The following is a 57,671-nucleotide window of genomic DNA, read 5'->3' as shown; positions in this document are numbered from 1 at the left end:
TGTTCATTTTCACTATATTTTAGCGTTTAGTATAAGGGAGTTTTATAGTGTGTGATATTGGTGTAATTTAGAAACTAGTCGTTTTTCAATTTTTCCTAAATTAAAAATGCCTGATGAATAGTAAAAGTCTTCTATTAGAGTATATATTCACTTTGTAATTCAGCCAATATTTTGCTATTCTGTATTCAGAGGAGATGATCAAATTGAAATTTACATCTATTAGTAAGTCAAACATTGATGAATTATGCATTGCGTTTGAAAGTTGTTTAACACAACATGATATTTCATTCAAATATGTAGATATGACAGAAGATAACGGAATAATCTCGTTTATTTTTTGCAATGATCCGGAAAAGGCTAGATCAGTCGATTTAGAAGGCAAACAGTTTATTGGATTAGATACTGATTACATAGCAAAGGAAATTTTGGAGCCAATTCTTCCTAGGTTAAAAGAATATGCAAAAAAATAAAATCATCGATTAAGATGATTTTATTTTTTTGCATAATTACATATTTGTTATCCTAAATTAAATGCTGCTCTTATTTTTGAGCGGTGAATTGGAGATTCCGTTCAAAAGCAAAGTCTACTATCACTAGAAGTAAACGTTTAGTAAACCGGTTAAACCTTTTGCGAATGATTTAGAAAAGGTTTATCTTGAAACGATGAGTTTGATTCTTTTGGACAATACTATCAACTTTGTTGCTTTACGAACTCGAATAAGGCGGGCTATTTCTGTACATTCATTGGTTTCATACTAAGTCCCATTGAATATTAAAATGGGGACTTAGTGTAGCTAACAATTATTTATTGTTACATATGAATTTAGTTAAGAACACGAACTGCTTTTACAAAGCGAGGTTCCCAGTAAGAACTGTTAATATTTGCATAAGATACACCATTAGATGTTGAAGCATTAAGCATTTGACCGTTACCGGCATAAATTCCTACGTGATTAATTACTCCATCTTTATTAGTATCAAAAAATACTAAATCTCCTTTTTGCAGGGTGTTCGAAGATACAGGTTTCCCAACCTGAGATTGAGCCGATGAAGTTCGAGGTAAGGAAATACCTACAGCTTGGAATGCTTTCAATGTGAATGAAGAGCAATCAAATATGTCAGTACGTGATGTGCTTGCACCATAAACATACTTAGCGCCTAAATATTTCGCACCAGAAGCTAAAATTTTATCTGCTTGGGCTGAATTAGTTGATATGGACTGTTTTTTAGCTATAGATGATGTAGCTTTTCCAGAAAGTTTAATAGACTGACCAATATGAATATTATTTGCATTTGAAATGCTTGGGTTTAAAGAAAGTAAAGAATTTACCGTTGTTTTATGTGCTTTAGCAATTTTGTCTAAGGTGTCACCTGATTTGACTTTATAGGTGTTACTTGAGCTACTTTTGCTGGCCGTTGAACTAGATGTAGAGGCTTGTCCAGATACACGGATAGATTGGCCAATACGAATACGATCTGAATTAGAAATATCAGGGTTTAATTTAATTAATGCACTAAGAGAAAGATTATATCTTTTAGCAATTGTAGATAAAGAATCCCCAAGTTTAACCACATGTTTTTCTGTTGTAACTATACTTTTGCTCGTAGACTTAGTGGATATATTAATGTTCAAAACTTGTCCTGGCAAAATAAGATTACTAGTCAAATTGTTTTTAGATTTTAATTTTTGGACAGTCGTATTATGTGCTTTAGCAATTTTGTCTAGGGTGTCACCTGATTTGACTTTATATGTATCACTCGAACTACTGTTTCTTGCCGTTGAACTAGATGTAGAGGCTTTTCCAGATACACGGATAGATTGGCCAATATGAATACGATCTGAATTAGAAATATCAGGGTTTAATTTAATTAATGCACTAAGAGAAAGATTATATCTTTTAGCAATTGTAGATAAGGAATCCCCAAGTTTAACTACATATATTTCCTTTGTATCAGTACTTTTATTCGTATAGTTGAATTCATTAATCTTTAAAACTTGTCCTGGCAAAATAAGATTACTAGTCAACTTGTTTTCAGATTTTAATTTTTGGACAGTTGTATTATTTGCTTTAGAAATTTCATCTAGGGTGTCACCTGATTTAACTTGATAAGAACTAGCATAAGCAGAAGTGCTGGCAAATAGGGTACCTATAATAGTTCCCGCGAGAATAAAAGAGTTTTTCGAATTCTTCATTTAGGAAAGTTCCTCCTGATGTGGTAAAAAAATATTTAACATTTATATTATAGGGCTATGAAATATATAAAAACCATGACAATTTTAATAAAAAAGTGTTTCAAAATATACAAAAAAATTTCTAATGTTACAATTATGTTGCAGAGTGTCATGATTCAGAACAATTGGTGTGTATTGATGGGTTTCTTCTTTTAATACAATATAATAATTTTCGATAGTGATAGATCTTGTTGAAGGGTTTTAGAAAGAAAGTTGAAAATAATATCTTTTAAAAAGTAAATAGAGGGCTTCACTTTTGGTAAAAGAGGGACTAGGTATAGAGTCTTGGGATTATAAAATCTGAGGGGAACTAGTAAGGTGATTTGAATGCTCAAAAAGAGAGGAAGATGGCACATCGAAGAAATTATTTATTGATTTGGTAGTATTAGCAATGGCGGCCGTCTATAAGTTTTCCTTCAAATGCAAAACGTGCACGAAAATATGCACGTTTTGCTTCCATTATTATAGTATCTGCTGATATTCAAGTTTATTATGTAGCCATCTCTTCGTAATTAGAGAGGGGAAAGGATCTAGTGTAAAAATACTATCGCATTTATTTTATAGAATGCCCAGTATGAAAAGCAATCTTATGTATCAAAGCTTGCTTTTCATTACTTTACTATCTTCTCTAGACAATCCGGACAAGATTAGATGACCATTTTTTTATCGGAATTTAATTGCACTTCCTGTTGAGGTGTATTTACTTGCTTGGTTTTCTTCACCTTTAAGTGATAAACGGCATAACAACCAAGGAAAAACGCTCCGCCGCAATAAAGGGCCATTCTCTGCTCAGGAACAAATGCTAAACTAATCATAACGATGCAGTTTGCTAGTAAGGCAAGAATAGGAATGAATGGATAAAGAGGTACTTTGAATTTTAAATTTTCTACCTTTCCACCCTGACGGATATATGTTCTTCTAAATGCAAGAAGGGAAGCCGAAATGGCAATCCAGCCAATTTGAGCTCCTAATCCTGCTAGGGAGAGAAGAAAGACAAACACTGTTTTTGCAGCTACTACACTTGATAGTAAAGACAACCCTGCTATTGCAAGTGTGATAAGTAATGCATTTAGTGGAATCCCTCTCTTATTTACCATTCCAAGCTTCGGACTTGCCATTTCTTCTCTAGAAAGCGAGTACAGCATACGTGTCGCCGCATAAAGGCCAGAGTTGGCAACTGACAACAGAGCCGTAAGAATGATAAAGTTCATAATGTCAGCCGCATATGGGACCCCAATACTATCTAGTACAACTACGAATGGACTTTCAACGATTCCTGCTTTTTCCCTTGGAATCAGCGCTGAGAGTACAACGACGGATAACACAAAGAAGAAAAGGGTACGCCAAACGGTTTGTTTAATAGATTTTGGTATGACTTTTTCTGGGTTTTCACTTTCTCCAGCGGCAATTCCGATTAACTCTGTGCCCTGGAATGAAAAGTTTACTGTAATCATCGTAATAAGTAGGGCAGATACCCCATTTGGAAAGAGGCCATCATTGAAAAAGTTGGAGAAAAACGGTGCCTCTTGTCCGCCTTTCATATCAATAATACCAAACATAGCAGCACCGCCAACTACGATAAAAAGAATAATGGCCAATACTTTAATGCTTGAAAACACAAACTCCGATTCGCCAAATGCCTTTGCTGATAAAGCGTTTAGTAAAAATATGAGAAAAGCAAAGATTGCACACCACATCCAAACGGGTGATTCAGGAAACCATCTTTGCATGAGTTGTCCTGCTGCCAAAAACTCTAAGGCAACAGTAACTGCCCAACCCAACCAGTAAAGCCATCCAATGGCAAATCCGGTTCCAGGACCGATGAATTTTGTCGCATATGTCTGAAACGAACCGGAAACAGGCATGGCAACTGATAGTTCACCTAGGCAAAGCATTGTTAAATACATGATAAAACCGCCAACTATGTAAGAGAGAATAGCACCAATGGCCCCTGCTTCATGAATGGTGTAGCCTGAACCAATGAAAAAGCCCGTACCAATACATCCTCCTATTGAAATCATAAATAAATGTCTTGCTTTCATGCTCCGTTTTAATTCATTTGGTTGATTTTCTACTGTTTTCATTGAAAAACTCCTTTACCTGATGGGTGCAAACGGTTTCATTTATGTTAGGACGTTTTTAGGGAATTTTTGTTTCTCCATTCACAAGTTTTATGCAATGATTTCAATCTTAGGTGATATTATCCCTCGAATAAGAGATTGCTTCTGCATGTAGAGAAACAGGAGTTAACATAGGTAACAATGCAAAACTAATTTCGATGACGCCCTTAATAAAGAAAAGGATGCCAAAGGTCTGAAACTGTGGATATAAATTATTCACGAGGGCCATCCGTCAATGGGGAAGAAGCCCCCTGATGACAATATGGGCTTTTTTCAATGGACTATCTTTTTAAAAATATCTCTCCATATTTCTATCTTTCTATCAATAACAGCTATCTCAAAAAAGTTCGACTATTTAACATCAGCAAGTAAATTATGAGTGATAAGGTGATCTTCCGCTCCATAAAGTAATTTTTCTCCAAGCAATGAGCCCATTAATGCGACTGCAACTTCGGCTGTTTTATTATGCTCGTCCAATATAGGATTTATCTCTACAAACTCTGCAGATGTAATGATATTAGCTTCAGCTAGCATTTCCATGGCAAGATGGCTCTCACGGTAACTAATACCTCCCATTACTGGCGTGCCAACCCCCGGTGCATCGTCTGGATCAAGACCATCAAGGTCAAGGGATAAATGTACAAGATCCGTACGTTCTTTAAGATAGGCAATCGATTCATCCATTACTCTTGTCATTCCCAATCTATCAATCTCATGCATTGTATATACTTTAATACCCTTTTCTCTAATTAACTCTTTCTCACCTTGGTCCAAGGAACGGGCACCAATAATGACAATATTCTCTGGTTTGATTTTTGGCGTATATCCACCGATGTTAGTCAGTGCAGGGTGGCCAAGTCCCAAACTTACCGCTAGAGACATACCATGTATATTTCCTGACGGAGAAGTTTCGGCTGTGTTTAAATCGCCATGCGCATCATACCAAATTACCCCTAAGTTCTCAGAATGCTTTGCTAAACCAGATAATGTTCCGATAGCTATACTGTGATCTCCACCTAAAACTAAAGGAAATCGATTTGATTGAATGACTTCAGCAACTTTTTGACTCAATTTTTCATTGCCTTCTGCTACATCCTGTAGATTCTTTAAATTAGTATCTGTATCACTTTGTGCTCTCTCTCGTATCTCTACTTTAATGTCACCTTCATCATGGACAGTATAGCCAATGTTTTCAAGTCTTTCACTCAATCCTGCATATCTGATAGCACTTGGACCCATATCTACTCCTCTTCTAGTTTGACCAAGATCCATTGGAACACCAATAATTGAAATTTCCTTCTTCATGTAAAATTCTCCCCCTTCAATTTTTCTTCCCTAGTATAAGGGTAAAATGGCAGATGACTCAACTCGACATTTTTTTGAATATTTATACGATTGAGAATAGAGAAAATTTCACGGTAAAAAATACCTATTGACAGTCCAGGATGTATGTCAAACGGATTTTAACGAGGGGATATGTTATGTTTAAAAACAGTGTTTTAAATTAGTGCATCTTCAAAATGCTAAAGAGGTTAAACCTCAAAAATGAGAGGTGGCTGTTCTTTCAAATTAGACTTGTTGATTGATTCCTTTCGTTAGGAATACCTTGAGAAAAGCTATATACCTTAAGGGATTCGAGAGGTTACTTAAATAAGCCAAGGAAGAATTTTATATATTCATATTGAATATATTTGGTAGACAGTTTTCTTCAGCTAATAAAAATCTCTAATAGTATATTATTCTGATTCTTCATTTCACTTAGTTAAAATAATCATATTTCACTACATATATCTCATCTAAAACATTGAGTGTCTTGTTTATCGATTTAGGTAATGTACTAGGAGGTTTTTATGCAGAAAAATAATAATAAACACATTGAAACAATGGATCGTAGCCAAACGAATGATAGTATTCAGGATCTATCGAATCGTTGGACAAGTAAAATAAAATGTTTTTTGGTACTCTGCATTTATGAACAAAGCAATTAAAAGAAAAACAGTTAATTGAAGATTCGATATTTTAAATAGAGGAAATTTTGAAAAATGGTACATTTTTAGCTAAAAAACCTGTATGGGATGAATTCTACGACTGGTTTAGACTTGAATGACCTACTACAATTAGAGGGTTAAAAGCCGAAGTCAGTAGCAGAGGAAGGGGAAGTCTATAGCGTTTCGTGTTCTTTTAACGTTCCAATAAAGACAACTGAAGTTGAAATGTTTGAAAGTGATCACGATATCAAGCTTCCTGAAGACTACAAGGCGTTCTTGACACTCCATAATGGGGCAAGAATATATGAATCAGTCAATGACGACGGTGTTAACATAGGGGGCGGTCTTCATTTATTTAGTATAGATGACATAAAAGAAACTCAAGAAGTTGAATATATAAGTGAACATGGGATTCCTATCGCACACCTATTGGAAGATTGTTATCTAGTATTAGATATTGAAAAACTAAAGGGTGGGGCTCCAAATTACCTTAATATTTTGGAGTTTACAGAACTTTCATCTCTAAGTCTTAATTTTGAAATCTTTTTAGACCGCTACATTATTTCACAAGGTGAAGCGTTTTGGAGCTGGCCTATTTACACAGCTGAAAACTACTATAGGACCAGGTAAGTAATTAAAAAGAGCGATTGCTAATTAAATGCAGTCGCTCTTTTTAATATTATTTCGATTCGATTTCAAGTATCACTGTTTGCTTATGTTTAGTTTTGTTTGTTTCGTAAATAAAAGAGTCTGCGGGATCGTTTAGTTCAGATTCTTCTTTTGATATATTTTCTTTTGATGTCTTTACATTCGTTTGAGAAGAACAACCAATCAACAATAAGCCAGCAAGTAAAATGACAGCATATATTCTAATCATGTTTGCAGCTCCTTAATTATTTATTAAAAGCATATCATGGAAAGACATCACTTTTGTGTCACATTTTGAAAAAGAGGGGACAAATATTTAAAACTCACTCTTTCAACATAATACTTATTTAGTAGAAAGAGTGAAAAAACAAATAATTAGAAAAGTCTCCAATACCCCAAGCTCTATTCGAAGAAGAAGATTGTAAGCTTACTCATCATGCAGGCATGCCGTAACCCATTCAAAGAAGCCAAGCCCAAGACCTGTATGACTGCTGAAAGCAACTGCATAGAAGGCAGGATCTTCTTTTAACTAGAATTCTGCAAATCATGAGGAACGCTGGGGCTTGATTAGCAACTGTGTTAATGTGTGGGATATTAACTAATAGTGGCGTCAGTATATTTGTAGTAGCATTTGCAGTCTTTCCATTTAAAGCTCAGTTATTTAGAGAGGCCAATATCCCTAAACGACCTATACCAGCTACAATTACACTAGGAGCTACCTTACGATGGATTCTTTACCGGGTTCTCCACAGATTTAAAATTTTATTCCCACCTCTTTAAACAGATATTTATGCTGCTCCGATTAAATGAATAATTGGTGGAATCTTTCTACTTGCTACTAGTATGATTTATTTAGAAACCGTCGACGTAAACTGCAAAAAGCAGGTGAGGGCTATCTTGATTTAAAAGATGCTCAGGAGGAAATGGCTACTACTACTGAGCTGGCGATATATTTTCATCTATTTGAATAGGGAAATTATTAAGTAAATAGGAGGGGTGTAAGAAATAACTTTTCCACAAAGTACCTCTATTTTATAGCTATTCTACATAGTAAACTAGTAAAGTTAAAATTATCAAAATTTGAGGAGAATAGAATCATAGTGAAAAAATTCTTTGGCTGTCTTATTATGTTAAGCCTTCTTAGTATATGTCTCTTTCCAAGCAGTGGTAAAGCATCAAGTGATACCCATTACATAGGTTCTGTTAAAGTAAACAATACAAAGGTTTTTAGTTCTCCAAAATTAAGTTCTACTATACTAAAGACCTTAAAAAAAGGCGAGGAGTTTCCAGTCATTTCTTCTGTCGTTGGAGATTCTACAAGGCCTATTATACATACAGTAAAGTCTGGTAACACATTGTGGAAAGTAGCAAATCAATATGGGATTTCAGTAAGTGAATTACAGAAGGAAAACAAATTAACGTCTTCCAAAATTAAAGTTGGCCAAAAACTGAAGATTCCCCAAAAATATAAGATACATAAGGTTGTATCAGGAGATACATTGTGGAAGATTTCTACTAAATATGGGGTAACCACAGGTGATTTGACGAAATTAAACAACTTACGTACAGTTACCCTTAAAGTTGACCAAAAATTGAAGATTCCGGAGTATTATTACCAGGTTCAATTACTTGACGGTAAAAAGGGATGGATAAAGAAATCCCACCTTCAAAAAAGGCGCAAAAACCCATCGTCATGGGCTGGACGCATAATGGATCGAAAGAAAACTACACCAAACAAATTAAACAACCCAATTTAAATGTAGTTTCTCCTCGTTCCTATACGCTGACGGATTCTGGTAATTTCGTTTCCGTTTCTGTCGATGCAAAATTCGTCCAAAACGCTCATAAACAAGGAAAACAAGTTTGGCCCCTAATTGGTAATAAATTTGACCCTGTTTTAACTGGTTCTATACTAGGTAGTACAGAAAAACGTAAGAAATTAGTTTCAGCTTTACGAGATTCACTTGTTCAAACAAATAGTGATGGAATAAATGTAGATTTTGAAAACATCGATCCAAAAAACAAGAAGGACTTTGTACTTTTCATAGGCGAACTAAAAAAAGCCTTAAAACCGTATGGAATTAAAGTATCTGTGGATGTCACCCGAGAAAATGAAGACCCTTTTTGGTCAAAAAGTCTGGATAGGAAAGCACTTGGCAAAATAGCAGACTACATCATCATAATGGGTTATGACGAGCATTGGGGAGGGAGCCCAGTAGCCGGGTCCGTTTCCTCGTTACCTTGGATCAAAGAAGGAACGAAGCTTTTAATGAAAGAAGTACCTGCCCATAAGATCATATTGGCTGTACCATTTTATACGAGAGAATGGGTAACCGATTTATCGACCAAAAAAGTGAAAAGTCATGACCGTACCATGGCTGAGGTCAACAAAATCATTTCATCTCATAAACTAAAAAAGGTATGGGATAAAAAGACTCAACAAAATTACGTGGAGTATACTTCCAAAGGGGAGAAGCATCAAATATGGATAGAAGATAAAAAATCGATGAAGCTCCGTATTGACCTGGTAAAACAAAATCATTTAGGCGGTGTATCTGCTTGGTACCTTGGATCAGAAACCCCTGACATTTGGGATGTATATCATTTTAATCAATAGTTTAACAGAACAATCTTCGGATAATGGAGGTTGTTCAGCTTGTAGAATAAGGTCCCTTTTAGGGTCTAAATCTGCAAGCTTTTTTTGTAAATAAAAATAACAGATTTCAAATAAAAGTAGTATAAACAATTTGAAGGAGGAATGAATAATGGCCATTAGGAAATTAACTAAAGTCGCCAATAGCTTGGGTATTACGTTTCCAGTTGAAATGTTGAAAACTGCAAGTTTAGCTTTTGGAGACGAATTAGAGGTTGAGTTCAAGGGTAAAGAAATCATTTTAAGGAAAAATAAAAATGTGAAATTACCTAAAGGTGTAGATGTGGAATCTATGGAAATATTTTCAAACTTTATTAAAGGACATGACGAAGCATTCAAGGGATTGGTGGATAGATAATATGACGTTGGATATTATCTATCTTTCCACTAATCAAATTATTGCTCTAGATGCCATTCAATAAAAGTTTATTCTCCTACTGAATCAATCGGAGTAAAAGATCCCGGTCTCCTTGATTCTGCAGTGAGCAGACCCAGACAAACTGTTAAGACCTCTCTTAATTTCCTTTATAACTTTAATAATGTATATGTAATGTTAATAACGAAAAAGCTGACTACAAAAGCCCGGTCAAGACGGCTCCTTTAATCAGCTTTTCTTTTTTCGCTATAGCATCCAACCAGTTTGAATTAATCCCGACATGACTGCGTCCTAAATTCAAATATGTATATTGAGTTGCTTACGGAGACGTTGCATTTCCGAATTAATATAGGCTTTGCTGTAATCACATCCGACAATAGCTACGATATTGCCGTCATCATCAATAATTGGCGCAAAGCTTGTTTTCCACTCACCATACCTATCTTCGTATATGGGAGTAACACCTGCTTTACCATTAAACGCCTGGTAAGCAACATTCACCATTTCTGGCGGACCGACATATTCTTCCCTCGGTTCAATTACAAAGCCTTTGTCTGCAACGAGGTGTATCAGACGTCCATCCTCCGTCATGCTAAATATAAAGACCCATTCAATTACGCCTTCCTTCTCTTGAATCAAGGTAAGCTTTTGTTTCAATTTCTGCGAATAGGAATTTGACCGGTTCATATTTTTTTGTAGACTGATAACCTCTTCAGCAGGAATGATTGCTGCGGTTACAACGGCAATGGAACGAAGCCGTTTATTTATTTGTTCTTCTAAAATGGCCCGTTTATTCACTGGTGAAAAGCGTGCCTCTTCAATTTTATTACGTAATTTTTTATATTTCCTACTCATCGTCGGCTGGCTGACTTCCAATACCTTTGCCGCTAGTTTTAATGATTTGTATTGTTCCATTGCCATGTTGATCAGTTGTTCCTCCACAAGTTCGACTGCTTCTTGCAAAGGCATTAGAAAATCGATAACAGGTAGTGAAGTGGGTTTGGGCCCTTTAAAAGGGAGGACCTCTTTAACCAAAGCAACATCCACTTCCGGTATTCCGCTTGTAATCACAAGCCTCTCAACTGTATTTTCAAGTTCGCGCACGTTACCGGGCCATTGATAGATACATAGCAAGTCGATTGCATCCGGGGTGAAGGCTACATTTCGATTGTACAGTGTATTGTACTTTTGTAAAAAAAATTGAACCAGGTGAGGGATTTCATCTACACGATTCCTAAGCGGCGGAAGATGGATAGGTACGACATGAAGACGATAATATAAGTCTTCTCGAAATTCACCTTTTTTCACCATTTTTTCGAGCGATTTATTTGTTGCGGCAATCACTTGAATATCAACAGGGTGTGAGGTCGTACTTCCTATTGGTGAAACCACGCGTTCCTGAAGGACGCGAAGCAGTTTTACCTGTACGTTAAGCGGTAACTCGCCCACTTCATCCAAGAATAAGATACCCTTATGGGCCAGTGTGAATTTCCCTTTGGCGCCGTCTTTCCGTGCGCTGGTAAAAGCCCCTTCTACGTACCCAAACAGTTCGCTTTCAATCAGGTTTTCCGGGATGGCGCCGCAATTGACAGGTATAAATGGACCGTCGCTTCTGTTACCCATATTATGTATGGCCCTGGCGGCTATTTCCTTTCCTACACCGGATTCCCCCAATAAAAGGACTGTTGCGCTGACATCACAAACCATTTGCATTTTATGAAGAACATCAAGCATGGGTTTACTGCGGATCACAAATGGAAAAGATGGCTTCTTTGATTCCAACAAAGGCCCCGATTGCCTCATTGATGTATCTGGATAAGAGTCTTTAATTTCTTTGAAGGCCCAGACCCATGCCCCAAATTCAATCGGGTACGCCGTCATCAGCATCTCTGGACCCTGCCATGAGGGCTGCATGAAAGATCTTTTTTCATTTTTGCCCATTACCTCTTCTGCCAAGCTTGTAGAAAATAAATCTTGTTCAACATCCTTGATGGAACCACCGACACTAGCAGATTTGACTGTATGGAATAATGAATTCCCTGTTCCAATCGATTTCAGTATGGTGCCATTATTATCTGTCACAATAAGCTGATCGTAAATAGACAAGAGTGCAGAGGTGAAGTGATCCATTTATGTCTACCTGCCTTTCATTAAACTTCATAGTTTTATATTACAGAAATTTCACAATTGTTCAATAGTTTCAAAAATGAATATTCTTCCTATTGAAAACCCTGTAAGCATAGTGTTTCTGATTGGCATGGTTATTGCTATAAAGTAAAGAGAAGGGACTAAAATGCATGATTGCAAAGGAGGGAGAAGCGATTTTGAATAAAGAGAATCAGTTCCAACAGAATATCAATTCTGAAGATCCCTTTATTAAAAATCTATATTCAGATTTGAATGAGCGGATCAATGCGTATGAGCAGGAAGATGCCGTGAAAATCGACAAAATGAAATGGAAGGATGCGACAGGTTCTATTTTTCTCATGATATTAATCATCTTTTACCTGGTCTATACACTTGTCTAAAGTAGTTTGTTTAGCTCACCCAAAACAATGACAGTCTTATTTCCAAGCGATACAATCATTATTTTATAGTTGGGAGAGAAGCGTGTGAGTAAAGAGAATGCCTCCATTTCAAAGGATGTGGCCTTTGGTTTTTTACCGGCAAGTAAAAGTGACCGGATTTTTAATCTTCGGGATTTAATTTTAGTACAGGTTGTTATTGGCCTCTCATCTTTTGGGCTGTTAACTGGTGGATACACAGGTACAATGCTTGATGTGAAGCAGTCACTTGCAGCGATTTTATTCGGTAACGCCTTCCCTTTGCTGTTGATTGTTCCCATTACCCTTTATTTTGCGCGTTATGGCATAGATACTTTTGTAGGGTTTCGAAGTTCACTAGGGTATCTAGGATCCAATATCTTTTTCTTTGTTTTTCTTATTTTAACTCTCGGCTACATTTCCATTGCGCTTTTCATGTCCGGCCAGGCGTTAGCAGAGGCTGCTAATTGGATGGGGATGCCCGCCATTTTCTCAAGCCAAGCAACTGGAGCGCCGTTTTTCTCGATTTTACTCTTCATTTGTGCATTTCTAGTAACGGTGAGGGGACCGATAGCGATTCAAAAATATACCGCAGTAGCCGTTCCGGTTTTTATGGTTCTCATGTTTGGTCTTCTCGCAATAGTCTTGTTTGGCCAGGGATTCACTAAAGTCGCTCATATACTTCCTTCCGAGCCATTTGAAACGAATTCTCGTTCATTCGCGACAGCCCTGGAATTAAATATCGGTCTCGGCTTCTCATGGCTGCCATACCTTGGCCAATACAGCCGTTTATCTAAAACAGAAGGAGGAGCATTTAAAGCAGGATTCTACAGCTATGGAATCATCGTTTGTATCGCAGCTTTAGTTGGGGCCATTGCTGCATTAGTCGCTGGTTCACTTAATCCTTCTGACTGGATGTTTTCCATCGCAGGGAGTTGGGGCGGCTTCATTGGCTTGATTTTACTTTCAGTTGGGAATGTCGGTGCAGCCATTTTCCTTATGTACTCACAAGCTGTCAGCTTTAAAACTGTATTCCCGAAAAAGTCATGGATGATTGCGATGGGTACAACCGTACCGACCATATTCTTACTTCTAAGCTCGACGTTCTACGATGCATTTGGTTCATTCATTGCTGTCATTTCCTTTATTATGGCTGTTCTTGGCGGAATTGTCGTTGCAGATTACTTTTTTGTAAAGCGACAACGCATTTCAATAAGGGATTTGTATGACACACAGGGCTCTTATACTTATTGGAAAGGCCTTAACCCGTCGGCAGTTCTAACGGTGGTCATTGGAACGATCGTTTACTGGGCACTTTATAATCCATTGACTTTTGAAGCAAGTGACTTTTTCCTTCATACAGCTGCCGGAATTCCAACATACTTTGTCGCTTTAGTCACCTACTATGTTTCATCGAAATACATTTTCCGTTTTGAAGTTGACATGGAGCGTCCATCCGTTGAATTAAAGGAAGCTAAATAGAAAAAACGCAATTTAAAGAATCTAGGGAACGAGAGGAGATTGTTCAATGTTTACACAAAGTTTAGATTTCAAAACAACTGATTTAGATACATTCCCATTTCCATTTACTTCAGGTAACTATCGTTATTCAAACGATTTGAAAAGACTCTCAAACATTAACTGTATTGAAGTTACTCCAGAATACAGACTCCAAGTGGAAACGAAGCGTCGTCTCCTTCAAGAACAGCCGCATATAAGGTTTCAATCCTTTTCACACACAATGGAAATGCAATGGGAAGTGTTGGAAATGCTCATCGACATGGCAACTGATCGCTATCCGGAGCATTTTGAGGTCATTAAAGATGGAGACAACTGGACTTTCAAGAACCACATTTTCGGGGAATCCGATTCATTCGTGTATGGCGATGCCAGCACGCTTCCAAATGAGCCTCTTGATTATGTAGGGCGCCATTTCCACAATGATTTTGTTTTAATGGTTCATCGCGATAGTAATTTCTATTTGGAAGTGGGACAAGTTTCATACGCCGCACTCTTCTCAGCTAACTGGAATAAAGGCATGTCCTTTGATGAGATCCATGCACCTGTTCCATTTGTATCGCGGAAAGGCGATGAACTGGCAGATCGCGTTCGTAAGTTTTTATTATCCATTGAGCCAGGAAAGCCATGGACACGCATCAACTGGAACCTGATGGCGGACCGTTGGGATGTCAACTATGAAACGATGGATGTCTGGGGACCGCAGCGTTCTGGGATAACACCGGAAAATGCAGGTAAACTTGTTCGTTTGCGTGTTGAAGAACAAAAATTTTATCGCATGCCACGAAGCAACGCCATTCTATTCGTATTGAATACGCAGTTCCTGCCACTGGAGGATTTGACATTGCGCCAGGAGTGGTTTGATCTAACATATAGCGTACTGCAGGATATTCCGGAACCTATGGCTGCATACAAAGGAATAGCCCCGTTTCTTCCGCAATCGGTCGAATATTTGAGGCGTATTGATGAAAAACAAAAAATCGAAGATAAACAATAAGTAGGGGGATAGGACCTTGTACAATAGTCCAGTATTGTTTGATAAATCAATTACGATCGTAAATCAATTTACTCCTCGGAATGAACGAAGAAAGTTTGTCGTCATTTCTGATCAAGCCGGATATGAAAAGGCGAAAAGTTTCACATCTGAGCTTGCAGGTACAGTGCATTTTGAATGTATTTCCATTAACGGAATGGAGGATAAAGAGGAGATTAAGAGATTCATCTTGTCACAAAAGATGGGCACCCAATTTTATATTGCGGCTGCATGGAACAATGCTGTTATGATCTTCTCGCTCGGGGTGGAAGCTGGTCTATCTGAAGCTGAGATCCAGACGGTGATTATAGGGCCTAAACGGCGGTACGTATATTGCATGAAATGTTTTGAAGTGTCGGAAGTCGAAGAAGAAGCAGAGATTGCCGAATGTGACCATTGCAGAGCAAGTCTAGAAATAGGACCTTTTTATTCCATAGTACGGGAAGGTTATATTGGTTACCCATTCATTCCAATCGGAAAAGAAGAAGTAGGGAGCTGATCATCATGCGGGTAGTAGGAAATATTCAAATGAAAGTAAACAAGATCATTCAAGAAACTCCATTCGTAAAACAGTTCGAATTGATTCCAGTTGACGGAAACCCATTGCCTGCTTTTACTGGCGGTTCGCATTTGACCACATTCATGCCGGCCGGGGATACGATATTCGAGAGAGAATACTCCCTTATCAGCAACCCAAGGGATCGTAAAAAATATGCAATTTCCATTCGGCGTGATGAGGCGTCACGCGGAGGTTCCGCTTTCTGGCATGATCATGTACAGATAGATTCCAGGTTGGAAGTCAGTTTCCCTAAAAACAACTTCCCTCTCAGCTTTCGAGCAAAGCATCATGCCTTTTATGCAGCTGGAATCGGCATCACCCCATTTCTGGCAATGATGGAAGACATGGCTGCCGAAGGCCAAACCTTCGAACTCCATTATGCAGCACGCACACCGGAATTATGTGCTTTTTATGATCTGTTGAAAGCCAAATATCCTGATCAATGCACCTTTTATTTTTCGCAGGCAGAAGACAAACGCAGAATGATGCCTGAGACGATGAAGGATCATCGCATTGGCACGCATGTATATTTTTGCGGACCAATCGAGATGGTTCAAGAGTATCGAAAAGCCGCCAGTTCCTATGGTTATCCGGAACATGCGATCCACTTTGAATTATTTGCGACAAAAAATGATGGGCCGCAAGATCCTTTCATTGTCAACCTTACAGACAGCGATCGGTCCATCCACGTTCATGAAGGCGAAACACTGCTTGAAGCGCTTTTAAGGGAAGGAATTGATGCACCTTATTCTTGTAAAGTGGGCGGGTGCGGAAGTTGTGAGGTAGATGTTGCAGAAGGTGAAGTGGATCACCGGGATTTCTTTCTTAGCGAACAAAACCGTCAATCACGTAAGTCAATCCTGACATGCTGCTCACGTGCAAAGGACGACAGACTTGTTTTAAAACTTTAACGATTCCGTACAGGCTTACAAAAAAATAAAGAAAATCGGAGGCAAAAAACATGACAATTTTAGAAACGGCAGTTATAGAGCTTAAAAATTACATCGACGGTAAGTGGCAGTCCTCATCTTCAAATGAAGTAATCCCGGTAATCAATCCTGCAACACAGGAAGTCATTGCAAGGGCTCCACGTGCCACCAAGGAAGATACAGAAAATGCAATCTCAGTTGCGAAAGCAGCTTTTGAAAGTGGAATCTGGTCAGGACTGACGGCACAGGAGAGAGCTTCCTACCTATATAAAATCGCGGATAAAATTGAAGAACGTGTGGAAGAATTAACGATTCTCGAAACAATGGACAACGGGAAACTTAAAGCAGAGGCAGGTTTCGATATTGCCGATGCCGCCGCGTGTTTCCGTTACTACGCTGGTTTGATCCTTCATCCAGAAGGGGAAACTTATCAAGTTCCCGCTCCCGTGCAAGCGATGGTCGTTCGTGAGCCAGTAGGTGTAGCCGGTTTGATTGTACCTTGGAATTTCCCTCTTCTAATGAGTGTCTGGAAAATCGCACCGGCCCTTGCAGCGGGTAACACAATTGTATATAAACCGGCTGAAGTGACACCTGTAACAGCAATGAAATTATTTGAAATCCTAGAGGAAGTAGGCATCCCTAAAGGTGTGGCTAATATGGTGATGGGCCGCGGCACTGTTGTCGGTCAAACCATTGCAGAAAGCAAGGACGTTGACATTGTATCATTTACGGGAAGTACGGATGTTGGCCGCACTATCATGAAAGCGGCCGCGGGCAACTTAAAGAAAATTTCCCTTGAGCTTGGCGGTAAATCACCTAACATCGTTTTTGCTGATGCAGATTTAGAGACAGCTATCGATTACGGATTATTTGGTATCTTCTTCGGTGCCGGCCAAGTATGTTCATCAGGTAGCCGCATCCTGGTTGAAGAAAGCATTTATGATGAATATGTAAAACGCTATGTGGAACGCGCAAATAAAATCAAAGTTGGACCTGGCCTTGCAGAAGACAGCCACATGGGGGCAATTGTAAGCGAAGCACAAATGAATAGTATTTTGAACTATATTGAAATCGGCAAACAGGAAGGTGCAACACTTTCAGCAGGCGGTTACCGTCTTATTGATGAGGGCCTTGACAAAGGATTCTTCATTGCACCGACTGTCTTCACCGATGTAACACCTGACATGCGCATCGTACAAGAGGAAATCTTTGGTCCAGTTGTTGTCATCCAAAAGTTTAAAGATGAAGAAGAAGCTATTAAACTTGCAAATGATACAGACTACGGTCTTGCAGGTGGCGTCTTCTCTAACGATGGGGCTAAAGGACTTCGTGTGATCAAGAAAGTACGGGCAGGCATTACATGGGTAAATGATTATCATCCCACATATGTCGAGGCGCCATGGGGCGGTTACAAACAGAGTGGGATCGGACGCAGTTTAGGAAAATACGGCTTAGACGAATACCAAGAAATTAAACAAATCAACATTAATCTCGATGTAAAGCCGGTCGGCTGGTTTCCAAATTAAGTATATATATTTTGAGAAGTAGCAATCAACTTTATTTAATCAAACCAAAAAACCTAATCCAAATACGGATTAGGTTTTTTTCAAATTGTCGAGAAACCTTTTAAAGCCCTCAAAAAGGAAGTTAAAGATGTTCTTAATATTTCTTAATCTTATTAATAACTGAGGGCAACTATATGTATTTTAGATCCAGTTTAAAATCATACATAAGCTTATTAAGAAGATAATATTTCTTATTCCACAAACGGGCGCGATTCTTTAATAAGAATCGATTTTCTTAATGAACAAACAGGTGCTTTAGCTGAAGATCAGGGCTGTCTTTAAGGCAGCTTCTTCTTTATATAACTATCGGGGAAGGATAGTTCAACAACTTATTGGGAATTTATGGTAATCTATATTAAGAGAAGAGGATGAGAGATGACATACGCAGTAATTATTATTAGTAATTGGAATAATAATAGCTATTTTTCAAAGTATCAAGAAACCAAAAAAATCGAAGTACAGCATTTGGGGGATAACTATAATGTTTGTAATAGTGGATAGTCGGTACTCTCTATGGAATAAGTGAGGGGAGTGGATTTGCAGCGATAGGAGTATTAATCATTATGTTCCCTATTCTTTTTATAGCTGGGGTAGTCCTTTTTTGGATAGGCGATTGATAAAAGAAATCTAAACAATTTATTTCTTCAATTAAAGGAGCAGCATTTCTGTAATGAATGAAAATGAGATTTGAGAACAAAAAGACCTCTTGATATGATGGAAGTGTCCCAAAGCTCGCCAGCGAAACGGACAAATACATCAAAACCAGGAGGCCAAACATGAAGTATAACCAAAATAAAAAAATCTCTTAAATTACTTCTGAAACACTTATTATCGGTGTCGATATCGCAAAATTCAAACATGTAGCCAGAGCTCAAGACTTTAACGATGCATGTCTTCTATTCGCTTATTCGTAGTCTTTAATACACATAATTATTAGATTTTTTTGTGTGTTACAATAAAGACATCGGCATACACGGTCTCTTATTTTCTAACGAGAAACTTAGTTAAAGAGTAACATTTTAGAATTAAAATCTATAACACTACATTTATAGAAAGGGGAAAAGAACATGAATGAGATTAGAAATATTTATTGCGTTGGTCGAAACTACGTAGCACATGCAAAGGAATTAAATAATGAGGTACCTACTTCGCCATTTCTATTTTCTAAGCCTACCCATGCCTACATGGAAGCAAATGGTCAAGAGATTTACCTGCCTGGCAATCGAGGTTCTGTCCATTTTGAAACTGAACTTGTCATAAGGATTGGAAGACAACATGAAGTAGGTATGAAGGTAGATGAAGTGATAGAAAGTATGGGGATTGGGATCGATTTTACTTTACGGGAAGTTCAAAGTGAACTTAAGAAAAAAAGGCATCCATGGTTACTTGCAAAAGGGTTCCCTAATTCGGCTATTGTGAGTGAATTCGTTGTTTTTCCGGGAGTAGAAGAAATAAAAAAAGTAGATTTCATGCTAATTAAAAATGGGGAGAAGGTTCAGCAAGGAAATATTAAAAATATGATTTTTGATTTGCAGACAATCGTGGATTTCACGGCCCTACACTTTGGATTGGGTGAAGGTGACATAATCTTTACTGGAACACCTGAAGGAGTTGGACCAGTTTTGGACGGAGATCATTTGTCATTGGTATGGGATAATAAAGTTCTCGGTGAATGTTTTATTAAATTAGCTTAATTCAGTTTTCTTATATTTTTAACTAATTAAATTTATCATAATATGAGATTCTAGATCTCGCTGTGTGGCGTATTTGTAATTAAAAAGGAGCGAATTAATGAGTATAATCCAACCTAATATTCTTGTCTTCAGCCCTATGCAAACAGATGTTGAGACTTATGCTGAAAGTATTCGCAATGATGGGTTTATGTCAGTAAAGACAGCTACAACTTTGGATGAAGTGGAAAAATATTTACCTGGTACTGAAGTTATTTTGGGATGGAAATTCCCCACACAACTACTAAATAAACCAATTGCCTCATCTGTCCACTGGTTTCAGTCAATGGGAGCCGGAGTCAATGATTTAATTAGAGACAAATCTATACCTGAGAGCATTATACTAACCCGAATTGTCAACCAATTTGGTACTTACATTTCTGAATATGTATTTTCGTTTCTTTTGTACATAGTGAAAGACAATCCTCGTATGAGACAATCACAAATGGAACGGAGATGGGATCCTTTCATTTCTGAAACTCTGAAGGGGAAAACAATCGGGGTAGCCGGACTCGGATCGATTGGTGCTGAAATTGTACGTAAAGCTCGAGTGTTTGATATGAATGTACATGGATTAAGCTTAAGTGGAAAACAAGCACCATTAGTGGACTGTCACTTTACTCCAGATCAATTGAGTGAATTTGTAAAAGATCTAGATTATTTGGTCCTAACCCTTCCTTTAACGGATTCCACACATCATATTATTACGAGGGATCTCCTTTTAGCAATGAAACCAAAAGCTTGTCTTATCAATGTTGGCCGTGGATCATTAATTGATGAAGAGAATTTAATATCTGTTATGCAATCAGGACATCTTCAGACAGCCATCCTTGATGTTTTTGAGACAGAACCGTTACCTAAAGACCATGTCTTCTGGACAATGCCGAATGTATATGTCACTTCTCATCTGTCAGGACCGAGTACTATTGAAGGCGTAAGCAGTTTTTTTATTGGAAATTTAAAGCGATTTTTAAGTGAACAGCCGTTACATGGATTGGTAGATCGGAAACAAGGATATTAACTAGAAGCATGAAAGAACGGCTTTGAATCAATTTATTCAAAACGGTTTTTTCATGTCGTCTTTTTAAGGCTTTGTTGGTTTAGTTATTCTATTTTTTATTGTTCAATATGCCATTAGTATTGGGATTGACAATTCTAAAAAAGTTAAGGCTTTAAGGTCCGAACTTAAAGAAATAAAAAAACAACTCCAAGATTTAGGTGGAAAATAAACACATAAGCAATTTTTCTTATTCAAGTAATAGGTGCGTTAGCTGAAGATCGGAGCTGTCTTTAAGGAAGCTTTTTTTTGAGCATGGTTCCTTTTCTTAGGTAGTGCAGGAGAAGGAACAGTGACTTGTCTGCAAAATGAAATACCATGAAGTTAGAGGGGTAGCTAAATTCTTTTCAATTTTAGAAAAATATTATCAATATTGCTAAATTGGTAATTTCGATAATTACTATGTTTTGCAGTACACCTTGCCAAAAGTGAAAATAAATAAAGGATTTTAATATTAAAACTATAGATTTTATAAGGTTTACAGAATTGGCATAATTTTTGCATATAAAGATTTGCATACAACTAAGGGGAAGAAATAAAAACGGCAGCATTTCAGATTACTAAAATTAGGAGGCATAATAATGAACTATTCATCAAAGCTAGTAAAAGTAAATAAAGATCCAGGGCATGGCTCACACATCTCCCCTGTTTATATGACTTCAACATTTGTTTTTGATAATGCAGAAGTAGGAGCACAACGCTTCGCAGGAGAAGATCCAGGATTTATGTATTCACGCCTGGGAAATCCAAATGTAAGAGAACTGGAAGAGAAGGTAGCGGCATTGGAATTTGGTGAAGGTTGTTTGGCTTTCTCATCTGGAATGGCTGCCATAACTGGCTGTCTTTTGGGTGTTTTGCAGGCAGGAGATCACGTTGTTGCACACACAGCGTTGTATGGGGCGACGCACGCATTTCTATCCAAAACGGTAAAGAAATTTGGAATTGATGTAACATTTGTACCGTTTAAGACAGGGGAAGAGCTTGAACCACACATTACAGATAGAACGAAAGTGGTCTACTTTGAAACTCCTTCTAATCCCACGCTTTCCTTAGTGGATATGAAGAGTGTAGCGGCGATCGCTAAGCAAAAGGGTATCTTGACTATTGTTGATAATACGTTTTTGTCCCCATATTTACAAAATCCTATTCTATGCGGCATTGATATTGTTGTCCACAGTGCAACAAAATATTTGTCGGGTCATGGATATCTTATTGGCGGACTAGTGATTTCCAGCAAGGCAATTATTGATCCGATGAGAAAAGAAGTGCAGAAGACTATGGGAGCAAATTTGGCCCCTATGGATGCCTGGCTTCTCTTTCAAGGGATACGTACATTGCACATTCGCATGGACCGCTCACAAGAAAATGCACAAATTTTGGCTGAACGCTTGGAAAAACATAAGGCTATAGAGAAGGTTTATTTTCCAGGGCTAGCAAGTTTTGAAGATAAAAATATCATGGAGAAACAAATGAAAGGTCCTGGAGCAATGATTTCTTTTGTCTTGAAGGGGGGATACGAAACAGGTGTTAAAGTTATGAATTCTGTAAAACTGAGTACTTTAGCAGTTTCCCTAGGAGATGTAGGTACATTAATTCAACATCCAGCTTCGATGACACATGCGATAATCCCTAAAGAAGAAAGAGAAAAAGCAGGTCTTTATGATGGACTCGTTCGTTTTTCGGTTGGAATTGAAGATGTAGAAGATATATGGAAGGATCTCGAAATGGCATTAGAATAACGGTACGGCTGGAGGATTTGTCAATTTCATTGCGGTTAAAGGAATAATAATGCTGGCATGAATATTGCAAATTAATATTCATATTTAAGAGATTAGCGAAGCAAGGAGGCAAGTGATGTATAAAAAAGGAAAAAAGGGAAGCTCCTGAAATCTGATGGAATCAGTGCAGTATCCCTCCCCGAGGGTCGGTCAAAAGATTTTCTTCCGCAATCGGGGAGGCTTTTAGTGTACCGGTCGTGCGGGGGTAATCAAGCCGGGGATAGGAATTGAAAATGGGGATTATTTCTTGTATCATTTACTGGGCGCTGAAAAAGTCAAGGTTGTGCCGAATGGGACAGACTTGATGAAAGAAATGCAACAAGTAGCGAAAGAGGTAACAGAAGAAGGACATATATCCTATATCTCTGCAGCCTAAACTTCATAGGGTATTACAGGAAAAAGAGATTGAAAGAGTGGGAGGAAACAAATCACTGCCTGTAAATGTTCGTGTGATAACAGCAAAACATCGCAATTTAGAAGAAATGGTTCAAAACGGTTTTCCGTGAGGATTTATATTATCGAATCAATGTGATCCCGCTGCATACAAAGTTATTGAAGGAGAGGAGGGACGACATTCCCTTCTTTCTCCAGTACTTCATTTGTAAGTATTGTTTGAACTTAAGTCGTCCACTATGGATCCACAATTAGATCAATGGCTAATCCAATATGATTGGCCCGGGAATATTAGACAGTAAGAAAATGTTGTGGAGTATATGGTGAATACGGCAGAATCGGATGTACTTGGCTTTCATGATCTTCCGGATTATTTGTACCTATTTCAAGCACCTATTCATACCAGAGGGTTAAGTTTAGATGAGATGGTGGCCGAATATGAAAAATCCATTATCCAAAGTTTCTGCTTAGGTGGTCAAGATCGAAAAGATAAAGAAAAAGTAGCGGAAGAATTAAAAATTAGTTTATCAACACTTTATCGTAAGCTAGAACGATACAATCTAAAAGTTTGATCCACTTTACCTAAGATTGCAAATTTTATTTGCAATCTTTTTTCGTCTCCGTGGGGGATATTTCGCATATTTGGAAATATTTTTTCCGAATTTAGGAACCGAAAAACAGTACGGAGCGGTAGGTTATCATTATATTCGTCGCGGAAATGGGAATTTCTCAACTAGTTAGATAGTAGGAATGTTGAATTAACAAGGATTTTATTTTGGCACAACTCTTGCATAATATGATAACGAAAAGGAGGAGGTGGAGTCCATTTGAAAAATATAGACAAAATTTACAGAATATTAGAATAATACAGAATAATGAAACTAGAAATCTGCAAATCATCCATTTTTTTAAAAATATAGGGGGAACACTAGTGTTGTATTAATTTAAATAACATGTTCATGCACAAATTGAAACAAAAAGCAAGCGGAAAACTTTACAAATTAGCCGTTATTTGAGGGCTGTATTATGAAACCAGCGTATATCTGGCTTCGAAAGATTGAAGGAAAAGCCGTCCCTTAATGAGCAATTTTGTTGTTGTCGCACAGGTTTAATTGTAAATAAATTTCTAAATGGACAGAACCTCTTTTGGCTCTAAACAGAAAGAATAAATTAAACTGAAAATTATGACACTATTTATGCAACGCTAGTGAGGGGGGAATTATTTATGAAAAAGAGTTTCATCATTATCGCTTTTTCGATACTCGTAGCACTTGTATTATCTGCATGCGGAAAGGCCGAAAATCAGGCAGCAAGTCAACCAGGCAAACAGGCAGATGAGAGCAAGGATATACTAGAGCAAATTAAATCGAGTGGGACCATTAAAATTGGAACAGAAGGAACATTTGCACCTTTTAGCTACCATGATTCTTCAGGGAAGTTAACCGGTTTTGATGTTGAAATCGCGGAGGAAGTTGCAAAAAGACTTGGTGTGAAACCAGAATTCATTGAAACCCAATGGGACGGTATGTTCGCAGGACTCGATTCAAGGCGGTTCGATATTATTGCTAATAATGTAGGAATTACTCCTGACCGCCAGAAAAAATACGATTTTTCAGTGCCGTATATTATGTCAAAGCCTTTCTTAATTGTTCACAAGGACAATAATACGATTAAATCATTTGAAGATTTGAAAGGAATAAAATCAGCTCAGACATTAACTAGTAACTATAAAGATATAGCAGCATCTTATGGTGCTGAGATCGTTGGAGTAGAAGGTTTTAATCAATCCATTGATCTATTACTTTCAAAACGTGCGGATGCGGTTGTAAATGACGGACTATCCTACCTAGATTTCAAAAAGCAAAAACCTGATGCACCGGTTAAAACTGTCGCAGAACTTGATGATCCGGCAAAAATGGGGGTCATGATGAGAAAAGGGAATAAAGAATTGGAAGAGGCCGTAAATAAAGCGCTTTCCGACATGATGAAGGATGGTAAATATTTAAGTATTTCACAAAAATATTTTGGAAAAGATGTTTCAAAATAGGGAGGGTTCTACATGTTTGCTGATGAAAGAATGGACCAAATTGTTGACATCATTGTAAATTCCTTTTTCCCGATGTTAAAAGCTGGGGTTGCGTTTACGGTTCCCTTGACATTAGTATCCTTTTTACTGGGACTCCTACTTGCTTTACTTACGGCATTAGCTCGAATCTCGGGAATTAAACTCCTAGACGCTGTTGCAAGATTTTATGTATGGGTGATTAGGGGAACACCGCTGCTTGTTCAGTTGTTTATCATTTTCTATGGCCTTCCGAGTATAGGCATTACGATTAGCCCCCTTCCTGCTGCGATTATCGGTTTTACGCTTAGTGTTGGCGCCTACAACTCAGAGATTATTCGTGCGGCTATACTCTCCATTTCCAAAGGTCAATGGGAGGCGGCTTATTCTATTGGGATGAGCTATCCGCAGGCATTAAAAAGAATTATTCTCCCTCAGGCAACAAGGGTCTCTGTCCCGCCTTTGGCAAACAGTTTTATTAGCTTGGTAAAGGATACATCGTTGGCTGCTACCATTACGGTGACTGAAATGTTTAGAGTTGCTCAGCAAATTACCGCAACAACCTATGAACCATTGGTACTCTATTGTCTAGCAGGATTTATTTATTTGATTTTCAGTACCGTTCTTTCGAATGCACAAGGACAGATGGAAAAACGACTCGATCGTTATGTGACGGGCTAATTTGATAGGGGGAAATATACATGATTGAAATAAAGAATCTGCATAAACAATTTGGACAAACAGAGGTTTTAAAGGGAATCGATCTAAAAATTGAGGAAGGCAATACAGTTTGTATTATTGGGCCATCGGGCTCAGGGAAAACAACCTTGTTACGTTGCCTGAATTTATTGGAAACGCCTACAAAAGGGACCATTAAGCTTGGAAAGTTTTCTTTGGATTTTCAGGATAAAAAACCAGTTCAAAAAGATAAGGTGATTAAGTTCCGTCAACAAACGGGTATGGTTTTCCAAGGTTACAATTTGTTCCCTCATATGACTGCACTTGAAAATGTTATGGAAGGTCTTGTTTACGTTCGTAAACAAGACAAGGAAGCCTCTCGTACGAAGGCTCTTCAATTGCTGAAAAAGGTAGGATTATCGGAACGGGCGAACCACTATCCATCCCAGCTATCCGGTGGACAACAACAACGTGTAGGAATTGCACGGGCGATGGCTATGGAACCTGAAGTTCTGCTTTTTGATGAACCTACTTCCGCGTTAGATCCTGAGTTAGTTGGTGAGGTTCTAAAGGTCATGAAAGAACTTGCTAAAGAAGGAATGACCATGGTCGTAGTGACACATGAAATGAATTTTGCGCGTGAAGCAGCGGATAAAGTCGTATTTATTGATAAAGGTGTAATCGTTGAAGAAGGAACACCTCAACAAATTTTTGAACATACAGGGCATGAACGGACATTACAATTTTTAAATAGACTTTGTTCATAGGTAAGGGCCGGTACCCCCAAGCTGCGGAAGAATGGAAAACTCGTTACTCGGCACTTTCCCGCAGGTTAGAACGACAGAATTATCTAACTTTACCCTAGGATTGCAAATTTCAATTGCAATCTTTTTTTGAATAATTAAGAAAATATTTTCAAACTTGGGAATCGAAAAACAGTACGGAACGATACACGATGGATTTTGCAGATTTAGAGGCTCAGATTGATTCTTCCGTTAAAATGTTAATCCTTTGCAGCCCGTATAATCCGGTGGGAAGGGTCTGGACGAGAAGAGCTCACACGTCTTGGGGAAATCTGTCTTAAAAATAATATTTTGATTGTTTCGGACGAAATTCACTTTGATCTCGTCTACAACGAATATAAACACATACCAATCGCCTCTATTTCAGAGGCTATGGCTAAACAAACCATCACTTGTTTTTCTCCAAGTAAGACTTTCAATATTTGGGAGTACAAACATCTGTTGTTATTATTCCAAATCGTGATTTGAGAGAACGCTATAATCGTGAAATCAACAGTATGGCGATTGGCTGGGCAACCCCGTTTGGTATAGCAGCTTTGGAAAGTGGCTATCCGATTCGGGGAAGAATGGCTGAATTTCCGGGAACTTGGATTTAGTATGGAAGAATAGATCAGTTTATGCGCAAAAAAGCAAGATTGGCCTTGAATGAAGGTCACATTTTTGGTCTAGAGGGAGAAGGCTTTATGAGAATGAATATCGCATGTCCCCGCTCTACTATGGAAAAAGCTCTACTTCAGTTAGAACAAGCAGTCAAGCAACTTTCCCATACAGGAAAGTAAAACATAAGAATTGGGGAGGAATTAAAATGGATCACACGAATGAATATGATTTCAAAAATTTTGTTCAAGATATGACGGTTATGGTGGAACGGAGTCAGAATGATAACGAATGTGTTGTGGAAGCAGAAAGGTTAGTTGGTAAATTAATTCAATCCCAATCATGGCTTCCTTCTGAGAAAAGAAGTCCAAGTGAGGAAGGGTACTCGCGGCATCTGTTGTATTGTGACCCAGAGGATCGTTTCGAAGTGATCGCGCTAGTCTGGAAGCCCGGCCAGAAGACCACTCTTCATGATCACGATGATACATGGGGAGCAGAAGGAGTTGTCGCGGGTAAGGTTAAAGTGACTAATTATATACGATTAGAGGAATTATCTGGGGGCAATATTGTTAAGTTACAGCATACTGATACCATCATTGTAAACGAGCAGAATACAGGAAAGCTACTGCCTCCAGCAGACTGTCATATCTTGGAGGGGGTAGGTAAAAAACCAGCTATCACGATCCATGTTTATGGAAAGCAATTGAAAAAATTTCGGGTATTCACCCCTTTAGACGAAGAGGGGCTATATCTTGCTAAAGAAAAGCGGGTTGAATACTCCCCTGCTTAGAATCGATTAAATAGTGAAGGTGTGGTCCGGTCTGTCCTTACATCCTAAGCAGAGGCGGGCTCTACAGTTTAATGAGCTCATTCCTTGTTGTCCTTTTAGCCATGTGTGTAACGGGAATGCTGGAACAATCTAGGATTCTTAGTTCTTTAGTGGAGCCATTAGTCAAACGAACCCACGGCTCTACATTTAGAATAACACTAGCTACAATGGTAATCGCATTAATCACAAATATGATTAGCTCATCGATGTTATTAACTTTAATTGTAGCGGGTTCACTTATGAAAAATGTCTTTAAAAATAATAATTTGGCGCCAAAAAATCTTTCGCGTAATATCGAGGATGTTGGGACGTTGGGCGAACCGGTTATTTCGTGGAATTCCAACGCAATCTATTGTTCGCAGATGTTGGCGGTATCGCCATATGCCTATTTCCTATATGTCTTTCTAGCCTTCTTGTCCATTTTTCGATTTAGTTTATGGTGCCACTGGATTTGCAAATATTGTTCAAGTAGTTACAACAACTATCTTGTATCTTTCCTTTAAAACTTTCTTGGCTTTTAATCCATCGTTTGAAATTTGAGTTGGTACATGTTTTCTTGGTTTTGAAAAAATTTTTCTCAAACGTGATAGGAAATAGGAATGATTAACTTATAAGAGGCTGAAAAAATAGTGATTTTGCAAGGAATTAAAGATTGGCACGAATATTGCAAATTAATATACATGACTAAGAGATAAGGAGGTAAGCGATGTATAAAGCCGTTATTCTAGGGACTGGACCTGCTGGGTTAACCGCAGCAATCTATTTAGCACGTGCTAACATAAGTCCTTTGGTCATTGAAGGGCCTGAACCAGGGGGGCAATTGACATTGACAACAGATGTCGAGAATTTTCCTGGTTTTCCTGAAGGGATTATGGGACGAGAGCTGATGCAGAACATGCGAAAGCAAGCTGAGTCTTTTGGAGCAAAGTTTAAAAGAGGCTGGGTTAAAAAAGTCGACTTTTCCAATAACCCTTTTACCTTAACGGTGGAAGGAATAGGGGAGATTAAAACGCAATCCTTAATCATTTCAACGGGAGCTTCAGCGAAACTTTTGGAGATTCCAGGGGAAAGAGAAAATATTGGGCGTGGGGTAAGCACCTGTGCAACATGCGATGGGTTTTTCTTTAGAGGAAAGAAAATTATCGTTGTCGGGGGCGGAGATTCTGCTATGGAAGAGGCAAATTTTTTAACGAAGTTTGCTTCGGAGGTTCGGGTTGTCCACCGCAGAAAGGAGCTTCGCGCTTCCCAAATTATGCAAGACCGTGCCAAAAAGAATCCAAAAATTACGTGGAGCTTAAATTCCATTCCTGAAGAAGTAATCGCAGGGGATCGACACGTTACTGGCTTGAAAGTAAAAAACAGCGAAACAGGAAAAGAGGAAGTTCTGGAAACTGATGGTATATTCATTGCCATTGGGCACAAACCGAACACAGCATTTTTAGACAATCAAATCAAAACGGACGATATGGGATATATCATGGTGAATCCTGGTGTAACCGAAACGAATATCCCAGGTGTATTTGCCTGCGGGGATGTTCAAGATCATAAATACCGCCAAGCCATTACGGCTGCGGGAAGTGGTTGTATGGCTGCTCTGGATTGCGAAAAATATCTTGATGCAAGTGAATTATGTAGTGGAAACAATCAATCTATCAATAAGAACCAAATACGGGGAGGATTTTAATAATGAAAGAGATTAAAACAAAACAAGAGTTTGAAGAGGCGATTTTATCAACAAAACCAGTTATGGCCAAATTCTATGCTGAATATTGCCCAGACTGTCAGCATACCGATTTCTTTATGCCCATCTTGGAAGAAGTGTATAAAGAAAAAGTAGATATGATTGCAGTAAATCGTGAACATTTTCCAGAGGAATTAGAGAAGCTGGATGTGTACGGAATCCCAAGCTTTATTGCTTTTAAAGAAGGGAAGGAACTGAACCGCTTTGTAAGTAAACTTGGAAAAAGTCAGGAAGAGGTTGAACAGTTTCTTAATCAAATTGTAGAGGCAAGTGGAAAACTAGGATAGAAAACCCTTGCCTGGAGCCAATAAATATTGAGCAGTCACTCAATATTTATTGGCCATCTTTTTAGTCTCAACAATCTTATCAACTATTTTTTCATAGAAACTATACAGCTTTTAGAGTTCGAATAACACGCCGATTTTGTGCATTTAGTAGATGAGTATTGTATGACCTTTTTTGCTTCAAGGGGGATAAGAAATGGAACTTATGAAATATGTGAAGGAATAAAATGATCTAAAACCCAAAATGGAGACATCAGCATTAAAGTATGGCCTGTGTGATTCAAAAACGATTGAATATAGCCAGGAATTAGATCTATTACTTAATAAAGTTATGAAAATTAGATATACAGGATTAAAACAGTTTAAACGTCTTAATGGTTTGTCAGGAGGAACAGAGGATGAAAACAACAAAACGATTCCAAAAAGTACTAGTCGCAAACCGTGGAGAAATAGCTGTCCGTATCTTCCAGGCATGCACGGAGTTGGGCATCAGGACAGTTGCCATATACTCTGAACAAGATAGCGTATCCCTTACACAGGTTTAAAGCGGATGAAGAATACCTCGTTGGAGAAGGAAATAATTGATTTTTGTTTGGATTGAGACCATATTTTAGTTATTCTATTATAGGGCGCGATTGTAGAATAAAACTTAGATTTTTAAACGACTTTATTGTTATATTTTTTAGTGTAGTGAAGTATCTTACATCAAAAATTAAACAACTAAATTTTTAACCCCGTCCTAAATTTAGAACGGGGTTATGGAGTTAGTATAGTTTCATGGACACATTTTAGCTAAGTCCTTACAATGATTTTTGAGAGGATGTGTCCGTCTTGGAACGTAAGAATACAGGTGAAAAATATAATAATGAATTCAAGAAGACTATTGTAGATCTTTATCACTCGGGTAATTCGGTCAAAGAATTAAGCAGCGAATATGGCGTATCAGAAGTTACCATTTATAAATGGGTTAAAGAATTTACTCCTATCGGTTTAGGAGAAGAGTCCATGACCCCAAAGGAATTAGCCGCCATACAGAAGGAAAACCCTCGGTTAAAGCAAGAAGTTGAAATTTTAAAAAAGGCTATGGCCAGAGAAGGCAATAATCAAAGGCCATTGCCTCCTGCATCACGTGGAATGAAGACTTCTAACATGAAGAAGGATGACGGCACTGAACTTTCATCTCCTCATCGGGGGTGAAAGAAAAAAAGGATCTACACTTCTAGAGTGCCATACTATGTCTTTCGTATTGCTACAGACAACAAATACACGGTTACTTAACTAAACATTCCAGTGTTGAAAAAAGATTATACTACATAACATAAAATAGATCATAACTGGAACTAAAATCTGGCCTATGATCCATTTTACATGTATCTCGGCTAAACCCCTAAGTAAAGGTGATGTGAATGCCACAAATATCTTTGAATTAATCAAAAATGATAGTTCAAACCGAAGAAAAAGGAGAGAACGTCGAACGTAAATGACAGGCTAACTGCATTTTTAGGAAATCATGAGGATCACTGAAATCTAGGCTTAATATTTCTTCAATTTTCTTAATGCGGTGGTATAGCGTATTGATATGAATATGAAGCTGTTTTGCTGTTTCAATAGCTGACTTGTTTAAAGCTATGTACGTATATAGAGTTTTTTCTAATTCATTATCATTGGTCCTGCTTTTTTCAGACCATAAGGGAGAAAGGGTTTCATCTAAAAACTTTTGGATCTCATGTGGCTGTTGGTTCAAGAATAGGCGATTAATGCCAATGTCTTCATAGCGCATTATGCCTTTTTGGTCCGGTTAGCCAAATACTTAAGGGATTGAATGGCCTCCTCGTAACTTCTGGAAATATGCCCGATTCCATGAAAGAGACTTCCAACTCCCAGTCTTAAGGGTGGGCCGTCCCAGCTATCCCATTCCGTTAAAATAGATTTTAATTTTGTAATGAACTCAAGTAACCCTGATGGATCTTTCATGGAAATAAGTATGGTCACTTTATTCTTGTTAGAAGAGTATGGTGTACAAGCGATAAAAAGCAAGGAAACCAAATGCTGTGTAGGGAGTCGGATAGCAGCGTAGTACCAATGAAGTTGGGTAATGCCGATGGAGGAAAGGCTAGCTATCAGTTATCGCCCTTACTAGGGAAACATTTACTACACTCAGAGGTAGGGATAAATGGAAACAAAACTACTAAGGATAGCAGAATTAGCAAAATCTGAATCTAAGAGATTAGCTACATTTTGTGAATGGTAACTAGGAGGAGCCGTGTGCGTGAATAGCGCAAGCACGGTTCTGTGAGGGGGGAGGAACATAATCTACCGCAAGGTAGAAAGGTTCCCTTCTACTCGACTAGTGCTAGAAGGAGTAGAGTCAGGAAAATGCTGATTTACAACGATAAGCAGTTTGATACAAGTCTTATGAGACATTATGAAGTCTTAATTTAATGCTAATTTGATTATGTACCAATAAGCCTTTACTCTATTGAGATTATAAAGCTTTCTAAGAAGAGGTAGCTACGGTATCGTTACTTGACTCATTTGTTGCTACAAGATTCTCACTCGAATTTATGATTCGTAAGATAATTATTAATAAAATGAAAAAATATCTTGCCATTCTATCGTTAGTTACAGTCCTGATCCGGGCTGCAAAAATCAAAGTTTCCGTTAGATTGCCACTAAATAATAAATTTGAGATTTCTCTGAGAAGAATAATAATATAATTATCATTTAAGTCCATACAATTGTCTCACTCCTTCTTTAAAGCAAGTATATTCAAGAAATTGAAACAATGTGTGTGGAGTGATTGTAAGTAAAAAAAGTCGATTCCTTAACGTTGAACTGCACCCCAATTGTTAGATACAACTAACAATTGGAGGTGCAGTTTTTTTGGCGAGATTTTCTTCAGAAGAAAAAATATGGCCCTTCATCATATTCAAGGATCATCCTCTTATATGAACAGAAAAAAAGAGGTGGCTGCTTCACTTTCAACCATTGTCCCGTCGATTGGACGCTGGCTTGATGAAGGTCCATCTGGTCCGAGATCTGGTCCGCCGGAATTGACAACAAAATACTAATTAAAAACAAAGAGGTGATTAGATGGGTGCAGTTACTTATGATTTTTAAGTGAAATGGGGAGATACGGATGCAGCAGGAATCGTATATTACCCGAATTTCTATAGCTGGATGGATGAAGCTACGCATCATTTTTTCAAAACACTTGGCCATCCTACATCTAAATTATTTACAGAGACTCAAATAGGGGTTCCTTTACTTGAAGAATATTGCAGCTTTCGAATCCCCTTATTTCATGAAGATGATGTCCAGATTCAAACGGAAGCGATAGAAATTCGTGATAAGCTTTTTAAGCTGACCCATACTTTTATGAAAGGTAATGACGTCATCGCAGAAGGATATGAGCTACGCGCCTATGCATCTGTAACAGATCATAAACCAAAGGCGCAGTCCATTCCAGAGGAACTGAAATCGAAAATGGAAATAGGCGCATGATTGTTTCCTTAAAATATCATATATCCAAATACATTTAGTAATGGAAAGGGAGACTAGGTGATGGCAGAGTTAAAAGAAAAAGAGCAGCAGTCTGGGTCTGAACGGGAAACTCGTACTATAGCACTTATTCAAAAGGTTTCTAAATTCAACTGGTTTGAAAATGTGGGTGAAGAAAAGGGACGTCTTGAAGCTGAGCAAGCATTAAAGGCATTCATTACACAAAATGAAATAGGAAACGAAAAGATTGAATGGATAGCTAAAGATGAATTTGTAGCTTCCTATGCAGATGCTCAAATTAGCAATACAGGCCTATATGAATTTATAGGTAAAAGTTATCAAACCATTGTTAAAGAAGCTCAAGAAAAGGGGAACGGTACGGATGTAGCGAAAGCGGCCGATGCTGTGACAGATTCAGTTTGTAAATGTCAATGGTGGCGCAGTTGCTCTTTTCAACATCCACAAGTTAAATCGGCTCTGTCATTTTCATTAAGCTCTGTGCAACAATAGCATTGGGTTCATTCTCTTTAGGTAGCTTTCCTTCTAACTGCAAGAGTTCCCACTTAACTAAAGTATTAGAATTTTCGACAACAAACTTGCAGCGGTCAAATCGTCGGTTCATGAATTTTTTAAGTATGTCTTCGACTGGTAAATCTTGTTGAAGCAATTGACCTAATACAAGTCCATCCTCTATTGCTATCGCTGCTCCCTGCGCTAAATGAGGCACCGTTGCGTGGGCTGAATCACCGATTAGTAGAATACGGCCACGATACCATGGGTTTTCAACGAGAAGTGTCTCAAGGGGGCGATATATCACTTCTTTTGGGTCAGAAATTTGTTCACTTAATTCAGCTATTAATCCACCAAATTCTTTGAAGGCTTCACGCATCAGTATATGAAGCTGGTCCTCTGGTTTCCGCGGATTTCCTGGTTCTGCTGTAACAATAAAAATATATACACTATCCTTTGTCATCGGGATGATACCAGCTTTTGCTTTTTGCCCATAAAACATACTAATGTTTTCTACTTCCTTTGGCCGATTCAACGAATAGCGCCAAACAGCCTGGCCTACAAATACCGGCTCAATGTCTCCAAACACCAATTTACGAACTTTTGACTTCACTCCATCGGCCCCTATTAGTAGATCATATGCACCTGAAGTACCATCGGTAAGCTCCACATAAACACCATTGTCTATGTTTTTAATAACTTCCACGGTGGTACCCATACGAATCTTTGTACCATGTTGGATGGCCGCGTTATATAAAATTTGGTGCAGCACTCTTCTAGGGATTCCTCCTGTTTTATTAAACTTTCCAGAAGAAGGGGTTGGCGCTTCAAAAATCATATTTCCCTGGGAGTCACGAATATGTAAGAATGAGCCGGTCGTTCCACTGGCTAAAAATTCTTCAGTCAGCCCAAGTTCATCGATTGCACGAAGCGCATTGGATTGCAAAATAATGCCGACCCCATAAACATTCCATTCCTTTTGAAGTTCAACAATTTCCGCCTTAATACCCTTTTTTTGCAATGCGATTGCCGCTGCTAATCCGCCTATGCCTCCTCCTACAATTAGAACCTTTTTCACATCAGACATGTAAATCCTCCCATGTATCGTTTTCAAAGAATGATTGGACTAAATTGTAGACATACTATTGGGTCCTTTAATCGTTTTAATTCGATTCACCTTTACCTATATTATACCATTGTGATTAATGATTTTTATAGACTAAGTCGTTTTTCGTTCTGTTCGTTTTCTAAATTTATCGTTCTTCACAAATAGCAAAAAAAACTAATAGAGCACAATCCTTTTCAAGGAATTCGCCCGCTTGTCAAAGATCAATAGCCTGTGTAAATAAATTTGTAAAAATGACTGATAATTTCTAATAAAGATTGATAAAAATAGTCCACTGATTCTTAGGAATTTTTTTATTTAATAGTATTATCCGAGTATTTTTATCAAACTTTTTTTCAAAGCTACATTTGAGTGTATTATGAAAAAGATTCCTTTTATGGGTATTTCTTTTTATTCAGAATGATATATTATAAAAATTGTAAATATAGATATTTTGGGAGGGGAGAAATAATGAACAGAACCCTGGAGGTTAATAAACTAATAAAAAGATATGGATCGAAAAGTGCTCTTGAGGATGTTTCCTTTAGCGTAAAAGAAGGCAGTTGTTTTGGCTTACTTGGGCCAAATGGAGCTGGGAAATCAACCACCATGAAAATTATTAATGGGATTATTGAGGCTGACAGTGGAAATGTAGATGTATTTGGCAAAGACATTCGTAAATCTGGTGATGATATCCGAAAGCTGGTCGGCTATGTACCTCAGGAGATAACCTTGTATGACAAGATTTCAGCTTTTAACAATCTCGTCTTCTTTGGTGAAATGTATGGACTGAAAGGGAAAAAGCTGAAAGAAAGGATAATTGAAGTATTGGAGCAAGTGGGTTTAAGTGAACGAGCATATGATCCCATACATACGTATTCAGGTGGAATGAAAAGAAGAATTAATATTGCTGCTGCTCTTCTTCACAATCCTAAATTGGTCATTCTTGATGAGCCAACAGTAGGAATTGATCCACAATCACGTAATCATATATTTGAGATTATTCGCTTATTACGTTCTGAAGGCGTTACAATCATATATTCCACTCACTATATGGAAGAAGTCGAGGCTCTTTGTGATGATATTACCATCATTGATAATGGGAGAGTCATTGTGCAAGGAGACCTTAATGAACTTCTTCTGCAATATGCAACAAAAGCTATTTATCTAGAACTAGATAACCAGCTTGAAGCACCTGTAATTCCTGGAATTAAAAATGTGAGTGAGTATAAAAAAGGCTGGCTGCTTGAAACGGATCATGTTCTGAATTCAATGGAGACAATCTCTCATACCTTTCATGAAACAGGAATAACTGTTAAAGCGTTAGAAATGATGAGGCCATCACTAGAGAGTGTCTTTTTAACGTTAACAGGGACGACGCTCCGGGATTAAATGAATAAAAGGAGAGGACTAAATGATAAAAAGTATAATTCGTAAAGAAATTCAAGTCCTATTGAAGGAAAAGGGGACGTTTTTTTGGCTGTTTTTATTACCAATCTTTTTTATTATCATTTTTGCTTCTATTTTTGGAAATGCATCGGACACCATCACCATATCTTTTTATGACCAAGACCACTCTGACATGTCAGCAATGTTTGTCAAACAAATCAAACATATACCCGGCTTTGAAGTAAAGCAGGATAAGACCATTACAATGAAGGAACAAATTGAAAAAATTAAAAATGGAAAATCAACTTCTTTGTTAGTCATCCCGAAAGGATATGAAGAAAAGATCAAAGCTGGTGAACAAGCAAATATCCAGCTGTATCGTGATGCGACAGCCGACACAGCGGTTGCCCCAATAAAGGCAGTGCTCGAGAACATAGCAACAACCTTTCGTGAAACGAAATTAACCCAAGCCCTCCAGACTTTAGGGCAAAATGAAGCACAAGCGAAGACGACTTTAACTCCACCGGTCCAATTAAAAGAAATAAAGGAGAATGCAGTGAAGTTAAATATGATTACTCAGGTTGTTCCAGGATACACGGTCATGTTTGTGTTTTTTATTATGATAACGATGGTCCGTAATTTTATTAAAGATAAGGAATCAGGGATGCTGTCACGTTTGCGCAGCACTCCAATGAAATCATTTCATTATTTAATTGGAATGTGGGTGCCCAATATATTGGTCGTTGTTACCCAATCTGCTGTCTTATTGTTGTTTGGGAAGATTGTTTATGATTTAAAAATAGGTAATGTTCTGTCGATCATTTTTATTGTCGTTAGTCTGGCCATTTGCGCAACAGGTTTAGGTTTATTGCTTTCTGTATTTGTTCACAGTGAAAACCAAGGTGTTGCTTTTGTCCAAATTATAACCATGGGTGGTGCCGTTGTCGGTGGTTTATGGTTCCCCTATGATTTCTTGCCAGCCTTTGCCAAGGTTATTGGAAAATTCACTCCTCAGTTTTGGGCCCAGCAAGGATTACAGGATGTGATGATTCGCGGTGCGAATCTTGGTGACGTGTGGGTTACCGTCATCATCCTATTAGCTTTTGGTGTAGCAGGCTTTTTGATTGCCAGTGTTCGTTTTAATAAGTTTTTCAATTCATCAATCAGCTGAATTTGGTGCAGTAATTTATCAGATTAAATTATCTAATATCTTTAATGGAACATTAGTAATATGAGAAAAGATACTAAAAAAGTCTATTCTTATGAAGAAGGCATTTTCATTTTCCTATCGAATAAACTCTATTTGGATCCAAAATACATTTAGGAGATACATTATGATTTTCAAGAAAGTTGGGATCACGATTGTTTCCCTAGGGGTTGCCCTGTCTATTTTCGCTTCTTCTGCATCTGCTCAAAATTTGAATTTTGATGGTGCAAGTCCGTTATCAACCGGTTGTTCGCTGGATGGAGTAGTGAAAGCATCCAAAAGATTGTCTGATGGAAAAGGGAAAATCGAATTAAGATACAGCCCGAGTTGCAAAACTGCATGGGCAAGAATCATTCTGGATAGTGTAGCCACACACTCTTGGGAAGCGAACGCTACGCTTGGTCGGAACCAGGATGGAAAAATGTATAGTTGTCAAGATAAGGGAGGAAATGGTGTAGTTAACAAAGGTCAACGTTCCTGTTTCACTCCTATGGTTTATGATGGAAATGGTTACTCCGCATATGCATTTGGAGGTCATTATAACTCCACCCGTACATTACTTGGTAAAGCAACGACTGCATCGTATTAATAAAAAAAGGGGCTGTCCAATAAGTCGATTTTTCGGCCTTTGGTGTGGATTTAAAACAAAGTTTGATAATTTTTTAAAATACTAGCCTTTAAGGCTAAACCGTTGCCATCAGGCAACTAAAATCTTATTTGTAAGGGACTATAGTTAACATAAATCACGCTTATAGGTACTGAAAAAGGATCTTCAATTGGAAGATCCTTTAGCTGCTTATTGAATTAAGATACCCATTGGAACAACAATAGATTTATTTTGATGATGTGGAAATTGGTGATTTTTGCTTCTCCCAATCTGCCGGTCCATCATTAGGTTCAATAAACTTTCGCCAATACTCTCCACTTTGCTTATCAAATATTATGATATTACTATCATTTGGTGAGATTAATTCAAACCTGAATTGTTCTTCCTGTTTTGGATTAACCTGTTCGGATTTTAAAGACTGTGAAATAAACCAAGAACCTAAAAGTAAGCATAGTCCTAAGAAAATAATAGAAAAAGACATTAGATGTTTATTCATTTTCTGACTCCCTTTTAAGATAATAATTTCATTATATCATTTAACAGAATATAACATTTTATTTTTCCTTGTTTAAGTAAATGATGCAACGTTAGTTCAACAAGGCTCCAAAAAATTAGATGAATACTGTATACAAACCAAAGTCAATTTTTCGGAACTTCCGAAACACAAAACCCCTTGAGCACCAAGGGGTTTTGAATTGTCCATTTTAATTATTTATACATGATTTTATATATTGTTGATGAATCAACATTTTCGGCTTCTGAAGAAACATGGTATCTGCATAAAAAAGGGGTGTTTTATGCAAATTTTTCTTTCACTAAAGCACCCCGTTAGTGGAACGTACGGGTGCGTGGGACATGATCCCGTGAACTAAACTGTCCGCCCCCTACTTGTAGAAACATGTTTGAGGCTGGTTGGGACGTAGATCTTGTATAACAAGCGAAGCTATGACACTACATGGAGGACTAACAGTGTAGGTGGTGAATTATTATATAACTTTCCAAATTGGTATAATTCCAAGTTTTTCCCTAAATTATTTTATGAAGATATTAATAGCGATGGACTAAAAGAAATTATTGTCGCATTTATTTCTGGTGCTGGTTCTGGAGTATCCACAAAAGAAATTCATGTTTTGAATCAAGTACATGACCCTTATCGAAGATATGAAGAAGCGCCAGTTGAATCAATCAATGATGCAGTCAAACGATTTGTAAAGATGGAACAAAACGGCAATGAAATTGCTATTCAAATTGGTAAAAAGAAATACTTAGTGGACTATTTAAAATTTGGTTACTACACACCTGTTGACCGTCCAGGAGTAGGCTCAATGGAGGATTATAAGCCTGAAAATGGTGTTCTTTATGGTTATACTACTGTATTTGTATCTATTCCCGAGGCAAGTATTGGTAGCCTAAAAGTTAAGTATCATTGGGATGGAAAAATGTATAAAGCAGAATCTGTTACTTTTAGCGAAGCATAGCCAAAGTCCCCGAAAGTTCGGAGCTGTCATTTTGGCAGCTCTTCTTATTAAGCTAAGAATAAAAATCAATAATTCTTCTCACAACTACAATAATTCACCTTAAACTAATAGGCGCAAGAAATGAGTCCGATTCTATTTTAGTGGCTACTTTTAAATATCATAAATATTAATAATCTTGCAAAAAAGTGAATAAGGTAAAACATTATATTCTTGAAGGGGGAGTCTAATTGAAACACTTTACAAAATGGATAAATCAGACGTTCAATCATTATCCCAGAAAAAAATTGACTCTCGTTATGGGTGCTCAATACGAACCGCAAACATTTGGACAACCAGTTGAACGAAACCAAACTTCGTTAATAAGTACCAGAGATGCCGAAAAATACTTTCGTCCTTCCCGCCTCCCTATTAAAAATACCCTTGTCAAGAACAGCCAATTTTTTGATCCCTATTATGAAAAAAACTACAAAGAAATTAAACTCCCTGCAACATTAACTCGGACTCCTGATGAAACTGTTTTAAACTACTTTAGTATTTTAAGAGAGGCAGAAAACCTCACTCAAAACCAGCTGGGTGGTTGCGGAACTGTCGGGATGGCAAAGTTGCCCTATCCAATTGCTTATAACTTTTTTACTAAAGACTATCACAAAAGGGTTTCCTATAATGAATATCTTCAATCGTTTGCTGGAATTGGACATCTAAATTTAATTAAGATGAACAGACTTCCTGATGAAAAAGGTATTGTTCCTTATTTCATTGAACTAGAAAGCATCGAAGGTTCATCAAAAGGTGTCACCTATTTTGCTTATTATTACGGTTATGTCCAATTAAAAAAAGTTCAAAACCTGTATAATATTGAACAGATGAAATTGTACGGAGAGGACTTCCTATGTGCACCCTATCATCTCTGGCAGCATGATGCAGAAGCAGTCGTTGCTATTATGTATGGAGAATGGTGCAAATTAATAAAAAAACAGCTACCTACTAAACAAGATGGTTACGTCAAAACCATTGATTATATTGGTACGGATGGAGCCGATTATCGGTTTATCTTTTATCAATTAACAAATGATACAGATGTATTAATTTCTCAATATAAAAAGGATTCTGAAGGAAACTGGGAATCCATCAGAATTGATCCTGTCAAATGTCTAAAAAACTAAGCGTGATATTAAAGAAACTCGAACCTTTACTCTAAGGCACATTAAATGAATGTTCTTTTTTCTTTGTGAAATATTATACTTAAACTATAGGGTGCTTTAGTTCATTAAGAAGAAGAAAAAAAAAGTTGATTCCTTAACGTCTTTTACGAACTTTTTTGATTGTTACTTCTTTAAAATAGACTCTGTTAAACAATGCTTTTGATTTTTCTTCTTCAACTAACGAAAAAACGTTAGTTCACATAATCACGCCTATAGGTAATGAAAAAGGATCCTCTAATTGAAGATCCTTTTGTTAAACACAGATAACACTGTTTTAAAATGGTGTGGTGTTGAAAAATAGTTGTATAATTTTCTTCATCCTATACCCATTTTTATCAAAATAAACAACAATAAAGTCATTTTAAAACGTACAGGGAAGATGCATTATTATTTGCCGAAACACCATTACTAAATTTGTAGTTTGATAAGTTTATTGTTTTTCCCCAGTAGTAAGCGTTGTTAAACCTAATATAGCCTCCACTTCTATACGTATGTTGATACAAGGTAGTTGTTCCTTGACTAGCTGTACTGATTGAGGATATAACGTCATTCCAAGATCTTCCCCACTCAGTAGTAATACTACCTATAGTATATCCTAACCTGAGAGCATGGTACGATCCACTTTTATTATCACCTGTATAAAAATCAGTACAACAAGTCCCAGATCCCAAAGTTTGAAAGTTACTGTCTACATTTGATTCTTTCTCTACTTTCTTTTCATTTTTGATATAATCATCTACTTTTTGCTGTGTTGTAAACCCTAAACGAACTTCATTCCCCTGTTCGTCCCCTGTATAGTAAATATGTTTGACTTTGGGATCATTTGCATTTGTCGATACCTGTTTCCCATCAATTAAATCGTACTGACTTTCCCCGGCCGCAAAAGATACATTAGAAAAGGAGAACATCGCTAAAAAGGTAACAGCAACAGTAAACATGAGACTGTAAATCGTTTTCACTTCAACCACTCCCTATTTATAAATTACACACCAGTTAAATATAGTCGAATTCATTTTTTCTTTTAAGGTTCGAAATATTTAATCTGACTAGTTAATGTCATTAACAACCAACTCCTTTATACGTTTTTTTTTTTAAAAATGCCAACTAGTCGGTATTAATCAATTTATTATATGATAGGAATGTGTTACTATTAATGAAATATTCAGTTTTTTAAAAGGGGTTTTTTATGTTAAATCATCATCAAAAACAATCAGAAGAAACCATCAACAAATTAATGCGATCAGGAATTGAATTGTTTTCTAAGCAAGGCTATTCTAGTACAAGCATTGATCAAATTGTAAAACATGCTGGCTACTCTAAAGGTGCTTTCTATGCTCATTTTTCCACCAAAGAGGAGTTCTTACTGAGGTTGATAAAAGAAGGTATTGATTTCTATTTTGAGGATTTAAAGGAGGCTCTTACTCAAAAAGATTGTGATTTACTAAATACATTTAAAGAATATTCTATGCGTTTAGTGAATGAGGCTTATGAAAAGGGATCTTCTCCTATGCTTCTCCAAGGATGTATGGTTTCGAATGAATTACCTCAGATAAAAGAAAAGCTTATTCTCCAGATGGAGGAATGGAGGTCATTCCTTACACATTTATTTCAGAAAATTAAGGACGAAGGTATTGTCGGAAGTCCATTGGATGCTAGAACTTTAGCGACGGCTAGCATGGCTCTTTTTAATGGATTTAATCTGCAACATTTTGTTGATAATCGAATTCAAATACAGGACATGTTAAATGTTTTTGTTGAATTGCTTCAAATACAAGAACCTAATAAGAAAGGTTAATAACAACTTCTATGTATACTCTATACAAAATCTAGTTAACATAATAGCAACTATAAGAAGATAGCAAAAACGCCAAACCCATATGGTTCAAGAGTTTGGCGTTTGTTTGTTTTTTATCGTTTATTCAGGATTTTATACAATCTTGATGTAGCAAGGGTTTGCTAGATGATCAAGGGGTCCCGCCAACATGACATAAAACCCACGCTAATACATTTTTTTGGAAGTTTAATTTTTAGCTTTCCTATGCTAAGGATAATTTTAGTTTCCCTTTGTGCCCTTTCTCTGTAGATTGATTCCCTTTATAAGATAAAGTTAAGTGTACAATCCAACTGTCTTTTGTGGCACCATGGCAATGTTTCACATTTGGCGGAATATTCACCACATCACTCGTTTTAAGTAATTGAGCTGATTTTCCTTCTTTCTGATACCAACCTTCTCCACCAGTAACTAATAAAACTTGCCCAACTTTGTGTGAATGCCAGCTATTGCGAGCTCCTGGAGCAAAGGTTACATTTCCAACTGATGTGTTGAGTGGTGTTGGATCAGTAAATATCATTTGTAAGTATGCATCACCGATAAAGTTTGCTTCAACTTTTTGTCCCAACGGAAAAATTGTGCTATTACTTAATTGTTCATTTGCCAATTTTAATTCCCATTTACTCTTTAAATTTGATTAAATGAGTAATCTTGTTTTTTCATTTTATAAATTTACTCAATCTGATGTATTTTTGTGGATTTGAAATAAAGTCACGATGTTTATAAAAAAGATGCGATGTTTTTGTCTCTATAAAAAAGTTCCCTTCCTTAGAAAAAATTAAGGGTACTAAAATAAAAATAAGTTTCCAAAACCGAAGGTTTTTCCGGTACTTTTCCCGGCAGACCTTCGGTTTTTTTATGCCATTATCGGAAAAAATCCCAATCGTAAATTAATATAAGTCCATTCTCATTTTCAATCAAATTCAATCTTGATCCAATCGTTTTTCTAAAGGCTGTTCTCCTCCAATTCTTGCCCCGTCAGGGTTCTGACGGTTCCCTGTTTTTTTCAGTTGGTTCCCTCATGCCATTAAATCGTATCCTTTTCAGTGTTTTTCCTCACTTTTTCGACCCAAGTGGACTCTCCGTTTTCGTTCAGTTTCTTTCCAGTGTGGAACGGAGTTTTTTTGTGGGGACATAGTATATGGGCTGGGACTTTTGATAAAGATGTGTTCATGTAATTTCCTCTTTCTACCGCCACTTCTTTGAAATCAGTCAGATGTTTTTCCCTCCTCTTTCGGGAGGGAAGAATGTTCGGTTTTACTACATAACTATAAAAAAAATAAAAAATGGGTTGCACACAACGGCTACTTTGTAATACTATATAGTAGTACTTGGTAATACTAAGTAGTTTATTAGGAGGATATATGAAAGATTTAACTGAAATGCTTAAAGGTGTTCTTGAAGGGGTGGTGCTTCAAAAGATCCATGCTGGAGAAACTTACGGCTATGAAATAACTAAGTACCTAAACGATTTAGGTTTTGGCGATATTGTGGAAGGAACTGTCTATACCATTCTTGTTCGAATCGAGAAAAAAGGGCTCGTCGAGATTGAGAAGAAAAAGTCAGAGCTTGGACCTGCGAGAAAATTTTACACGCTAAACGCTAAAGGAGAACAAGAGTTAAAGGAATTTTGGGAGCGTTGGACATTCTTAGAAGAAAAAATGAATGAAATAAAGGAGAAAAGAAATGTTTAAAAAAATGATGCAAGAAAAAAGAGAATATCGTGCCTATAAAAAACGAGTGAATAAATTACCAGAAGAATACAGAAAGGCGATGAAAGCAATTGAAAAATACATGTGGAATTTTGCAAAGGGATCAGGCATGTTTGAGATTTTGAAAAATATTTTAGAGATGTTTGAGAATAGTGCTACGGATGGCTTATGCGTGCGAGATGTAGTAGGAGATGATATTGCCGAATTTGCCGACTCATTATTAGCAGAATTTCCAGAAGAAACATGGATGGATAAAATGAAGAAAAAACTTAGGGGTTCAATTGAGTAAAGGAGAGAGAGCCATGAATTCAACGGTCCTTAACATCAAAAATGTAAAAAAGAGCTTTAAAGGGAATGAGGTTTTAAAAGATGTCAATATCACTTTGAAGCAAGGTTCCGTTTATGCCTTATTAGGGGCGAACGGGGCTGGGAAAAGTACCCTATTAAAAATTGTTACCGGGTTACTAAATAGTGATGGAGGGAAAGTGACAATCCAGGACATAGATGTCCCTAACAATCCGGTATTGGCACAAAAGTTATTTAGCTTTAGTTCCCAGAATACCACTGTTGACGGAGTACTCACTGGATACGAAAACCTTTATTTAATTGCTAAATTACGACACGAACGCAACTCGAGAAAAGTTGCCGAAAGTTTGTTAGAAAAGTTTGATCTGACTGAAGCCAAAGATAAAGCTGTTTCAAATTATTCAGGAGGAATGCGTCGTCGTCTCGACTTAGCCATGAGTTTAGTTGGGAATCCAGAAATCATTTTTCTGGATGAACCTACTACTGGATTGGATCCGAATAGCAGGCAGGAGCTCTGGAATACGATTAAAGAAATGAAGTCTCAAGGGAAAACCATCTTTTTAACGACTCAATATTTAGAAGAAGCAGATTATTTAGCTGATCAGATAGGCTTTTTACGTGAAGGAAAAATTGTTGCTAGTGGAACCCCTGATGAATTGAAACGTATTGCTGGAGCAGATAAATTACTTCTTGTATTTAATCGTAATGAAGACACCGAGATAGCTTTAAAACTCTTTGAATCCTATTCTCCTGAAAAAAAAGACGATTGTGAGATTTCCATTGATTTAACAGAGGACATCACAACGACTTTAAACGTGTTGAATGCCCTAACAACTGAAAAAATTGAACTCAAAACGTTCAAAATGATTACTCCAACCCTTGATGATGTATTTATGACACTTTCGAAAGGATGAAAATTATGAATGTTTTTCAAAATTTAAGTGATACATTAACGCTTGCAAATCGGATCATTAAACATAATATACGTAGTATCGACACGCTTCTTACGGTTGTTGCGATGCCGGTTATGATGTTATTGGGTATGGTTTTCATATTTGGTGGTGCTATTCAAATTGCTGGGGTGTCTGAAGATGAGTATATTAATTATATTCTTCCCGGAATTCTGTTAATGACGATTGCTACAGGATCTGCTTACACCTCGTTACGGATAAATTTAGACAAAACTTCAGGGATGTTTGACAGATTTAAGTCAATGCCCATAGCCAAATCATCTGTACTAGGTGGTCAGGTAATAGCTTCAGTTATTTTTATGTTAGTTTCAATAATGGTCGTATTAATAGTAGGATTTATAGCTGGATTTAGAAGTGATGCAACATTTGCTGAATGGCTACTTGTGGCACTATTGATAACTCTCTTTTCGCTAACATTAACGTGGATTTCAGTGCCATTTGGATTGGCTGCTAAAGGTATTGAAGGAGCAAGTTCTTTTTCATATATCTTATTAATGCTGCTTTTTATCAGTTCTGCATTTGTTCCTGTCGAAGGAATGCCGAAGATCATCCGAATCTTTGCGGAAAATCAACCAATGACACCGATTATTCAAACTATTAGAAATCTGTTAGACTCGCAGCCTGTTGGAAATGATCTGTGGGTGTCGTTCGGTTGGATGGTGTTAATAATATTAATTTCATATATTTTTGGATTGAAGGTTTATAGAAGAATTTAAAGAGCTGTTGATTTAAATTTAAGCAATCAACTACTATAGAATCGTTACGACCACTCCGAAAGTAAAACTCCTACTGAAAAATAGAATAAAAACAATAACAAAACAACTAAATACAGCTATCCATAAAGAGGGTTCCATTATGATCAACTCCTATCAAATATAGTTAGTTCACATACCAATGATTAAACGAGTTTTTTTTGAGTTTTAAACATCTTTATTGTAAATATAACAACTTTAATTGTAGTTGTAGGTTTGAAATAAAGTCGCGATGTTTATAAAAAAGATACGATGTTTTGAATAAAGTCGCGACGTTTTTACCCCTTTGGATATGGTTATCTAAAGGGGCATTTTTATAATGAAGGGAAAGAACATCTAAATAAAAGGTGGATTAATGAATTGTTAATTGAAAATAAATTGTTCCGTTAAAGGGACAGTTTGTTGAATAAAGAGGAAAAGCTATTAAGCAATCGAGAAGAAATCTTTAGGAGACATATGTGATAAAATTAGGAAAAAGGAGGTATGAAATATGAAAATCCATAGAATAGATCATGTGGGTATAATCGTCAATGATCTTCCTGCCGCGAAAGCGTTTTTTCTTGACTTTGGCCTTGAAATGCTAGGGGAAGGAAAAGTGGAAGGCGAGTGGGTGGAGCGGATGGAGCGGATAATAGGGCTTCAAGACGGTAAAGAGGAAGTTGCAATGTTGCGAACGCCAGACGGTGACGCAAATATAGAACTAGTAATGTTGCGAACGCCAGATGGTGACGCAAATATAGAACTAGTAAAATTTCACACGCCATCAGATGAAAATGGGATACAGCATCCTTTAGCAAATACTCTGGGTATCCAGCATATTGCCTTTGCTGTTGAAGATATTGAAGCCCTTGTTACCAAATTGACAAAGAAAGGCGCAGGACTTATTGGTGAGATACAAAACTACGAAAACGCTTATAAATTATGCTACGTTCGTGGGCCAGAAGGAATTATTTTGGAGCTGGCTGAGGAAATCAAATAAAATATCCAATCTTTTTTATCAAAACAGCAAACTCGTTGATAAGAAAAGAAACCCCTTTGATCAATCTTTTTTCAAAATGGTTTCTTTTCTTTGGCTGCTAAATAAGGGTTGGTCCAATACTTTTACTCAAACTTTATTCAAAACCTACAGTAGTCAATACAATGCCTTTGATTTTTCTTCTTCAACTAACGAAAAAACGCTAGTTCACATAATCATCTTTATAGGTACTGAAAAAGGACCTTCGGTTGGAAGATCCTTTTAGCTGCTTGTTCAATTAAAGCGCCCTTTAACGGAAGAACGAGAGGTTTTGAAAAAGTGAAATGGTTATAATTAGCGTTGATAAGGTTCCTGCAGACAATAAAGTTATCATTTTTTGCCTGTTTATCATTTTTGTAGGTTTAACAACTTCTCGGGACACCGCAATCCATATAACGGCAGAAAATATAGATACAATGGTTATAGCAGTTGTTGACATACTTAATACCTCCCTTAATATACATAATATCTAAATTTTAACATACCTTATTCCGCAAAATAGCCCGTTTACGGAATAAGGTTTCTAAGGAACATATGAATGCTCTATACAAATCTAGTTAACATAATGTCAACTATAAGAAGATAGCAAAAACGCCAAACCCATATGGTTCAAGAGTTTGGCGTTTGTTTGTTTTTTATCGTTTATTCAGGATTTTATACAACCTTGATGTAGCAAGGGTTTGCTAGATTAACCACTAGAGCTTTTTCTATTTCATCTTTATTTATCTAATTATGAAAGCTGTAGGTTCGTAAAAGTAGACAATTCTGAACGGTGCTATTTCTTTACAAAACAGCCAGCTTTAGTGTTCATTTTAGTAATAAAACAGTTTGCGAACGTTCGCGAATTAACATTAACTTTTACGAACTATGAATAAATAAAATTAGGTGTTGATTTCCATGAGTTTGCAGGAACATTTTCATCTAAATAAAAGGTACCCAACCTCTTGAACTGTGCCCCATTTTATCCGAAGGTTTTAATTATAACAGGCGATTTTTTTTAAAGTATTTCCACATGCCCCAGGTTAAAATGACTAAGATCCCTAAAATGATGATCGTTGAGAATGGAGAATCTTGATAGGGTAAAGGGACATTCATTCCAAAAAAACCGGTTACGAAAGTTAATGGTAACATTACGGTTGAAATGATGGTCAAAACGTTTAACTTTTCAGAGGATTTTGCGTTAATAATGGAATAATACGTCTCCAAAGCACTGTTTACAAGATCTCTGTACGTTTCAGTAGAGTCCACTATCCTCTCGAGATGGTCAATTAAATCCACATAAAACGGCGCATTTTCTTCCCGTATTTCAAACTTCCACTTTCCGTCCACAGTCATGAATATCCTACGCTGAGGAAGGATGACGCGTCGAATTAAAATGATTGTTCTTTTTAGTGCAAGGAATTCTTCTGTCACTCCCCTTATTTCTTCATCGTAAATCTCATCTTCTAGTTCATCAATACGGATGTTAATGCGGTCAAGAATCGGAAAGTATTCATCCATTATGCCGTCTACAAGAGCATACAATAGAAAATCTGCACCCTTATCCATGTATTTTGTGTTCTTAGAACAAATCATATCCATCTGGCCAAGCCATTTCAATTTTTCCTTATGGATTGTCACTACGTAATTGGGGCCGACAAATACGTTTAACTCTAGGGTCGTAATTTCCTTATCTTCTTCTTCTTTATACCGAAGGGCATGTAAAACGAAGAACTGGTAATCTTCGTAGTTGTCGATCTTAGCCCGAGGACTGTCATGCAGGCAATCCTCTATTGCTAAAGGGTGAAAATCAAAAATCTTTGCCACTTTATATAATTCAGGGGTTTTTACATCGTAAATATCAATCCACAACAAATTATTAGGATGTTTTAAATGCTCTTGCAAGTTAGATAGGTTAGACTCAGTGGTCATCTTTTGGTTCTCATGACTGTATAAATACATTTTAATCATATTTACATTACACCTCGCGTTATAGATCAAGGCATTAAAGGTTATGAGTCTTCTTAGTTGTTACAAGAGGACATGAAGACCTTCGTTGCCTCTTTCTTGTTGTCGACTTGCGTTTTTCCAACGAATTGGGGTCGTCAGTGCCCATGCATTCCTCACCTCCAAAATATAAAGGCTCCTTTCACACAGAAAGGAGCCATAAAAAACAAAAAAAAATGCTTAAATGTCTCCCCTTGTTGAGTTTTAGCATTGTATAGCATAGGTTTTACCAGCTACATTAAGAAAAATCATAATCCGATTTTTCCTGTTGACCCATTGGCGTCTTTCGACATTTTTGGGCAGCAGCGTATCTCTATACAGGAGCCTCACCTAACAGAAGACTATTCAACTAAAGTTAACCCTAAGGTTAGAAAATAACCATTAAAAGATGAGTTCACTCCATTTATAGAGGTAATTGTTTGGGTAAGACAAGATTGCTCAATGGATTTGTTTTTCGATGTTTCGCAGATGATAAGGAGTTTCAAGCGTTATTTAGTGATAAAGAATACTATTAAGATGAGTTCCCCGGTAACATGATGGCTGCTAAAAAGGTTGGTCCAGTTGGTCCTGTGTCTTCGGTAGCTCCAGTCGCTTGAGGGTTTAAATGATAATAATACTTTTTTATTTAAATCATGTTTGCGTTAGAAGAGGTTATATCACTAGTTTATGTAAAAGGATGAAAAGAGTTTGGACAAGTACCTAAATAGAAAAATTCATTGGAATCGAGGGTTCCAATGGATTTACTTCTGATAAGGTGGTTTATGTAAACTAGCTTGCTTGTATGAATGACTTATTAAAAACAGCGAGACTTTGTGAAATAAAAGATTGGAAGAAGATTAGTTATCGCACCTCCAACCTTATTGATAATCACTTTGGAACTAATTGTTTATTAAGATTTAAACAGAGTATTTGCAGATATTTTTTGAAGGACGGGTTATGGTAACTAATTCAGTGCCGTTTAAAAAAGAGGTTTATTTTTTTTCTTTAAGGGGTAGCGTCACATGCCCATCAAGCTAAGGCAAATTATTACCCCCTAAACGAAAAAAGCGCTATCCTTTCTGTAATATGATGGAAAGGATGGTGCTTTTTATGTCTCGAGACGTTTCAGATGAACTGAACCTCTTCTCACTGGAATTGCAACAATCTTTGTCTCCTCATGTCCTCAAACATTTGGCCAAAAAGGTAGGTTTTGTTCAGAGGTCCAGTAAGTATCAAGCGAAAGACTTAGTTGCTTTGTGCGTATGGTTAAGCCAAAAGGTAGCGAATACTTCCTTAACTCAGCTATGTTGCTGTCTAGAATCTTCAACCGGTGTATTAATGAGTCCCGAAGGACTCAATCAACGATTTAATCCTTCAGCAGTCAGACTCCTACAAAACGTATTCACTTCCTTGCTTACTCAGAAGATACAAACTTCTCAGGCTCTTTCTCATCGTTATGCTTCTCAGTTTCAGCGTATACGAATCTTGGATTCTACTACGTTTCAACTTCCAGATGCTTTTGCTTCAACTTACCAAGGATCAGGAGGAAGTAGTCATACAGCTGGTGTGAAGATCCAATTGGAATACGATCTTCTCAGTGGTCAATTCTTGCATGTGCACTCTGGCCCAGGTAAACAAAATGATCGAACCTATGGTTCCACATGCTTACAAACAGTGCAAACAGGTGACTTATGTATACGTGACTTAGGATATTTTGACCTGGAAGATCTCCATCAAATGGATGAGAAAGGAGGTCTATCTTCCTGATGGAACACCAATTGATAAGAATGGGACCTATACGCTTACTGTCAACAATTATATGTATGAACATGAGACTGATAAATATAAAATTCGCCAATATGGCAATGATCCAGTTCAAGGACCTGAAGATTTACAAGCTACTGTAAACTTCGTGAAAAGCTTTAATGTACCAATCCATTATGTAGCGGAAGGAAGAATCTCGGAAGACTTCAAGGCACCTGAACTGGCGGATGTGGTATTACATGAGGCTGACTTGAGAGACGGATCGTATCTTCATGAAGTTAAGGTATCCTTGGAAGCAACAGATGCAGGTATCGGGATTTCGCATATTGAGTATAGCCTAGATAACGGTGTCACTTGGAAACGTTATGATGATGGGCTAACTATTAATAAAGAAGGTAGAAACTCTATTCAATATCGTGCGATTGATAAAGTGCATAATGTTTCAGAGCCGAAAGCTCTTGAGGTATTCATTACACCTGCATCAGTCGAAAATGCGATTTCTTTAGTGAAACAAGCAGAGGGAAATAAAGGAATCAAAACATCGCTTATTGCTCAATTGGAGAACGTAATTAAAACTTTTGAAAAAGATAAAGAAGATAAAGCTTATCAATCTTTAGAAAAAATTTACTCGCGTATTAGCGAGCTCCCAAATAAGCATTTAGGGGAAGTGGACAAAAACGAAATCATGTTCATGCTTCAATACATCATTGAACATAGAACAGAAACTAGCGGGAATGAGTTCCCAGCCTTATTAGCAAGTTAGTTTTCGATTCGAGTCTTTTATAATAAATAAAATGATGGCAAGGATAAAAACATGAGCTTTCGAAAAAGTAGGATGGTAACCAGAATATAGGAACTGAAAAAACAGATAGAGCTTGTTTTACGCGCACTCTATCTGTTTTTTAAATTTACTCTATTCAACGTTACAGTGAACCGTACCATAAGTAAATGAGGTTTCTAGTTAAAAGTTAAAAAGATCTAATTCTTTGAATTCATTATTATCTTAATAAAAATAAGTACTCAGTCAAAAAAGAGTAGAATGCTGAAATTAATCTTAGCATTCTACTCTTTTTTATCTCTAATATCACCAAAATCACCAAAATCTATTTGATGACCGCCGCCAAAGTTGATCCACTCCATTTGTGATTACCGTGGCCAAAAAGTAAGTTTTCACCTTTTATAAGTTTGTTTATTTTTGTTAGTAAATTAATTATAAGGAAAAAAAGACTTCAAAAAGACAACTATCCCCTACTTTCAAACCATATGACAATCGCCAGCTACTTTCAGAAAAAGATTATAAAAATTCAAAAGCAAGTGAATTAATAATTTTAATATAAAAAATTAACATTAAATTTATATAGTTTTGGTTTAATTGAATTATAAAATATAAATCTACCAGGAGGAATCATCAGATGATTAATAAGAAAATTGTGAAAACAGGAGCTACTTTAGCACTTGCCTTAGCTATTACAGTTCCAGCGCTATCACCGACAGCAGCTACTGCGAAGGAAAATAGTAAAATTGAATCTGTTAAATTTAATGGAATGAAAGCACCAGCTACTATCGATGAAATGGTAAAAACGTATACAACTGCAACCGTTGATGTAAAATATAGCAATGGAAAATTAAAAACATTTCCGTTGTCCTACAACTACCTATTTAAATCGGAAGATAAGGTAGCAACCGTTAAAGGTGAAAAAATTCCTGCAGGTACACCAATTGATGTAAAAGGAAATCCAATTAAGGATCCAAGCAGCACAGACGGAAAATATTTTGTTTCAGATGCTCCGGATTCAAATAGCTTATTAATGCCAATTGACGGCAAACTTTATATGGTTACACATTATGAATATCAAACAATTGATGCTGCTGGTCAATCAGCATACGGTTTAGTCCCAGCATCTATGTCTTTAACTGAGTTGGATCAGGACAAAAAAACAGGGGAACTTAAACCTGTAAAAGTAGAAAAAATCGATTTTTCGGCAGTAAATGGACTTTGGATTCCATGTAATGGTTCTTTATCACCATGGAATACACATTTAGGTTCAGAAGAGTATGAGCCAGATGCTCGTCAATTTGCGGACCCTACATCAAAAACAAGAAGTCAAGTTGAAACATTTGCTCAATTCTATTTTGGAAATAAAGCAAAGGCTAATCCTTATTTCTATGGCTACACTCCTGAAATTACAGTAGATAAGAAGGGGAAAGCATCGGTTGTAAAACATTATAGTACAGGGCGTTTCTCCCATGAGTTAGCTAAAGTAATGCCTGATAACAAAACTGTATTTTACGGTGATGATGGTGGTAATACAGGAATGTTTATGTATATAGCCGATAAAGCAAAAGATTTATCAGCGGGTACACTATATGCAGCTAAATTTAAACAAACAGGTACTGAAAATGGTGGTTCAGGAGACTTAGAATGGATTAATTTAGGACATGCAACGGATAAAGAAGTGGAAAAAATTATTGACAGCGGCATTACATTCAATGATATTTTTGAAACTTCTGATGTACCAAAAGAAGGTTTTACAGCGATTAAACAATATTCATATGGTAAAACAGAATATCTAAAACTTAAACCTGGTAAAGAAAAAGCAGCTGTCTTCCTTGAAACACGCCGATACGCAGCAATGCTTGGTGCGACTACTGAATTTAACAAAATGGAAGGTTTAGCGCTAAACGAAAAGGATAAAAAAGTATATATTGCTATTTCCGATCAAAGTAAGAGTATGGAAAAAGATTCAACAGGAAAAGACCCAGCAGACCATATCCAATTACCAAAAATTAAAGCTGGTGTAACCTATCAATTAGATTTACAAGGTGGTCAAAAGGATAGCGAAGGAAAGGCTATTCATAGCTCTTATGTAGCACCATCAATGTATGGATTGGTGGTAGGAGAAGACCTTCCTAATGCTGATGCATATGGAAACACTGCAAATGTAGACAAAGTAGCTAATCCCGATAACTTAAGTTATTCGGAAGCAATGAGAACCCTCTTTATTGGTGAAGATAGCGGTGCTCACACAAATAACTATGTTTGGTCATATAATGTTGATACGAAAGAATTAAATCGTATTCTATCTGTTCCAGCAGGAGCCGAAGCAACTGGATTATTTGCTGCTGATGACCGCAATGGATTCTCATACATTTTCAGTAATTTCCAACATCCTGGTGATGAACTAGATGGTAAGTCAATTACAGCTGTTAACAAAGATGAATTACTTAAAGCTGTTGACGAACAAATTGGCATTAATAAAACAGGGGGGATTGGTTATATCTCTGGTATACCTTCTCTAACAAAATATAATAATGGTAAATATCAAAAAAGTTTAGAAATTGATAAAAAATGATAAGTTTAGATTAGGTAATGAACCTAAATGAAAGAACACAAATTTACGTAACATTGATGCAGCCGGAAATATAAGCGCTGATAAAGTTACTAAGTAATGGATAAACTGGCTCCTAAAATGCCTTCAGTAAATGAAGTTATTGTGCTTATAAAAATGAAAAGGGCTGTCATAAAAGTGATTAAAAAATGACTTTTGTGACAGCCCTCATCCATTTTAATTTGGCTCTGTATTATTTGTTGGGGTTAAGACACAATTTTGAAGCAATAAAAAAACGTAAACATCCTATTTTTCTGAAGGTATAAATAATATAACAAAGGTTCTGAAATGAAAAGCCTATGGGTTTAGAAGGTTTAAACGCTTTCGAGCAAAAATTTTAATGGCAAAACAGTAAAAAGAAATTGGGTCACATATTGGATATGGGTGATAACATTTATTCATCATCCCAACATTTGACGGAGAAACGTTTTTTTGTAGAGTTTACTGAGGAAGTTAAGTGGAATAAAAAGCCTCATATAGATACATTACGGTGAACCGTATCATAAGTAAGTGCGGTTTTAAATTAAATAAAAAACTAAGGCCGATTTTCTTTACTAATAGAAAATCGGCCTTTATAAATCATATACAGATTTTTTCATGTACTTTTATTACTGTGCAGTTAATCCGCCATCGATAACGAATTCTGAACCTGTTGAGTAGCTAGCCTCATCAGAAGCCAAGAACAATACCATATTAGATACTTCTTCTGGTTGTGCTACTCGTTTTAATGGAATGTGTTGAGAGAATGCTTCTACAGCTGCTTTTGTATCTTCTTGTACAACCATTGGTGTTGCGATAACGCCTGGGTGTACAGAGTTTACGCGAATGCCCATTGGTGCTAGGTCGATCGCAGCTGCTTTTGTCATACCACGTACTGCGAATTTTGTATCTGTGTAACCTACAGCACCAGCAACTAAGCCGTTTATTGAAGAAATGTTGACGATTGAACCGCTACCAGCTTTCATCATTGAAGCTGCTACAGTTTTTATACCTAAGAATACAGACACTTGGTTAATGTCTACGATGCGACGGTATTCTTCTACTGTAATATCAAGCATATTTTTCGCCATAGTAATACCGGCGTTGTTTACTAATACGTTTACTGGACCGAAAGCTTCTTCTGCTTTCGCAATAACTGTAGCCCAATCTTCTTCAGATGCTACGTTTTGTTTAATGAAAAGGGCATTTTCACCTAATTCAGCTGCAAATGCATTGCCTTTTTCTTCATTTAAATCTGTTAAAATAACTTTTGCACCGTGTTCTACGAATAATTTTGCGTGTGCCGCACCCATACCTTGTGCTGCTCCTGTAATAATTGCTACTTTACCTGATAAACGACTCATTTAAAAAGCCCCTCTGAAATATATTTATAAAAAGTGATAGTTAACTATCACTTTTTATACTTCCTAGTAAACAACTTTCCAGTTCGAATGTCAATCCAAACGGCCGTTATTTATTATGGCTGAATATAGGATAAAAATACGTCCTTCATCATCGTGAGCTGCTTGTCCGCAGAAAGCAACGTGGAGAGGTTGGTATCATGGGTTGTCAGGCTTGATTTAAATGTGAATAAGCTGAAATTTTGCACCATCGTCATGATAAATACATCCAAATCAACATCTGGTCTTAACGAGCCGTCCTGCTTGCCATGCTCAGCCAATGTTAATAAAATACTGGCTAATTTGCTTCGTGCAAATAAGTATTCCGCATATTGCTCAGTCGATTCCGCAGCTATTTTTTCATATAAATCAAAGGACTCGAAAAACTTCGCTAAACGTAGCTGTGGATCCTTCGTTCCGCCTATATAATAATCCAAAATTTGCTCGATTTTTTCATATGCAGGCATCGTCTGCTCGACAATCTGCCCTATATCCGTGGCCATTTCATCAGTAATGGCATTCGAAGCCGCAATCACTAAAAACTCTTTTTTAGGGAAATAGCGAAATATCGTCGCAATCCCAACGCCAGCAGCAGCCGCAACATCTTGCATTTGTATATTTTGCACGCCTTGCTCCAAAAATAAATCCTTTGCAATCTGGGTAATATTTTGACGGCGTTGTTGTTTTTGTTGTTCTCGTTTACTCATTTTCGTCACTCCAACTGTTCTTCATACATTGATTGTAACATGTTTAACAGGTACCAACTTGTATTCGCATCGCGGGAAAATCAATGGTGAAAATGCTAAAATTCTAGAGTTTACTTTAGTCTTCTTTAAAACCTAAATCACTCAGTGTTAAATCTCTATAAGATGCATTGAAGGGAATATGCTGATGATTAGCGAAATAAAAGTGGTGCTTTAGGGAATTACGGTCGGCGGTAAAACAATACGTGAACATTTAGAAGGACAAACTAAAAATTTACACAGGCAGATTTTAAAGGGTATTGATGACGAATATGCCGGCGTTTATCGAAATGTGAAAGTGTTTATTTCTGGTGTTCAACATACACCGCCAAAACCGTTAAAAATTCAGGAGGAAATGGATGAACTCATGAGTTGGTATGTTTATAAAGCACATGCGATAAAAGATTATGAAGATTTCATTACATTAGTTGCTGCTGAATTGGGGTTTTCTCTTAATCTTTATTTATCAGCGGTAAATTGTTCTTAAAACCGTATTTAGATATGTTGCGGTGAACCGTATCTAAATAACGAGTTTTGGAACAAATAGTTTTTAATTTCCCTTGGGTTTTTTTGACAAGTTTTTTTAGTAGTATAACTATTGAGAATGTGAAGTAATGTACTTAAAGTAACGGTGCAGTTTAGTTTAATAAGGGTTCCATTTAAAAAGGAACCGCGATTGGCGATTCCTAAGATTATTATTTATTTGCTGCGTTTATGGTACTAAGTGA

Annotated in this window: 55 protein-coding genes, 9 pseudogenes and 1 riboswitch; of the genes and pseudogenes, 49 read left to right on the top strand and 15 right to left on the bottom strand. The window is 37.1% G+C overall.

The window, feature by feature from the left end; genetic code table 11:
* The first annotated feature begins 203 nt into the window (after positions 1–203).
* The gene (locus tag ACQKMR_RS10555; RefSeq protein ID WP_427697250.1) at positions 204–470 is read left to right on the top strand and encodes a hypothetical protein; all 267 of its coding nucleotides are present in this window, start codon (positions 204–206) and stop codon (positions 468–470) included.
* 353 nt (positions 471–823) lie between these two features.
* Here ACQKMR_RS10555 and ACQKMR_RS10550 read toward each other — a convergent pair whose 3' ends face one another.
* The 3 genes from ACQKMR_RS10550 to rocF all read right to left on the bottom strand — a co-directional run bounded on the left by ACQKMR_RS10550 (position 824) and on the right by rocF (position 5,658).
* Entirely contained in the window at positions 824–2,194 is a 1,371-nt protein-coding gene (locus ACQKMR_RS10550) for a LysM peptidoglycan-binding domain-containing protein (protein ID WP_427697249.1), read from the bottom strand.
* Between the two features lie 686 nt (positions 2,195–2,880).
* The gene (locus ACQKMR_RS10545) at positions 2,881–4,317 is read right to left on the bottom strand and encodes an amino acid permease (RefSeq protein WP_427697248.1); all 1,437 of its coding nucleotides are present in this window, start codon (positions 4,315–4,317) and stop codon (positions 2,881–2,883) included.
* A 387-nt stretch (positions 4,318–4,704) separates the two neighbouring features.
* Positions 4,705–5,658, bottom strand: coding sequence for an arginase (rocF, locus tag ACQKMR_RS10540; protein WP_427697247.1), 954 nt, complete (start codon positions 5,656–5,658; stop codon positions 4,705–4,707).
* Positions 5,659–6,545: 887 nt separating this feature from the next.
* Between rocF and ACQKMR_RS10535 the strand changes: the two genes are divergently transcribed.
* Positions 6,546–6,971, top strand: a complete 426-nt coding sequence (locus ACQKMR_RS10535) for an SMI1/KNR4 family protein (RefSeq protein WP_427697330.1) — start codon at positions 6,546–6,548, stop codon at positions 6,969–6,971.
* A gap of 49 nt (positions 6,972–7,020) precedes the next feature.
* On the opposite strand, the gene ACQKMR_RS10530 is transcribed toward ACQKMR_RS10535, so the two are convergent.
* Positions 7,021–7,218, bottom strand: a complete 198-nt coding sequence (locus tag ACQKMR_RS10530) for a hypothetical protein (RefSeq protein ID WP_427697246.1) — start codon at positions 7,216–7,218, stop codon at positions 7,021–7,023.
* 338 nt (positions 7,219–7,556) lie between these two features.
* Between ACQKMR_RS10530 and ACQKMR_RS10525 the strand changes: the two are divergent.
* From ACQKMR_RS10525 to ACQKMR_RS10510, 4 genes and pseudogenes are all read left to right on the top strand, one after another.
* A pseudogene (locus ACQKMR_RS10525) lies at positions 7,557–7,930 on the top strand (GntP family permease); the annotation flags it as partial.
* Between the two features lie 159 nt (positions 7,931–8,089).
* Entirely contained in the window at positions 8,090–8,746 is a 657-nt protein-coding gene (locus ACQKMR_RS10520; protein WP_427697245.1) for a LysM peptidoglycan-binding domain-containing protein, read from the top strand.
* Positions 8,635–9,606, top strand: coding sequence for a glycosyl hydrolase family 18 protein (locus ACQKMR_RS10515; protein ID WP_427697244.1), 972 nt, complete (start codon positions 8,635–8,637; stop codon positions 9,604–9,606). The genes ACQKMR_RS10520 and ACQKMR_RS10515 overlap by 112 nt, the downstream gene beginning before the upstream one ends.
* Before the next feature lie 148 nt (positions 9,607–9,754).
* Complete coding sequence (locus tag ACQKMR_RS10510; RefSeq protein WP_427697243.1) at positions 9,755–10,000, top strand: AbrB/MazE/SpoVT family DNA-binding domain-containing protein; 246 nt, start codon at positions 9,755–9,757, stop codon at positions 9,998–10,000.
* Positions 10,001–10,315: 315 nt separating this feature from the next.
* Here the strand turns inward: ACQKMR_RS10510 and ACQKMR_RS10505 are convergent, their stop codons facing one another.
* A complete protein-coding gene (locus ACQKMR_RS10505) occupies positions 10,316–12,148 on the bottom strand; it encodes a sigma-54 interaction domain-containing protein (protein ID WP_427697242.1) in 1,833 nt (610 codons plus the stop codon).
* 167 nt (positions 12,149–12,315) lie between these two features.
* Between ACQKMR_RS10505 and ACQKMR_RS10500 the strand changes: the two genes are divergently transcribed.
* The 25 genes and pseudogenes from ACQKMR_RS10500 to ACQKMR_RS10380 all read left to right on the top strand — a co-directional run.
* Entirely contained in the window at positions 12,316–12,546 is a 231-nt protein-coding gene (locus tag ACQKMR_RS10500; RefSeq protein ID WP_260287673.1) for a hypothetical protein, read from the top strand.
* An 84-nt stretch (positions 12,547–12,630) separates the two neighbouring features.
* A complete protein-coding gene (locus tag ACQKMR_RS10495; RefSeq protein WP_427697241.1) occupies positions 12,631–14,043 on the top strand; it encodes a purine-cytosine permease family protein in 1,413 nt (470 codons plus the stop codon).
* Positions 14,044–14,089: 46 nt separating this feature from the next.
* Positions 14,090–15,076 carry a heme-dependent oxidative N-demethylase family protein gene (locus ACQKMR_RS10490; protein ID WP_427697240.1) on the top strand — a complete coding sequence of 329 codons (987 nt, stop codon included), beginning with the start codon at positions 14,090–14,092 and terminating at the stop codon, positions 15,074–15,076.
* Between the two features lie 16 nt (positions 15,077–15,092).
* Positions 15,093–15,611: a hypothetical protein gene (locus ACQKMR_RS10485; protein WP_427697239.1), complete on the top strand. Its 519-nt coding sequence runs from the start codon at positions 15,093–15,095 to the stop codon at positions 15,609–15,611.
* A gap of 5 nt (positions 15,612–15,616) precedes the next feature.
* On the top strand, positions 15,617–16,582 hold the full coding sequence (locus ACQKMR_RS10480) for a PDR/VanB family oxidoreductase (RefSeq protein ID WP_427697238.1): 966 nt from the start codon (positions 15,617–15,619) through the stop codon (positions 16,580–16,582).
* A gap of 50 nt (positions 16,583–16,632) precedes the next feature.
* Positions 16,633–18,126 carry an aldehyde dehydrogenase family protein gene (locus ACQKMR_RS10475; protein WP_427697237.1) on the top strand — a complete coding sequence of 498 codons (1,494 nt, stop codon included), beginning with the start codon at positions 16,633–16,635 and terminating at the stop codon, positions 18,124–18,126.
* Positions 18,127–19,232: 1,106 nt separating this feature from the next.
* A complete protein-coding gene (locus tag ACQKMR_RS10470; protein ID WP_427697236.1) occupies positions 19,233–19,859 on the top strand; it encodes a fumarylacetoacetate hydrolase family protein in 627 nt (208 codons plus the stop codon).
* Positions 19,860–19,956: 97 nt separating this feature from the next.
* On the top strand, positions 19,957–20,916 hold the full coding sequence (locus ACQKMR_RS10465) for a D-2-hydroxyacid dehydrogenase (protein WP_427697235.1): 960 nt from the start codon (positions 19,957–19,959) through the stop codon (positions 20,914–20,916).
* A gap of 617 nt (positions 20,917–21,533) precedes the next feature.
* A complete protein-coding gene (locus tag ACQKMR_RS10460; protein WP_427697234.1) occupies positions 21,534–22,691 on the top strand; it encodes a trans-sulfuration enzyme family protein in 1,158 nt (385 codons plus the stop codon).
* Between the two features lie 271 nt (positions 22,692–22,962).
* Positions 22,963–23,094: pseudogene (locus tag ACQKMR_RS10455) on the top strand (D-cysteine desulfhydrase); the annotation flags it as partial.
* 49 nt (positions 23,095–23,143) lie between these two features.
* The gene (locus ACQKMR_RS10450; RefSeq protein WP_427697233.1) at positions 23,144–23,236 is read left to right on the top strand and encodes a sigma 54-interacting transcriptional regulator; all 93 of its coding nucleotides are present in this window, start codon (positions 23,144–23,146) and stop codon (positions 23,234–23,236) included.
* Between the two features lie 210 nt (positions 23,237–23,446).
* Positions 23,447–23,695: a helix-turn-helix domain-containing protein gene (locus ACQKMR_RS10445; RefSeq protein ID WP_427697232.1), complete on the top strand. Its 249-nt coding sequence runs from the start codon at positions 23,447–23,449 to the stop codon at positions 23,693–23,695.
* 380 nt (positions 23,696–24,075) lie between these two features.
* Positions 24,076–24,203, top strand: a pseudogene (locus ACQKMR_RS10440) (IS4 family transposase); the annotation flags it as partial.
* Between the two features lie 145 nt (positions 24,204–24,348).
* Positions 24,349–25,170: an amino acid ABC transporter substrate-binding protein gene (locus ACQKMR_RS10435; protein WP_427697231.1), complete on the top strand. Its 822-nt coding sequence runs from the start codon at positions 24,349–24,351 to the stop codon at positions 25,168–25,170.
* Positions 25,171–25,182: 12 nt separating this feature from the next.
* On the top strand, positions 25,183–25,866 hold the full coding sequence (locus ACQKMR_RS10430) for an amino acid ABC transporter permease (RefSeq protein ID WP_076370548.1): 684 nt from the start codon (positions 25,183–25,185) through the stop codon (positions 25,864–25,866).
* Positions 25,867–25,886: 20 nt separating this feature from the next.
* The gene (locus ACQKMR_RS10425) at positions 25,887–26,630 is read left to right on the top strand and encodes an amino acid ABC transporter ATP-binding protein (protein ID WP_427697230.1); all 744 of its coding nucleotides are present in this window, start codon (positions 25,887–25,889) and stop codon (positions 26,628–26,630) included.
* A gap of 188 nt (positions 26,631–26,818) precedes the next feature.
* Positions 26,819–27,134, top strand: a pseudogene (locus ACQKMR_RS10420) (aminotransferase class I/II-fold pyridoxal phosphate-dependent enzyme).
* Positions 27,089–27,262: a hypothetical protein gene (locus ACQKMR_RS10415; protein WP_427697336.1), complete on the top strand. Its 174-nt coding sequence runs from the start codon at positions 27,089–27,091 to the stop codon at positions 27,260–27,262. Before ACQKMR_RS10420 ends, ACQKMR_RS10415 begins: the two are co-directional and overlap by 46 nt.
* Positions 27,263–27,471: 209 nt before the next feature.
* The gene (locus ACQKMR_RS10410) at positions 27,472–28,053 is read left to right on the top strand and encodes a cysteine dioxygenase (protein ID WP_427697229.1); all 582 of its coding nucleotides are present in this window, start codon (positions 27,472–27,474) and stop codon (positions 28,051–28,053) included.
* 41 nt (positions 28,054–28,094) lie between these two features.
* Positions 28,095–28,595, top strand: a complete 501-nt coding sequence (locus tag ACQKMR_RS10405) for a Na+/H+ antiporter NhaC family protein (protein ID WP_427697329.1) — start codon at positions 28,095–28,097, stop codon at positions 28,593–28,595.
* A gap of 203 nt (positions 28,596–28,798) precedes the next feature.
* Positions 28,799–29,776, top strand: a complete 978-nt coding sequence (gene trxB, locus ACQKMR_RS10400) for a thioredoxin-disulfide reductase (RefSeq protein WP_427697228.1) — start codon at positions 28,799–28,801, stop codon at positions 29,774–29,776.
* Positions 29,777–29,778: 2 nt separating this feature from the next.
* Positions 29,779–30,120 carry a thioredoxin family protein gene (locus tag ACQKMR_RS10395; protein ID WP_427697227.1) on the top strand — a complete coding sequence of 114 codons (342 nt, stop codon included), beginning with the start codon at positions 29,779–29,781 and terminating at the stop codon, positions 30,118–30,120.
* 241 nt (positions 30,121–30,361) lie between these two features.
* Positions 30,362–30,442, top strand: a pseudogene (locus tag ACQKMR_RS10390) (aspartyl-phosphate phosphatase Spo0E family protein); the annotation flags it as partial.
* Between the two features lie 73 nt (positions 30,443–30,515).
* A pseudogene (locus ACQKMR_RS10385) lies at positions 30,516–30,638 on the top strand (biotin carboxylase N-terminal domain-containing protein); the annotation flags it as partial.
* A gap of 310 nt (positions 30,639–30,948) precedes the next feature.
* Positions 30,949–31,197 (top strand): annotated as a pseudogene (locus ACQKMR_RS10380) (transposase); the annotation flags it as partial.
* Between the two features lie 364 nt (positions 31,198–31,561).
* Here the strand turns inward: ACQKMR_RS10380 and ACQKMR_RS10375 are convergent.
* Both ACQKMR_RS10375 and ACQKMR_RS10370 read right to left on the bottom strand, forming a co-directional pair.
* Complete coding sequence (locus tag ACQKMR_RS10375) at positions 31,562–31,897, bottom strand: PucR family transcriptional regulator (protein WP_427697226.1); 336 nt, start codon at positions 31,895–31,897, stop codon at positions 31,562–31,564.
* Entirely contained in the window at positions 31,897–32,109 is a 213-nt protein-coding gene (locus ACQKMR_RS10370; RefSeq protein ID WP_427697328.1) for a hypothetical protein, read from the bottom strand. The genes ACQKMR_RS10375 and ACQKMR_RS10370 overlap by 1 nt, the downstream gene beginning before the upstream one ends.
* A 923-nt stretch (positions 32,110–33,032) precedes the next feature.
* On the opposite strand from ACQKMR_RS10370, the pseudogene ACQKMR_RS10365 reads away from it, so the two are divergent.
* From ACQKMR_RS10365 to ACQKMR_RS10355, 3 genes and pseudogenes are all read left to right on the top strand, one after another.
* A pseudogene (locus ACQKMR_RS10365) lies at positions 33,033–33,188 on the top strand (monooxygenase); the annotation flags it as partial.
* A gap of 49 nt (positions 33,189–33,237) precedes the next feature.
* A complete protein-coding gene (locus ACQKMR_RS10360; RefSeq protein ID WP_427697225.1) occupies positions 33,238–33,621 on the top strand; it encodes an acyl-CoA thioesterase in 384 nt (127 codons plus the stop codon).
* A 60-nt stretch (positions 33,622–33,681) separates the two neighbouring features.
* Positions 33,682–34,128 (top strand): hypothetical protein, encoded by a 447-nt coding sequence (locus ACQKMR_RS10355; protein ID WP_427697224.1) that lies wholly within the window; start codon positions 33,682–33,684, stop codon positions 34,126–34,128.
* Here the strand turns inward: ACQKMR_RS10355 and ACQKMR_RS10350 are convergent.
* Positions 34,085–35,215 (bottom strand): FAD-dependent monooxygenase, encoded by a 1,131-nt coding sequence (locus tag ACQKMR_RS10350; RefSeq protein WP_427697223.1) that lies wholly within the window; start codon positions 35,213–35,215, stop codon positions 34,085–34,087. The two genes, ACQKMR_RS10355 and ACQKMR_RS10350, sit on opposite strands and share 44 nt — an antisense overlap.
* Before the next feature lie 489 nt (positions 35,216–35,704).
* Here ACQKMR_RS10350 and ACQKMR_RS10345 point away from each other — a divergent pair, with 489 nt between their 5' ends.
* The 3 genes from ACQKMR_RS10345 to ACQKMR_RS10335 all read left to right on the top strand — a co-directional run bounded on the left by ACQKMR_RS10345 (position 35,705) and on the right by ACQKMR_RS10335 (position 38,418).
* Positions 35,705–36,625: an ATP-binding cassette domain-containing protein gene (locus ACQKMR_RS10345; protein WP_427697222.1), complete on the top strand. Its 921-nt coding sequence runs from the start codon at positions 35,705–35,707 to the stop codon at positions 36,623–36,625.
* Positions 36,626–36,647: 22 nt separating this feature from the next.
* Positions 36,648–37,793, top strand: a complete 1,146-nt coding sequence (locus ACQKMR_RS10340; protein WP_427697221.1) for an ABC transporter permease — start codon at positions 36,648–36,650, stop codon at positions 37,791–37,793.
* A gap of 163 nt (positions 37,794–37,956) precedes the next feature.
* Positions 37,957–38,418: a DUF2690 domain-containing protein gene (locus tag ACQKMR_RS10335; protein WP_379176829.1), complete on the top strand. Its 462-nt coding sequence runs from the start codon at positions 37,957–37,959 to the stop codon at positions 38,416–38,418.
* A 244-nt stretch (positions 38,419–38,662) separates the two neighbouring features.
* Here the strand turns inward: ACQKMR_RS10335 and ACQKMR_RS10330 are convergent, their stop codons facing one another.
* Positions 38,663–38,932 (bottom strand): hypothetical protein, encoded by a 270-nt coding sequence (locus tag ACQKMR_RS10330; protein WP_427697220.1) that lies wholly within the window; start codon positions 38,930–38,932, stop codon positions 38,663–38,665.
* A 430-nt stretch (positions 38,933–39,362) separates the two neighbouring features.
* Between ACQKMR_RS10330 and ACQKMR_RS10325 the strand changes: the two genes are divergently transcribed.
* The gene (locus tag ACQKMR_RS10325) at positions 39,363–39,914 is read left to right on the top strand and encodes a hypothetical protein (RefSeq protein WP_427697219.1); all 552 of its coding nucleotides are present in this window, start codon (positions 39,363–39,365) and stop codon (positions 39,912–39,914) included.
* A gap of 227 nt (positions 39,915–40,141) precedes the next feature.
* Positions 40,142–41,077, top strand: coding sequence for a hypothetical protein (locus ACQKMR_RS10320; RefSeq protein ID WP_427697218.1), 936 nt, complete (start codon positions 40,142–40,144; stop codon positions 41,075–41,077).
* A 395-nt stretch (positions 41,078–41,472) separates the two neighbouring features.
* On the opposite strand, the gene ACQKMR_RS10315 is transcribed toward ACQKMR_RS10320, so the two are convergent.
* Positions 41,473–42,075: a hypothetical protein gene (locus tag ACQKMR_RS10315; protein ID WP_427697217.1), complete on the bottom strand. Its 603-nt coding sequence runs from the start codon at positions 42,073–42,075 to the stop codon at positions 41,473–41,475.
* A 227-nt stretch (positions 42,076–42,302) separates the two neighbouring features.
* Here ACQKMR_RS10315 and ACQKMR_RS10310 point away from each other — a divergent pair, with 227 nt between their 5' ends.
* The gene (locus ACQKMR_RS10310) at positions 42,303–42,911 is read left to right on the top strand and encodes a TetR/AcrR family transcriptional regulator (protein ID WP_427697216.1); all 609 of its coding nucleotides are present in this window, start codon (positions 42,303–42,305) and stop codon (positions 42,909–42,911) included.
* 241 nt (positions 42,912–43,152) lie between these two features.
* Here the strand turns inward: ACQKMR_RS10310 and ACQKMR_RS10305 are convergent, their stop codons facing one another.
* Positions 43,153–43,554, bottom strand: coding sequence for a cupin domain-containing protein (locus ACQKMR_RS10305; protein WP_427697215.1), 402 nt, complete (start codon positions 43,552–43,554; stop codon positions 43,153–43,155).
* Between the two features lie 757 nt (positions 43,555–44,311).
* Between ACQKMR_RS10305 and ACQKMR_RS10300 the strand changes: the two genes are divergently transcribed.
* The 5 genes from ACQKMR_RS10300 to ACQKMR_RS10280 all read left to right on the top strand — a co-directional run bounded on the left by ACQKMR_RS10300 (position 44,312) and on the right by ACQKMR_RS10280 (position 47,667).
* Positions 44,312–44,641 carry a PadR family transcriptional regulator gene (locus tag ACQKMR_RS10300; protein WP_427697214.1) on the top strand — a complete coding sequence of 110 codons (330 nt, stop codon included), beginning with the start codon at positions 44,312–44,314 and terminating at the stop codon, positions 44,639–44,641.
* A complete protein-coding gene (locus ACQKMR_RS10295) occupies positions 44,634–44,948 on the top strand; it encodes a DUF1048 domain-containing protein (protein WP_427697213.1) in 315 nt (104 codons plus the stop codon). Before ACQKMR_RS10300 ends, ACQKMR_RS10295 begins: the two co-directional genes overlap by 8 nt.
* A 13-nt stretch (positions 44,949–44,961) precedes the next feature.
* On the top strand, positions 44,962–45,879 hold the full coding sequence (locus ACQKMR_RS10290; RefSeq protein WP_427697212.1) for an ATP-binding cassette domain-containing protein: 918 nt from the start codon (positions 44,962–44,964) through the stop codon (positions 45,877–45,879).
* Positions 45,880–45,884: 5 nt separating this feature from the next.
* A complete protein-coding gene (locus ACQKMR_RS10285; protein ID WP_427697211.1) occupies positions 45,885–46,652 on the top strand; it encodes an ABC transporter permease in 768 nt (255 codons plus the stop codon).
* Between the two features lie 526 nt (positions 46,653–47,178).
* The gene (locus tag ACQKMR_RS10280; protein ID WP_427697210.1) at positions 47,179–47,667 is read left to right on the top strand and encodes a VOC family protein; all 489 of its coding nucleotides are present in this window, start codon (positions 47,179–47,181) and stop codon (positions 47,665–47,667) included.
* A gap of 286 nt (positions 47,668–47,953) precedes the next feature.
* On the opposite strand, the gene ACQKMR_RS10275 is transcribed toward ACQKMR_RS10280, so the two are convergent.
* Positions 47,954–48,142 carry a hypothetical protein gene (locus ACQKMR_RS10275; RefSeq protein ID WP_427697209.1) on the bottom strand — a complete coding sequence of 63 codons (189 nt, stop codon included), beginning with the start codon at positions 48,140–48,142 and terminating at the stop codon, positions 47,954–47,956.
* 539 nt (positions 48,143–48,681) lie between these two features.
* On the bottom strand, positions 48,682–49,653 hold the full coding sequence (corA, locus tag ACQKMR_RS10270) for a magnesium/cobalt transporter CorA (RefSeq protein ID WP_427697208.1): 972 nt from the start codon (positions 49,651–49,653) through the stop codon (positions 48,682–48,684).
* A gap of 219 nt (positions 49,654–49,872) precedes the next feature.
* Positions 49,873–50,034, bottom strand: a riboswitch (M-box (ykoK) riboswitch).
* Positions 50,035–50,778: 744 nt separating this feature from the next.
* On the opposite strand from corA, the pseudogene ACQKMR_RS10265 reads away from it, so the two are divergent.
* The 3 genes and pseudogenes from ACQKMR_RS10265 to ACQKMR_RS10255 form a co-directional block, all read left to right on the top strand.
* Positions 50,779–51,417: pseudogene (locus tag ACQKMR_RS10265) on the top strand (IS4 family transposase); the annotation flags it as partial.
* Positions 51,410–52,195: an OmpL47-type beta-barrel domain-containing protein gene (locus ACQKMR_RS10260; RefSeq protein ID WP_427697207.1), complete on the top strand. Its 786-nt coding sequence runs from the start codon at positions 51,410–51,412 to the stop codon at positions 52,193–52,195. The pseudogene ACQKMR_RS10265 and the gene ACQKMR_RS10260, both read left to right, overlap by 8 nt.
* A gap of 649 nt (positions 52,196–52,844) precedes the next feature.
* Entirely contained in the window at positions 52,845–54,785 is a 1,941-nt protein-coding gene (locus tag ACQKMR_RS10255; RefSeq protein ID WP_427697206.1) for a PhoX family protein, read from the top strand.
* A 644-nt stretch (positions 54,786–55,429) separates the two neighbouring features.
* Here the strand turns inward: ACQKMR_RS10255 and ACQKMR_RS10250 are convergent.
* Together ACQKMR_RS10250 and ACQKMR_RS10245 are read right to left on the bottom strand one after the other, a co-directional pair.
* Positions 55,430–56,164: a glucose 1-dehydrogenase gene (locus ACQKMR_RS10250; RefSeq protein ID WP_427697205.1), complete on the bottom strand. Its 735-nt coding sequence runs from the start codon at positions 56,162–56,164 to the stop codon at positions 55,430–55,432.
* A 113-nt stretch (positions 56,165–56,277) separates the two neighbouring features.
* Complete coding sequence (locus tag ACQKMR_RS10245) at positions 56,278–56,907, bottom strand: TetR/AcrR family transcriptional regulator (RefSeq protein ID WP_427697204.1); 630 nt, start codon at positions 56,905–56,907, stop codon at positions 56,278–56,280.
* Between the two features lie 217 nt (positions 56,908–57,124).
* On the opposite strand from ACQKMR_RS10245, the gene ACQKMR_RS10240 reads away from it, so the two are divergent.
* The gene (locus tag ACQKMR_RS10240; RefSeq protein ID WP_427697327.1) at positions 57,125–57,430 is read left to right on the top strand and encodes a Fic family protein; all 306 of its coding nucleotides are present in this window, start codon (positions 57,125–57,127) and stop codon (positions 57,428–57,430) included.
* Positions 57,431–57,671 lie beyond the last annotated feature (241 nt).

It is taken from the genome of Peribacillus sp. NPDC096540, from assembly GCF_050278525.1.
GTDB lineage: Bacteria > Bacillota > Bacilli > Bacillales > DSM-1321 > Peribacillus.
The sequence above is the reverse complement of the archived record's forward strand: the minus strand, read 5'-3'. Positions and strand labels throughout refer to the sequence as shown.

Bases quoted from the DNA above. Each gene is read 5' to 3' on its own strand.
- ACQKMR_RS10550 (WP_427697249.1), bottom strand. From the start codon at position 2,194: ATGAAGAATTCGAAAAACTCTTTTATTCTCGCGGGAACTATTATAGGT.
- ACQKMR_RS10545 (WP_427697248.1), bottom strand. From the start codon at position 4,317: ATGAAAACAGTAGAAAATCAACCAAATGAATTAAAACGGAGCATGAAA.
- rocF (WP_427697247.1), bottom strand. From the start codon at position 5,658: ATGAAGAAGGAAATTTCAATTATTGGTGTTCCAATGGATCTTGGTCAA.
- ACQKMR_RS10530 (WP_427697246.1), bottom strand. From the start codon at position 7,218: ATGATTAGAATATATGCTGTCATTTTACTTGCTGGCTTATTGTTGATT.
- ACQKMR_RS10515 (WP_427697244.1), top strand. From the start codon at position 8,635: ATGGATAAAGAAATCCCACCTTCAAAAAAGGCGCAAAAACCCATCGTC.
- ACQKMR_RS10510 (WP_427697243.1), top strand. From the start codon at position 9,755: ATGGCCATTAGGAAATTAACTAAAGTCGCCAATAGCTTGGGTATTACG.
- ACQKMR_RS10505 (WP_427697242.1), bottom strand. From the start codon at position 12,148: ATGGATCACTTCACCTCTGCACTCTTGTCTATTTACGATCAGCTTATT.
- ACQKMR_RS10500 (WP_260287673.1), top strand. From the start codon at position 12,316: ATGATTGCAAAGGAGGGAGAAGCGATTTTGAATAAAGAGAATCAGTTC.
- ACQKMR_RS10490 (WP_427697240.1), top strand. From the start codon at position 14,090: ATGTTTACACAAAGTTTAGATTTCAAAACAACTGATTTAGATACATTC.
- ACQKMR_RS10480 (WP_427697238.1), top strand. From the start codon at position 15,617: ATGCGGGTAGTAGGAAATATTCAAATGAAAGTAAACAAGATCATTCAA.
- ACQKMR_RS10475 (WP_427697237.1), top strand. From the start codon at position 16,633: ATGACAATTTTAGAAACGGCAGTTATAGAGCTTAAAAATTACATCGAC.
- ACQKMR_RS10470 (WP_427697236.1), top strand. From the start codon at position 19,233: ATGAATGAGATTAGAAATATTTATTGCGTTGGTCGAAACTACGTAGCA.
- ACQKMR_RS10465 (WP_427697235.1), top strand. From the start codon at position 19,957: ATGAGTATAATCCAACCTAATATTCTTGTCTTCAGCCCTATGCAAACA.
- ACQKMR_RS10460 (WP_427697234.1), top strand. From the start codon at position 21,534: ATGAACTATTCATCAAAGCTAGTAAAAGTAAATAAAGATCCAGGGCAT.
- ACQKMR_RS10435 (WP_427697231.1), top strand. From the start codon at position 24,349: ATGAAAAAGAGTTTCATCATTATCGCTTTTTCGATACTCGTAGCACTT.
- ACQKMR_RS10430 (WP_076370548.1), top strand. From the start codon at position 25,183: ATGTTTGCTGATGAAAGAATGGACCAAATTGTTGACATCATTGTAAAT.
- ACQKMR_RS10425 (WP_427697230.1), top strand. From the start codon at position 25,887: ATGATTGAAATAAAGAATCTGCATAAACAATTTGGACAAACAGAGGTT.
- ACQKMR_RS10410 (WP_427697229.1), top strand. From the start codon at position 27,472: ATGGATCACACGAATGAATATGATTTCAAAAATTTTGTTCAAGATATG.
- trxB (WP_427697228.1), top strand. From the start codon at position 28,799: ATGTATAAAGCCGTTATTCTAGGGACTGGACCTGCTGGGTTAACCGCA.
- ACQKMR_RS10395 (WP_427697227.1), top strand. From the start codon at position 29,779: ATGAAAGAGATTAAAACAAAACAAGAGTTTGAAGAGGCGATTTTATCA.
- ACQKMR_RS10375 (WP_427697226.1), bottom strand. From the start codon at position 31,897: ATGCGCTATGAAGACATTGGCATTAATCGCCTATTCTTGAACCAACAG.
- ACQKMR_RS10355 (WP_427697224.1), top strand. From the start codon at position 33,682: ATGGCAGAGTTAAAAGAAAAAGAGCAGCAGTCTGGGTCTGAACGGGAA.
- ACQKMR_RS10350 (WP_427697223.1), bottom strand. From the start codon at position 35,215: ATGTCTGATGTGAAAAAGGTTCTAATTGTAGGAGGAGGCATAGGCGGA.
- ACQKMR_RS10345 (WP_427697222.1), top strand. From the start codon at position 35,705: ATGAACAGAACCCTGGAGGTTAATAAACTAATAAAAAGATATGGATCG.
- ACQKMR_RS10340 (WP_427697221.1), top strand. From the start codon at position 36,648: ATGATAAAAAGTATAATTCGTAAAGAAATTCAAGTCCTATTGAAGGAA.
- ACQKMR_RS10335 (WP_379176829.1), top strand. From the start codon at position 37,957: ATGATTTTCAAGAAAGTTGGGATCACGATTGTTTCCCTAGGGGTTGCC.
- ACQKMR_RS10330 (WP_427697220.1), bottom strand. From the start codon at position 38,932: ATGAATAAACATCTAATGTCTTTTTCTATTATTTTCTTAGGACTATGC.
- ACQKMR_RS10310 (WP_427697216.1), top strand. From the start codon at position 42,303: ATGTTAAATCATCATCAAAAACAATCAGAAGAAACCATCAACAAATTA.
- ACQKMR_RS10300 (WP_427697214.1), top strand. From the start codon at position 44,312: ATGAAAGATTTAACTGAAATGCTTAAAGGTGTTCTTGAAGGGGTGGTG.
- ACQKMR_RS10295 (WP_427697213.1), top strand. From the start codon at position 44,634: ATGTTTAAAAAAATGATGCAAGAAAAAAGAGAATATCGTGCCTATAAA.
- ACQKMR_RS10290 (WP_427697212.1), top strand. From the start codon at position 44,962: ATGAATTCAACGGTCCTTAACATCAAAAATGTAAAAAAGAGCTTTAAA.
- ACQKMR_RS10285 (WP_427697211.1), top strand. From the start codon at position 45,885: ATGAATGTTTTTCAAAATTTAAGTGATACATTAACGCTTGCAAATCGG.
- ACQKMR_RS10280 (WP_427697210.1), top strand. From the start codon at position 47,179: ATGAAAATCCATAGAATAGATCATGTGGGTATAATCGTCAATGATCTT.
- ACQKMR_RS10275 (WP_427697209.1), bottom strand. From the start codon at position 48,142: ATGTCAACAACTGCTATAACCATTGTATCTATATTTTCTGCCGTTATA.
- corA (WP_427697208.1), bottom strand. From the start codon at position 49,653: ATGATTAAAATGTATTTATACAGTCATGAGAACCAAAAGATGACCACT.
- ACQKMR_RS10260 (WP_427697207.1), top strand. From the start codon at position 51,410: ATGAGAAAGGAGGTCTATCTTCCTGATGGAACACCAATTGATAAGAAT.
- ACQKMR_RS10255 (WP_427697206.1), top strand. From the start codon at position 52,845: ATGATTAATAAGAAAATTGTGAAAACAGGAGCTACTTTAGCACTTGCC.
- ACQKMR_RS10250 (WP_427697205.1), bottom strand. From the start codon at position 56,164: ATGAGTCGTTTATCAGGTAAAGTAGCAATTATTACAGGAGCAGCACAA.
- ACQKMR_RS10245 (WP_427697204.1), bottom strand. From the start codon at position 56,907: ATGAGTAAACGAGAACAACAAAAACAACAACGCCGTCAAAATATTACC.